The sequence below is a fragment of the Enterococcus sp. DIV1059_2 genome (assembly GCF_051713685.1).
Lineage (GTDB): Bacteria > Bacillota > Bacilli > Lactobacillales > Enterococcaceae > Enterococcus_D > Enterococcus_D casseliflavus.
In genome coordinates this window covers 3,728,185-3,770,000 of record NZ_JBIOQK010000001.1, presented here as the reverse complement: position 1 = coordinate 3,770,000, position 41,816 = coordinate 3,728,185, and the positions used below count along the sequence as shown (strand labels likewise).

General features: G+C 45.6%; 42 protein-coding genes, 6 tRNA genes and 1 riboswitch (2 of these 49 only partly in view). Of the genes, 45 read left to right on the top strand and 3 right to left on the bottom strand.

The window, feature by feature from the left end:
- From IGI72_RS17890 to IGI72_RS17800, 19 genes are all read left to right on the top strand, one after another.
- A tRNA-Leu gene (locus IGI72_RS17890) sits at positions 1-28 on the top strand; it begins 54 nt to the left of the window's first position.
- 7 nt (positions 29-35) lie between these two features.
- Positions 36-108, top strand: a tRNA-Thr gene (locus tag IGI72_RS17885).
- A 10-nt stretch (positions 109-118) separates the two neighbouring features.
- Positions 119-190: transfer RNA gene (locus tag IGI72_RS17880), tRNA-Gly, on the top strand.
- A gap of 18 nt (positions 191-208) precedes the next feature.
- Positions 209-294, top strand: a tRNA-Leu gene (locus tag IGI72_RS17875).
- 11 nt (positions 295-305) lie between these two features.
- Positions 306-379, top strand: a tRNA-Arg gene (locus IGI72_RS17870).
- Positions 380-409: 30 nt separating this feature from the next.
- Positions 410-483: transfer RNA gene (locus IGI72_RS17865), tRNA-Pro, on the top strand.
- Positions 484-588: 105 nt separating this feature from the next.
- The gene (rsgA, locus tag IGI72_RS17860; protein WP_349713334.1) at positions 589-1,473 is read left to right on the top strand and encodes a ribosome small subunit-dependent GTPase A; all 885 of its coding nucleotides are present in this window, start codon (positions 589-591) and stop codon (positions 1,471-1,473) included.
- 9 nt (positions 1,474-1,482) lie between these two features.
- On the top strand, positions 1,483-2,136 hold the full coding sequence (gene rpe / locus IGI72_RS17855) for a ribulose-phosphate 3-epimerase (RefSeq protein WP_015510634.1): 654 nt from the start codon (positions 1,483-1,485) through the stop codon (positions 2,134-2,136).
- A complete protein-coding gene (locus tag IGI72_RS17850) occupies positions 2,137-2,769 on the top strand; it encodes a thiamine diphosphokinase (RefSeq protein ID WP_159161244.1) in 633 nt (210 codons plus the stop codon). It abuts the gene before it with no gap.
- Between the two features lie 142 nt (positions 2,770-2,911).
- Entirely contained in the window at positions 2,912-3,769 is an 858-nt protein-coding gene (mreC, locus tag IGI72_RS17845; RefSeq protein WP_010748844.1) for a rod shape-determining protein MreC, read from the top strand.
- A 2-nt stretch (positions 3,770-3,771) separates the two neighbouring features.
- Positions 3,772-4,281 carry a rod shape-determining protein MreD gene (gene mreD, locus IGI72_RS17840; RefSeq protein ID WP_010748845.1) on the top strand — a complete coding sequence of 170 codons (510 nt, stop codon included), beginning with the start codon at positions 3,772-3,774 and terminating at the stop codon, positions 4,279-4,281.
- 185 nt (positions 4,282-4,466) lie between these two features.
- Positions 4,467-5,828 carry a C40 family peptidase gene (locus IGI72_RS17835; protein ID WP_015510633.1) on the top strand — a complete coding sequence of 454 codons (1,362 nt, stop codon included), beginning with the start codon at positions 4,467-4,469 and terminating at the stop codon, positions 5,826-5,828.
- 70 nt (positions 5,829-5,898) lie between these two features.
- Entirely contained in the window at positions 5,899-7,647 is a 1,749-nt protein-coding gene (locus IGI72_RS17830; protein ID WP_438755034.1) for a PTS sugar transporter, read from the top strand.
- Positions 7,628-9,658, top strand: coding sequence for a BglG family transcription antiterminator (locus tag IGI72_RS17825; RefSeq protein WP_005230244.1), 2,031 nt, complete (start codon positions 7,628-7,630; stop codon positions 9,656-9,658). Before IGI72_RS17830 ends, IGI72_RS17825 begins: the two co-directional genes overlap by 20 nt.
- Before the next feature lie 12 nt (positions 9,659-9,670).
- Positions 9,671-10,105 carry a PTS sugar transporter subunit IIA gene (locus IGI72_RS17820; protein ID WP_005230245.1) on the top strand — a complete coding sequence of 145 codons (435 nt, stop codon included), beginning with the start codon at positions 9,671-9,673 and terminating at the stop codon, positions 10,103-10,105.
- Between the two features lie 312 nt (positions 10,106-10,417).
- The gene (locus tag IGI72_RS17815) at positions 10,418-12,190 is read left to right on the top strand and encodes a PTS mannitol transporter subunit IICBA (protein WP_074536328.1); all 1,773 of its coding nucleotides are present in this window, start codon (positions 10,418-10,420) and stop codon (positions 12,188-12,190) included.
- A 15-nt stretch (positions 12,191-12,205) separates the two neighbouring features.
- Positions 12,206-12,643, top strand: a complete 438-nt coding sequence (locus IGI72_RS17810; protein WP_005230254.1) for a PTS sugar transporter subunit IIA — start codon at positions 12,206-12,208, stop codon at positions 12,641-12,643.
- A 22-nt stretch (positions 12,644-12,665) separates the two neighbouring features.
- Positions 12,666-13,814, top strand: a complete 1,149-nt coding sequence (locus IGI72_RS17805) for a mannitol-1-phosphate 5-dehydrogenase (RefSeq protein WP_438755031.1) — start codon at positions 12,666-12,668, stop codon at positions 13,812-13,814.
- 175 nt (positions 13,815-13,989) lie between these two features.
- Positions 13,990-14,289 carry a hypothetical protein gene (locus IGI72_RS17800; RefSeq protein ID WP_005230258.1) on the top strand — a complete coding sequence of 100 codons (300 nt, stop codon included), beginning with the start codon at positions 13,990-13,992 and terminating at the stop codon, positions 14,287-14,289.
- A gap of 135 nt (positions 14,290-14,424) precedes the next feature.
- On the opposite strand, the gene IGI72_RS17795 is transcribed toward IGI72_RS17800, so the two are convergent.
- A complete protein-coding gene (locus tag IGI72_RS17795) occupies positions 14,425-14,937 on the bottom strand; it encodes a type 1 glutamine amidotransferase domain-containing protein (protein WP_005230261.1) in 513 nt (170 codons plus the stop codon).
- 124 nt (positions 14,938-15,061) lie between these two features.
- On the opposite strand from IGI72_RS17795, the gene IGI72_RS17790 reads away from it, so the two are divergent.
- The 3 genes from IGI72_RS17790 (at position 15,062) to IGI72_RS17780 (ending at position 17,003) form a co-directional block, all read left to right on the top strand.
- Complete coding sequence (locus IGI72_RS17790; RefSeq protein ID WP_438755128.1) at positions 15,062-15,613, top strand: hypothetical protein; 552 nt, start codon at positions 15,062-15,064, stop codon at positions 15,611-15,613.
- 182 nt (positions 15,614-15,795) lie between these two features.
- On the top strand, positions 15,796-16,239 hold the full coding sequence (locus IGI72_RS17785) for a hypothetical protein (RefSeq protein ID WP_060791861.1): 444 nt from the start codon (positions 15,796-15,798) through the stop codon (positions 16,237-16,239).
- An 8-nt stretch (positions 16,240-16,247) separates the two neighbouring features.
- Positions 16,248-17,003 carry a DUF6681 family protein gene (locus tag IGI72_RS17780; RefSeq protein WP_005230266.1) on the top strand — a complete coding sequence of 252 codons (756 nt, stop codon included), beginning with the start codon at positions 16,248-16,250 and terminating at the stop codon, positions 17,001-17,003.
- A gap of 56 nt (positions 17,004-17,059) precedes the next feature.
- On the opposite strand, the gene IGI72_RS17775 is transcribed toward IGI72_RS17780, so the two are convergent.
- Entirely contained in the window at positions 17,060-17,467 is a 408-nt protein-coding gene (locus IGI72_RS17775) for an Hsp20/alpha crystallin family protein (RefSeq protein ID WP_005230267.1), read from the bottom strand.
- Between the two features lie 174 nt (positions 17,468-17,641).
- Between IGI72_RS17775 and ispE the strand changes: the two genes are divergently transcribed.
- The 8 genes from ispE (at position 17,642) to thiT (ending at position 26,132) form a co-directional block, all read left to right on the top strand.
- Complete coding sequence (ispE, locus tag IGI72_RS17770) at positions 17,642-18,493, top strand: 4-(cytidine 5'-diphospho)-2-C-methyl-D-erythritol kinase (protein WP_005230268.1); 852 nt, start codon at positions 17,642-17,644, stop codon at positions 18,491-18,493.
- Positions 18,494-19,150: 657 nt separating this feature from the next.
- Positions 19,151-20,110 carry a metal ABC transporter substrate-binding protein gene (locus IGI72_RS17765; RefSeq protein WP_438755028.1) on the top strand — a complete coding sequence of 320 codons (960 nt, stop codon included), beginning with the start codon at positions 19,151-19,153 and terminating at the stop codon, positions 20,108-20,110.
- A 12-nt stretch (positions 20,111-20,122) separates the two neighbouring features.
- Positions 20,123-20,803 carry a metal ABC transporter ATP-binding protein gene (locus IGI72_RS17760; protein ID WP_005232967.1) on the top strand — a complete coding sequence of 227 codons (681 nt, stop codon included), beginning with the start codon at positions 20,123-20,125 and terminating at the stop codon, positions 20,801-20,803.
- Positions 20,776-21,606, top strand: coding sequence for a metal ABC transporter permease (locus IGI72_RS17755; protein WP_005230272.1), 831 nt, complete (start codon positions 20,776-20,778; stop codon positions 21,604-21,606). Before IGI72_RS17760 ends, IGI72_RS17755 begins: the two co-directional genes overlap by 28 nt.
- Before the next feature lie 151 nt (positions 21,607-21,757).
- Positions 21,758-22,582, top strand: coding sequence for a pur operon repressor (gene purR / locus IGI72_RS17750; protein WP_005230273.1), 825 nt, complete (start codon positions 21,758-21,760; stop codon positions 22,580-22,582).
- A 178-nt stretch (positions 22,583-22,760) separates the two neighbouring features.
- Positions 22,761-24,134, top strand: a complete 1,374-nt coding sequence (gene glmU / locus IGI72_RS17745) for a bifunctional UDP-N-acetylglucosamine diphosphorylase/glucosamine-1-phosphate N-acetyltransferase GlmU (RefSeq protein ID WP_005230274.1) — start codon at positions 22,761-22,763, stop codon at positions 24,132-24,134.
- Positions 24,135-24,249: 115 nt separating this feature from the next.
- Positions 24,250-25,224 carry a ribose-phosphate diphosphokinase gene (locus IGI72_RS17740; RefSeq protein WP_005230276.1) on the top strand — a complete coding sequence of 325 codons (975 nt, stop codon included), beginning with the start codon at positions 24,250-24,252 and terminating at the stop codon, positions 25,222-25,224.
- 181 nt (positions 25,225-25,405) lie between these two features.
- Positions 25,406-25,507, top strand: a riboswitch (TPP riboswitch).
- 52 nt (positions 25,508-25,559) lie between these two features.
- Positions 25,560-26,132, top strand: a complete 573-nt coding sequence (gene thiT, locus IGI72_RS17735; protein ID WP_015510621.1) for an energy-coupled thiamine transporter ThiT — start codon at positions 25,560-25,562, stop codon at positions 26,130-26,132.
- Positions 26,133-26,187: 55 nt separating this feature from the next.
- Here the strand turns inward: thiT and IGI72_RS17730 are convergent, their stop codons facing one another.
- On the bottom strand, positions 26,188-26,976 hold the full coding sequence (locus IGI72_RS17730) for a hypothetical protein (RefSeq protein WP_005230281.1): 789 nt from the start codon (positions 26,974-26,976) through the stop codon (positions 26,188-26,190).
- A 231-nt stretch (positions 26,977-27,207) separates the two neighbouring features.
- Between IGI72_RS17730 and IGI72_RS17725 the strand changes: the two genes are divergently transcribed.
- The 15 genes from IGI72_RS17725 to IGI72_RS17655 all read left to right on the top strand — a co-directional run.
- Positions 27,208-27,924 (top strand): class A sortase, encoded by a 717-nt coding sequence (locus IGI72_RS17725; RefSeq protein ID WP_005230283.1) that lies wholly within the window; start codon positions 27,208-27,210, stop codon positions 27,922-27,924.
- Between the two features lie 75 nt (positions 27,925-27,999).
- A complete protein-coding gene (locus IGI72_RS17720; protein ID WP_438755025.1) occupies positions 28,000-29,664 on the top strand; it encodes a patatin-like phospholipase family protein in 1,665 nt (554 codons plus the stop codon).
- Complete coding sequence (locus tag IGI72_RS17715; RefSeq protein WP_005230288.1) at positions 29,657-29,872, top strand: YdbC family protein; 216 nt, start codon at positions 29,657-29,659, stop codon at positions 29,870-29,872. The genes IGI72_RS17720 and IGI72_RS17715 overlap by 8 nt, the downstream gene beginning before the upstream one ends.
- A gap of 27 nt (positions 29,873-29,899) precedes the next feature.
- The gene (locus tag IGI72_RS17710; protein ID WP_438755023.1) at positions 29,900-30,784 is read left to right on the top strand and encodes a YicC/YloC family endoribonuclease; all 885 of its coding nucleotides are present in this window, start codon (positions 29,900-29,902) and stop codon (positions 30,782-30,784) included.
- A gap of 13 nt (positions 30,785-30,797) precedes the next feature.
- Positions 30,798-31,079, top strand: coding sequence for a hypothetical protein (locus tag IGI72_RS17705; RefSeq protein ID WP_005230307.1), 282 nt, complete (start codon positions 30,798-30,800; stop codon positions 31,077-31,079).
- A 124-nt stretch (positions 31,080-31,203) separates the two neighbouring features.
- Positions 31,204-31,818, top strand: coding sequence for a guanylate kinase (gene gmk, locus IGI72_RS17700; protein ID WP_005230308.1), 615 nt, complete (start codon positions 31,204-31,206; stop codon positions 31,816-31,818).
- A 5-nt stretch (positions 31,819-31,823) separates the two neighbouring features.
- A complete protein-coding gene (gene rpoZ / locus IGI72_RS17695) occupies positions 31,824-32,129 on the top strand; it encodes a DNA-directed RNA polymerase subunit omega (protein ID WP_005232977.1) in 306 nt (101 codons plus the stop codon).
- A gap of 128 nt (positions 32,130-32,257) precedes the next feature.
- Positions 32,258-34,660, top strand: coding sequence for a primosomal protein N' (priA, locus tag IGI72_RS17690; RefSeq protein WP_128432790.1), 2,403 nt, complete (start codon positions 32,258-32,260; stop codon positions 34,658-34,660).
- Between the two features lie 10 nt (positions 34,661-34,670).
- On the top strand, positions 34,671-35,162 hold the full coding sequence (gene def, locus IGI72_RS17685) for a peptide deformylase (protein WP_005230314.1): 492 nt from the start codon (positions 34,671-34,673) through the stop codon (positions 35,160-35,162).
- Positions 35,155-36,108, top strand: a complete 954-nt coding sequence (fmt, locus tag IGI72_RS17680; protein WP_010748863.1) for a methionyl-tRNA formyltransferase — start codon at positions 35,155-35,157, stop codon at positions 36,106-36,108. Before def ends, fmt begins: the two co-directional genes overlap by 8 nt.
- The gene (rsmB, locus tag IGI72_RS17675) at positions 36,098-37,456 is read left to right on the top strand and encodes a 16S rRNA (cytosine(967)-C(5))-methyltransferase RsmB (protein WP_015510616.1); all 1,359 of its coding nucleotides are present in this window, start codon (positions 36,098-36,100) and stop codon (positions 37,454-37,456) included. The genes fmt and rsmB overlap by 11 nt, the downstream gene beginning before the upstream one ends.
- A 14-nt stretch (positions 37,457-37,470) precedes the next feature.
- Positions 37,471-38,211: a Stp1/IreP family PP2C-type Ser/Thr phosphatase gene (locus IGI72_RS17670; protein WP_005230317.1), complete on the top strand. Its 741-nt coding sequence runs from the start codon at positions 37,471-37,473 to the stop codon at positions 38,209-38,211.
- Complete coding sequence (gene pknB, locus IGI72_RS17665; protein WP_074934237.1) at positions 38,208-40,202, top strand: Stk1 family PASTA domain-containing Ser/Thr kinase; 1,995 nt, start codon at positions 38,208-38,210, stop codon at positions 40,200-40,202. Before IGI72_RS17670 ends, pknB begins: the two co-directional genes overlap by 4 nt.
- A gap of 229 nt (positions 40,203-40,431) precedes the next feature.
- The gene (locus tag IGI72_RS17660; protein WP_005230319.1) at positions 40,432-40,899 is read left to right on the top strand and encodes a CtsR family transcriptional regulator; all 468 of its coding nucleotides are present in this window, start codon (positions 40,432-40,434) and stop codon (positions 40,897-40,899) included.
- Between the two features lie 5 nt (positions 40,900-40,904).
- Positions 40,905-41,816 carry the 5' end (the start) of an ATP-dependent Clp protease ATP-binding subunit gene (locus IGI72_RS17655; RefSeq protein ID WP_010748867.1) on the top strand. 1,569 nt of this gene lie beyond the right edge of the window, so only the first 912 of its 2,481 coding nucleotides appear in the window; the start codon lies at positions 40,905-40,907; its stop codon lies beyond the right edge, outside the window.

Genomic DNA, 41,816 nt, shown 5'->3' with positions numbered 1-41,816 from the left:
CGTGGGGGTTCAAGTCCCTTCACCCGCACTTCATTGCCGGCTTAGCTCAGTTGGTAGAGCATCTGATTTGTAATCAGAGGGTCGAGGGTTCAAGTCCTTTAGCCGGCATCAGGAATATGCGGAAATAGCTCAGTGGTAGAGCACCACCTTGCCAAGGTGGGGGTCGCGGGTTCGAACCCCGTTTTCCGCTTTGCCTTAGCAATTTTCAGCCGGGGTGGCGGAACTGGCAGACGCACAGGACTTAAAATCCTGCGGTGAGTGATCACCGTACCGGTTCGATTCCGGTCCTCGGCATTTCATAATATGCGCCCATAGCTCAATTGGATAGAGTGTTTGACTACGGATCAAAAGGTTAGGGGTTCGACTCCTCTTGGGCGCGTAGTCTTTTTATTTGTTTCATTTTTATTATCGGGAAGTAGCTCAGCTTGGTAGAGCACTTGGTTTGGGACCAAGGGGTCGCAGGTTCGAATCCTGTCTTCCCGATTTTTTGATGCCTGAAGCATTCGCTTCAGGCTTTTTTTTTGTGTTTTCAGCCAGTGAGAAGACCTGAAAATATGATACAATAGTAAAAAACGAGGAGGAAATTGTTTGAAGGGAAAAATCATCAAAGCGCTAAGCGGATTTTATTATGTGGCATCAGAAGATGAAATCTTTCAAACCCGCGCTCGAGGAAATTTTCGGAATCGAAAAATCACTCCTTTGGTGGGGGATGAAGTGATCTTTGAAAGCAGCAATCAAACAGACGGTTATCTTTTAGAGATCTTGCCGCGAAAAAATGAGCTAGTTCGACCGCCAGTCGCAAATGTGGATCAAGGGGTAGTCGTGACAAGTCTAGTTGAGCCGAACTTCTCCTATAATCTATTGGATCGCTTTTTAGTGACGTTAGAGTATGAGGGGATCGAACCGATCATCTTTTTGACAAAAGCGGATCTTGTGAAAGATCTTGCCGCAATGAAAGCAATTGAGGAGACCTATCAAGCAATTGGCTACCACGTGATCACGTCAAAAGCAGAAGGCGAAGATCTATTGGAACTTCAACGGTACTTTCCTGAGCGGATCACCGTCTTTATGGGACAATCCGGTGCTGGAAAGTCGACATTGCTGAATCGGATCGTCCCAGAATTGGCATTGGAAACAGGAGTGATCTCAGAATCTCTCGGGCGGGGGAAACATACGACCCGTCATGTGGAGCTCTTGCCGATTTGTGATGGATTGGTTGCCGATACACCAGGATTTAGTTCGATCGACTTTTTGGAAATCGAAGCGGTGGAGTTACCCAAACTATTTCCTGACTTTTTAGCGGTATCTGCCAACTGTCGTTTTAGGGAATGTAGGCACCTTAATGAACCTGATTGTGCAGTTAAGCAGGGGGTTGCAGCAGATGAGATTGCCGAGACTCGTTATAAGAATTACGTGCAATTTTTAGAAGAGATTGAAAACCGACGTCCGGTTTATAAAAAGAAGAAAAAGTGAGGGAAAAGCATGATAAAACTAGCACCATCTATTTTAAGTGCCGATTTTGCAAATCTTCAAAGAGACATTGAGCTGGTAGAGCGCCATGGCGCAGATTATATTCACGTAGACGTGATGGACGGTCATTTCGTCCCTAATATTACCTTAGGCCCAAATATCGTTAAAGCGATTCGCCCAGTTACCAAACTGCCGTTGGATGTTCACCTAATGATCACCGAACCAGAAAAGTATATCCATGCCTTCGCAGAAGCTGGGGCAGATATAATTGGGATCCACGCGGAAGCAACGCCTCATATCCATCGTGCGATCCAAATGATTGTGGCAGAAAATGTCAAAGCAGAAATCGTCATCAACCCAGGCACACCAGTATCAGCCATTGAACATGTTTTATCCATGTGTGATCAAGTGTTAGTCATGACGGTCAATCCAGGGTTTGGTGGGCAATCCTTTATTGAAGAATCACTAGAAAAAATTGCGGTACTGGCTGCTTTAAAAGAAGAAAAAGGCTACCATTATGATATCGAGGTAGATGGCGGGATCGTTCCTGAGACAGCCAAACGTTGCTTGGAAGCAGGTGCAAATGTCTTCGTAGCAGGAAGCTATATTTACGATGCCGATGAACCTGCAGCACAAATCAGAGCCTTGAAAGAAGCTTTGCAATAAATGAAGATTTTGTTAGCAGCAGGGGGGCGCCCTGAAAATTGGCCACCGCTGATGACCTATGACAAATATATTGGGATTGATCGCGGGGCATTGTTTTTGCTTCAGCACCAACGGCCAGTCGATCTAGCGATTGGTGATTTCGACTCTTTGACCGCAGGCGAACTGCAAGCAGTCAAACAACAAGTCAACACAGTGATCCAAGCTCCTGCTGAAAAAGATGATACAGATACCCAATTGGCATTGGTGGAGACGTTGCGTCGCTATCCAGAAGCGCAAATCGACTTGATTGGTGCAACAGGAGGACGTCTCGACCATCTTTTAGCCAATCTATGGCTGCCTTTAGAAGATCGGTTTCGTCCATTTGCCCCAAATCTGCGTTTTTTAGATCGTCAAAATGTCGTTCAGTTCTTTTTACCAGGCACCTATCAATTAGAAAAAGAACCCGAGATGCAGTATTTGGCGTATTGCTGTTTGACGCCGGTAACAGATTTGACGTTGACAGGTAGCAAGTATTTATTAGAAAACGTCCAAGTGCCGTACCCAACTTCTTATGCCAGCAATGAATTTCTGACACAAGCAGCAGGTTTTTCCTTTAGCAGCGGGATGATAGCAGTCATTCAAAGTTGTGATTAAGAGACGAAACGTCTCTTTTTTTTGTTGAAAATTTCAGAAACATAATTACAAAAAAAACATTAAGACGGTCAACTTAGCTTTTGTTTGCAGGGTATTAATGGTAAAATTGGAACTACAGTTTGGAATTATTTGAGGTGTCTTTGTGAAAAAGTTTAATCCTAATAAAAATATTATCATCACATTGATTATTGTGATTTTAGTTGTCACCGTATTAAGCGTGACGATCGCCCGCAGAGCTGCGGGAAACTCCACCAATGTTGTGCAATCAACGGTCAATGACTCCGTTGGCTTTATCGATAAAGTGATTACGGCGCCTTTTCGTTGGATCGAAAATGGTGCGAATTCAGTCAAAAACTTGTTTGTGACGTATGAAGAAAATGAACGTTTAAAAGAGAAATTGGACAGTTTTGATGAATTGGAACAAGCGAAGGACAATGCGCAAAGAGAAATCGATGCCTTGAAAGAAGAGCTAGAGCTGAATGCGACCTTGACGAATTATGAACGGATCTCCGCCAATGTCATCAATCGGTCACCTGATACTTGGCAAGATATGCTGATCGTGGATCGAGGCTCAAGAGACGGCGTTGAGGTCAACATGGCGGTCATGTCGCAAAAAGGCTTGATTGGTCGTGTGATAGAAGTCAATGCAGCTTCTTCTAAAATTGAACTTTTGACTTCTGAAAACCAGAATTCTAACCACTATCCGGTTCGGATCAGCGGCGAAGATGGGTCAAACTTTGGGATTCTAAGTAGTTACGATCAAAAAGAACGTTCCTTGGTCATTACCCAGTTGACAGGGGACAATGAGCTGAAGGAAGGCGATGTCGTGCAGACCTCTGGATTAGGAGGAAACTCACCTGCCGACTTAGCGATCGGAACAGTGATCCGTACCACCAAAGATGAGTTTGGTCTTGATACCCAAGTGTTTGTAAAACCGTATGCCCAAATGTATGATATTCAAGCAGTAACGATTATCAAACGCTTGGCAGGTGAGGAATAGCCATGAAAAAGCATGACTACATCAAATACCTGGCAGCGGGCGTCTTCTTTTTGATGATGTTGGCAGATGGACAACTGACGCGTTTTTTAGAAAAATGGACCCAAGACAATTATATCGCCAGTGCGCATCTTTTATTGATCGCCCTTTTATGTGGCGCGAAGTATTTGCCGAAAAACTTTTTGATCACCACGGCGCTTGTGATCGGCTGCCTCTATGACGTGTATTATGTCGGTGTGATCGGCATCTACACGGTGGCGTTTCCCTTGATCGTGTGGATCATGTATATTTTGCAAAATACGCTTTATCAAAATGTATTTACCATGTTTTTCGGAATGATCATCTTTGTTACAAGCTTAGAAGTTGTGACGTTGGGCGTCCAGTTGCTATTTAAGATCGCCTCAGTTAGCACGTCATTCTTTGTTTCCCGCTTTCTAGCACCTACGCTTTTATTGAACATCATTTTGTTTATCCTTTTAGTCGTTCCATTCATGAAGCTATTCAAAGACGAATAGCTTCATTTTTTTTGCGTTTGACTGTATAAAAATAACAGCGATTGAAATGTTTTTGTAATATTCCTTTTATCTCTCTGACATACGGCTGTGTTACAATCACACTATCGTGAAGGACTTTAGGTATTCTTAAGCATTTATACATAAAAAAACCATATTAGGGGAAGCAACAGCCGGAGGAATGAAGAGTGAAAAAGCGAATTTTATCTTTATTGTTAGTAAGTTCAATTGTTCTTACTTCTGCAGCAGCACCGACACTTGTCTTTGCATCAGATTTTGACAATAAAATTGAAGAAAAAAATAAGGAGATCTCTGACTTGCAAAACCAGCAAGCGAGCATCCAGTCACAAGTAGCAGCACTTGAAAGCGACGTGGCTGCAATCAATGAAAAAGCCCAAACTTTGTTGCAACAACAAGGTGATTTGCGTGCGGATTCTGAAAAGTTGAAGCAAGAAATTGCTGATTTGAAAGTCAGAATCGAAAAGCGTGAAGAAGCGATCCAAAAACAAGCCCGTGACGTTCAAGTCAATGGTCAAAGCACGAACTTTATTGATGCAGTATTAGAAGCTGACTCTTTAACAGATGCTATTGGCCGTGTGCAAGCAATGACGACGATCGTCAATGCTAACAAAGATCTTGTGGATCAACAAAAGGCAGACCAAGAAGCAGTTGAAGCGAAAAAAGCGGAAAACGACGATAAATTGGCAGAAATCGCAGCGAACCAATTTGAGCTAGAAACACAATTAGGGGATCTACAAGCCAAACAAGCCGATTTAAATGTTTTACAAGCGGAATTGGCTGTTCAACAAGCATCTAAAGAAGATGAAAAAGCTGATTTAGAAAAACAAAAAGAAGAATACGAAGCAGAACAAGCACGCATCGCTGCAGAAGAAGCGGCGGCGGCAGCAGCTCGTGAACAAGCAGCACAAGAAGCAGCGGCTCAAGAAGCGGCAGCAGCTGAAGCAGCTACTCAGGAAGCAGCATCAAGCGAGTCTTCAACGTCGAATTCAACGACATCAAACTCAACAACAAATTCTAGTACGACGACTGATACTACGCAAGGCAGTTCATCACAAGGTGGCGGTTCAACAAATACGACACCATCGACTCCTGCCAACAATAACAATAGCAATAACAACCAAGGATCGAACAATAGCGGCAATGGTGCAAGCAATACTCCTGCACCCGCACAAACGGTCAACGGTTCAGCAATCGTAGCAGAAGCAATGAAATACATTGGTACTCCTTATGTATGGGGTGGTACGACACCAGACGGCTTTGACTGTTCTGGCTTTACACAATATGTATTTGCTAAAGTTGGGATCTCATTACCACGGGTAACTTACGCACAAGAATTTTCTGGTACGGTAATCTCGATCAATGAAGCAAAAGCTGGTGACTTGTTATTCTGGGGTAGCCGCGGAAGCACACACCACGTGGCGATCGCTATGGGTAACGGACAATACGTTCATGCACCAACACCAGGTCAAAATGTTTCTGTTAGCAGTTACTCTTATTACTCACCAGATTTCGCGGTACGCGTAAACTAAATCAATTGAAGCTATTTCAAAAGCTGGCGTTTTACGTCAGCTTTTTTTGATTTCTGTTTTAAAAAAACGTATGCTTTTTTTGTTTTCAGTCTTGCCAGAACATCTTATAATAGAGAAGAGAAAGGAAGCGGATAAAATGAACAAGACCTCGTCTTCCAGAGAAAAAATGATAACGGTTAAGTTTTATACGAATTATCTTTCTCGCATGATGATGCCGAATTTAAGTATTTTTATTGCGTGGATGCTGATTTCATTCCTGCTGCCTTTTTTCTCAGTCGATCAACAAGTGATCCAGCAAATGGAACAAGGGGTCTTGACTGTGCTGCTGCCCCTCATGATCGCCTATACAGGTGGGCAGATGTTGGCGCCTGAACGAGGTGGGGTCGTAGGAGCAGTGGCGGTCTTAGGGGCTATTCTCGCAACCGATATTCCCCAGGTCTTTGGGGCGATGCTGCTGGGGCCGCTAGCGGGCTGGCTATTGTACCGCAGTGATTCGATCGTGAGCAAAGTCAAAAGTGGCTATGAGATGCTGGTGCGCAATTTTATTGCAGGTGCGTTTGGCGGACTCCTCTTTTTAGGCAGTTACTTCCTATTGGCGCCGCTTTTTAATTGGTTCAGTCTCGGCAGCTATCAGCTCGTTGATTATTTTGTTCAGCAAAACGTTTTGCCCTTTATTCATATCATTGTAGAACCATTGAAGGTTTTGTTTTTTAATAATATTGTCAACCACGGTCTATTTACACCGCTAGGGATCGAAGCAGCGGCACTCAATGGTCAGTCGGTTTTATTTTTGATCGAGGCCAACCCCGGTCCAGGATTAGGGGTCTTAGCGGCGTATCTTTTTTTTGGTTCAAAGCGAAACCGAACGAATGCCGCAGCATCTGTTTTTGTGCAGGCTATTGGTGGGATTCATGAAGTGTATTTCCCGTTTGTTCTGCTCGATCCTTGGGTGTTGCTCGGTCCGATCGTTGGTGGTTTCAGTGGCACGCTGATCTTCCAATTTTTAGGGGTAGGCTTAAGAGCACCGGCGTCTCCGGGCTCGATCTTAGCGATTTTACTCAATACACCACCGTCTATGATCCTAAGTGTCTTAGCTGGGATTGTCGTCAGTACGGTCGTATCGTTTGCGATCGCTAGTGTGCTGTTAAAACGGAAGACCAATACAGAAAATGAGGAGCGTAAGATGCCGAAAATGAAGAAAGTCACGGAGATCGTCGTGGCCTGTGACGCAGGGATGGGGTCCAGTGCGATTGGTGCTAGCATACTAAAAAAACAATTACAAGAAGCCCAGCTAACGTTTCCTGTCCGCTATCAATCGATTTATCGTGTGATCGATGATCCCGCGCTTTTGGTGATCACCCAACGGGAATTAGCAGCTATTGCCCAAAAGCAGACACCACACGCACAGCATTATGTGTTAGATAATTTTTTGGCGGCAGATGAGTATGCCCCGCTGATTAAAGAATTACAAAGAAGAGAACAGGATCCGCAAAAATCGCTGCAAACCGAGGCAGCAAGTTCGCTAGGATTTTCAACGATCATCTTTTTGTATACTGGAAAAAAACGCGGTTCACAAACGATGGCAGTGGAGATACTAAGCAAAATGGCCCGCCAACAAGCGCTGTCTTTGACCATCAAAAAAATGGCGTATGAAGGACAAGCTCTTGACCCTACGGCAGTCTATATCCTCCCGAAAGAACTTGCAGAAAAGTGCCCGATCCCAGATGTTCCTTTACTGGTGGTGGATGATTTATTGACGACAGATGCGTATCGTCAGTTACTGACAGAAGGAGTCGACTATGTTTTTGACCAATCGTGAAACACTTTTATTAACGGAATTGATGAATAGTACCGGTCCAGTTTCTTTAGATCGCATGATGCAAGTCTTAAAAGTCAGTAAACGAACGGTGTACCGTGAACTGGCTAATCTAGAAAAATCGCTGGAAACAGTAGGAGCTACCTTAGAGAAGGTCGGTCGTGGTCATTTCCAAATTTTTGCATCAGAAACGAGCATTCGCCAATTGCAAGAAGCCATTATGGCAGATACCGATCAAGAATTCGCGGCTAGTGAGCGACAACATCGTATTTTGCTGCAACTGACTACCGCCACGAAACCTGTATCTAGTCATTTCTTCTTGGATCGCTACCAAATCAGCAATACGACGTTTTTTTCAGATATCAAACAGCTAGAAGAAAGTCTCGCACGGCTGCCGTTAAGGATCGTGCGCAATCAAGGGTATGAGATCGAAGGCTCCGAAAAATATCGGCGGTTGATCACAGCCAATACACTAGTGATGGAGATCAATGAGTACCAATTTTTCCATTTACTGGAAACCGATGATGAAGCCCCGTTTATTTTTCAATTTCTGTCCCGTGACCATCTATTGCTAGCCCAGCGGCTGATTCGAGAAACCATCGAGCCGCAGTTCAAGGAACTTAGTGACCGCAAATTGGCGTTTATCGTCTTGATGCTGGCGCTAGCCATGGATCGGGTAGCTTTGGGCTACACGGTGGAAGAAGAGACGTACCCGAGTCAGATCAACAAAGACTTGCTGAAGGTGGCGAAAAAGATTTTTGCTCAGATCGCCGAAAAGACGAAACTGCTTTATTCCATCAACGAAATCGTCTTTTTTGCCGTGTTACTAGGTGATTTTGCTAATTCCTTTGATCGTGATTTTTTTGATGACAATTTTGATACTGACTTGGCTTATCGTGTGAAACGCTTGATCGAATTGGTCAGTGAGCAAACGGAAGTGGCGTTTTATGAAGATACGAACTTGTATAAAATGCTGCTGACCCATATCTCAGGAGTGATGACGCGGGCTATTTTAGAAGAAGATCATTTGAACAACCCTATCCTAGAAAAAATCATGAACCAGTATGTCGAGATCGCCAGCGGGATTCGTAATCATCTGCCGCAGGTCTTTCCGCAGCAGCAGTTCTCGGAAGAAGAAATCGCCTATATGGTCCTGCATTTTGCCAATTCGTTGGAAAAAAATCCGAAAGTGTTAGAAGTCAATATTGCAGGGATCTCTCCTAGCGGATTAGCCTCCATCAGTTTATTAGAGATGCAGCTGCGGAAACATTTTCCCTTTATCAATCAAATCACCTTCTTTCGAGTGGGAGATGTCAAACGGGAAAATATCGAGGAGACCTATGACTTGGTGATCTCGACTTCCTTGCTGCCAGGGTATCAAGGAGAGTACAAACTCGTTTCACCGATCCTGCTAGAAGAAGATATTCAAGAGTTGAAGAAGGCCTTCCAAGCCATTAGTCAGAAAAAACGTTCCGCAAAAAAAGCACCCTCTGCTTTGGTCAAAGAGGAATCCTATGAAGCGGTCTTGGCTTTTATCGAAGCCATTAACCAGCTATTGGCGCTGTTTCAAGTGCAAGCCATTGATAACCCAGCGGACTTGGAAGAAACGTTACAGCTGGTACTGACGTCTTTTGATGAACATGTTGTTTTGGATCGTGAGAAAGTCGTTGATCGTCTCTTACGGCGCTACTTCCAAGCGCCAGTGGGCATTCCTGATACTCACTTTGCCTTGTTTCACGCGGCGAGCTCGGCGATCCTGCAACCAGTTTTTCGTATTTTCGACTTGAAACAACCTTTGCCTCTTTTAGCGATGGATAAAAAAGAAATCGCTGTTACCCGTTTATTAGTCATGCTGGCGCCGTATCCTATCAATGAAACAAGCTCTCAGATGTTAGGAAAAATCAGTGGTTCGATCATTATGAATGATCTAAATACGGAGATTTTTAATTCGGGCAATGATTCGATTATTTATCAGTTGCTCTCTTCGCTCTTGATTGAAGAAGTAAAACAATAGGAGGGATCAGCGATGTATATTCCACAGGAGCGGATTTTGTTGGATCAACACTTTACCGATGCCACAGAGGCTCTGACAAAAATTGGCGAGTACTTAGTCAACCAGGAGATCGTTTCCTTGCCCTATGTCAAAAGCCTTTTGCGTCGCCATCAAAAAACAGGTGTTTACATCGGTAACTTTGTGGCATTGCCCCATGCGGAAGAAGAAGCCCAGCAATGGATCAAGGAAGAAGGACTCTTTTTGATCCAAGTGCCTGATGGCGTCGACTTCGGCACGAAGGAGCAGCCTAAAATCGCTACGATCCTTTTCGTAGTCGTCCTAAAAGAGCAGCAATTAGCTGTTCTGCAAGAAATCGCCTTTTTTTGTTCTGATATGCAGAATGTTCGGGTGCTTAGTGATGCCGAATCGGTTGAAGAGATCCAACAGATTTTGCTGGCAGAAGAATAAGCGATCAGCAGCAGGCTGGCTTGCAACAAGAGCAGCGAACGAAATAAATGAATGAGCTGCCTCCGTGTACTTGCTCTTTCTACCTTGTGTAGAAGGAGCGGGTACACGTTTTTTTTGTGTTTTGGCAAAATCCAAAAAAATGCTTCACGTGAAACATAACGAAAATAAGCGAGTGCAGGGGCTGCTCGCCTTTTTTTGTTTTATCCGTTTGGCTACAAGTTTTGGCACAGTTTTTTGTGCCAAAGTACGACTTTCGAGCTTTTTGGGAAGCGCCTACAATAAGGTTGTAAGCAGACGAGAGGAGAGAAAAAAATGGAACAGACACAAAAAGCAGCCAAATCATCAGTCAAAGCAAAAGTTCAAAAATTAGGCAGTACGTTGTCGAGTATGGTAATGCCGAATATCGGCGCATTGATTGCATGGGGTGTATTAACGGCATTATTTATTCCAGATGGGTATTTACCAAATGAAGCCTTTGCAACGATGGTCGGTCCAATGCTAACGTATTTGATCCCAATCTTGATCGGGTATACTGGCGGGAAAGTGATTGCTGGTGACCGCGGAGCCGTGGTTGGGGCGATCGCAACGATGGGGGTCATCGTCGGAACGGATATCCCAATGCTATTGGGTGCGATGATCATGGGTCCTTTAGGCGGTTGGGTCATCAAGAAATTTGACGAGATCTTCCAAGACAAAGTTCGCGCTGGCTTTGAAATGTTGGTCAACAACTTTTCATCAGGTTTGATCGGTTTTGCCTTAGCATTACTGGGCTTTGTAGCAATCGGGCCAGTTGTGAACACCTTGACAGAAGCAATGGCAGCAGGGGTCGAAGTAATCGTCAATGCCCACTTGATTCCATTAGCCAATATCTTTATTGAACCAGCAAAAATCTTATTCTTAAACAATGCTATCAACCATGGAATTTTGACACCATTAGGTACTGAGCAAGTCAGCGAATTTGGGAAATCGATCCTTTACTTATTAGAAGCCAATCCTGGACCTGGTTTAGGAGTCTTGCTAGCCTTCACTTTCTTCGGAAAAGGAGCAGCGAAATCTTCGGCACCTGGAGCGATCATCATTCACTTTATCGGTGGGATCCATGAGATCTACTTCCCATACGTCATGATGAAACCATTGATGTTCTTAGCAGTGATTGCCGGCGGTGTATCAGGAAGCTTTACCTTCCAATTGCTAGGTGCAGGCTTACGGGCACCTGCTTCACCAGGTTCGATCATTGCGATCTTAGCAATGACGCCATTCAACTCAGTGATGAGTGTCGTTTCTGTCTTAGCCGGAATTGCCGTAGGAGCAGGCGTGTCCTTTATCGTCGCTGCCGCGATCTTGAAAGCGGATGCGAAGGATACGGTGGATAATTTTGAAGAAAAAGTACAACAAACGCAAGCAGCAAAACTCAGCTCAAAAGGCTTGGCGGCTCAACCAATGACTGGCATCAATCGTATCATCTTCGCATGTGATGCAGGCATGGGCTCCAGTGCTATGGGGGCATCGATCTTACGTAAAAAAGTCAAAGAAGCGGGTCTTCCACAAAATGTCTCGAATTCCGCCATCAACAATTTGACGGACGATGCCAATACGCTGATCGTCACTCAAGAAGAATTGCAAGAACGTGCCAAACAAAAAGCGCCAAATGCGACCTTTGTCGCGGTTGAAAATTTCCTGAACTCTCCACGGTACGATGAAATCGTAGCCACATTGTCAGGGACTAAGACAGCGGGGGAGACAGCAAAAAAGTCTGAAGCAGGCAACCAGATAGATGTTCCTTCCGCCAATGACCTTAAGCAAGTCAGTGAAATCATTTTGGCCCACGATGATCGCAAAGGTTCGGCAACGATGGCTCAGAAAGTTTTCCAAGATCTTTTAGCCAAAGAAGCTCTGACGATGCCAATCAGAAAAAGCCATATCAATGATCTCCATGCCAACGCCTCTTCACTGGTGATCACAAAAGAAGCCCTAACGCCGCAAGCGCAAACGTCAGCGCCAGAAGCGATCCACCTATCTGTCAATAATTTGATGGGAACGACGAACTATCAACGGATCGTAGCATCGATCAAAGCAGCGAATTAAGAAAGGATGAGCCGAATGCAAGTATTAGAAAAAGACATGATTGAATTGAACAAACAATTTGCGACCAAAGAAGAAGCCATTCGTTACTGCGGCGAAAAATTGCTGGCGGCAGGCTGTGTGGAAAAAGAATACGTCGAAGCCATGCTTGAGCGTGACGAGATGCTCTCAGTCTATATGGGGAACTTTATTGCGATTCCTCACGGCACGGATGAAGCCAAAAAATACGTCAAAAAATCTGGTATCTGTATCGTGCAAGTACCTGATGGCGTGAATTTCGGTACCGCGGACGAAGAAAAAATCGTCACCGTCCTTTTCGGCATCGCGGGCAAAGGGGAAGATCATCTGCAATTGGTCCAACAAATCGCCCTCTTTTGCAGCGATATCGATAACGTTGTCGAATTGGCGGATGCCTTAGATAAAGAAGAAATCGCCCAAAGTTTGACCGTAGCATAAGGATTTAAGGAGGAGACAAGACATGAAGGCAGTTCACTTTGGTGCAGGTAATATTGGTCGCGGCTTTATCGGCGAGATATTGGCTGCCAACAACTTTGAAATCACATTTATTGATGTCAATGAAACGATCATTGACGCCTTAAAAGCAAGACAAGGGTATACCATCGAATTAGCCGATGAGACCCAAGAACAGATCCACATCGAGCATGTGACGGGATTGAACAATGCCAAAGAACCAGAAGCGGTGATCCAAGCGATCGCCGAGGCAGACATCCTTACGACCGCCATTGGTCCCAACATTTTGCCGCATATCGCTGAGCTGATCGCCAATGGCTTAGAAGCACGTCAGCAACACCCAGAAAAGCCAGCCATTGATGTGATCGCCTGTGAGAACATGATCGGCGGATCGACCTTTTTAAAAAGCGAAGTGCAAAAATACGTTGCGGATTGGTCAGCATTGGAAGCGACGGTTGGTTTTCCAGATGCAGCGGTGGACCGCATCGTACCGTTGCAACACCATGAAGATCCCTTATTCGTTCAAGTAGAACCTTTTTGTGAATGGGTGATCCAAGAGTCAGGGATGAAATCCTCGATCCATCTGCAAGGGGTCCATTATGTGGCGGACCTAGAACCGTATATTGAACGGAAATTATTCAGTGTCAATACGGGTCATGCTACGGTAGCGTACACAGGCGCCCTCCAAGGCTATCAGACGATCGATGAAGCGATGCAGGACCATTTAGTGGTTATCCAATTAAAATCCGTTCTCGAAGAAACTGGGCGGCTTTTAATTGAGAAGTGGGCTTTTGATCCTGAAGAACATGAACGGTATATCGAAAAAATCATCCAACGCTTTAAAAACAAACACATTTCCGATGCCATCACACGGGTGGCACGGACACCTGTCCGCAAATTAGGAACCGAAGAACGCTTTATCCGACCAGTCCTTGAGTTAGAAAAACGCAACATGCAGCCAGATCATCTCTATGAAACGATCGGCATGATCTTCAACTACAAAGATCCTGAAGATGAGCAAAGCCAACAATTGCAAGCACTTTTGGATGAAAAATCACTACCGGAAGTCATTGCAGAAATCACTGGCTTACAAGATGAAGACATGATTGAAACGATCCGACAAAACATTGAAAAATATGCGTATGTTGCCGCATAAAAACGAGTAACACACAGAAGAAGCAGATAAATTGCCGCATCCGTAAAAGCTAGCCCAACAAGCGAGCTTTTGCGGATGTGTTAATTTCTTTCAACGCTTGTTCTGTGTTTTTTTGCTCACCGATTGACCTTTGCTACTAACTTGACGATAATAAGAAAAGAAATGAGGGAGAGCGATGGAACGATGGTTTGAAGAAGCCCAGCTTCAAGTAATTGAGTTGCCGATCGAATGGCAGGAAAACCGCCCCGTCTATCGGGCCTTTATCCGTGAATTGCCGACGATCCAAGCAGAAGGAACTTCGCGGCAAGCTGTTTATCGGCAGTTGGCAGAAGCCTACGCGGCTTACCTTGCCCAACTTCGAGAGGCCAATGAGGCACAGGAAGAAATGACGTCTTCCTTATTATCGACGGAAGAGTTATTGCGCTATTACGATGGCGAGACTTTCGATGGTTTTGAGTTGCCCTCTGACGAGTAACGGGAAACGAGCTATTCACTGAAAACTGAAAAGCTACGCAAGAAAAAACCGCTCAGCTGCAGCTCGATCGATACGAAGGATCGAACGCTGCAATTGGCGGCTTTTTTTCTCTAAGAAACCAAGTCTTATTCGTGGTTAGTTCAATGCCTCGGTAATGGCTTGATTGAAGGCATCTAAGTCATCTGGGTTTCGGCTGGTGATCAACCGATAGGTTTCGTCGATCACGACAGGCTCATCTTTGACGGTGGCACCTGCGTAGGCTAAATCTGGTCGCACAGAATCATAAGCCGTCAAGGTCAAATCTTTTGTCAGTCCTGTTTGGATAAACAGTTGTGGGCCGTGGCAAATGGCAAAGACGGGACGATCAGATGTCAAAAAGTCTTTCGTCAATGACACATAGCGCTCATCGGTCCGTAATTGGTCAGGGGAGAAACCGCCTGGGATCAACAAAGCATCAAAACTTGCAGGATCGATCGTATCAATGGCCGCATCGACGGTAAATGTTCCACCTTGTTTGCCTTCGACGGTCTCGGCGCCTTCATTACTAATAACGACTACTTCATGTCCAGCCGCTTCCAGTGCTTCTTTTGGTGACGTCAACTCAACATCTTCAACTAGATCAGTGACAATAACAGCAACTTTACTCATTCGATCTCCTCCTTATTACTTGATGAACAATTTGTTCACCTGCTATTATTTATGCTAACGAAGATTTTCGCTGTTGACAAATCATCTGTTTGTCCGCAGCTTGAAAAAGAAAGAAGGCAACGCCATGGCAACGATCCAACTATTTATCTCTGATACCCCCCTTTGCTTTGAAAAAGCGGAATTCACTTTTATGGAAGAATCATTTGTCATCGAGAAACAGCAATTATTTGAAAAAGTTGATGCAGTGATGCATCAGGAGGTATCCTCGGCCTTGGTTTCATTGGTAGAAAAAGCCCTTTTGACGCTAGAAGCGATCGGGGAAGAAGAGGATTATTTCGACCTGCTTTATTTGACCTATGAGAATACCCGCCATTCCCTCAGCGGACAGCAATTACTCGCGCAGCCGTTTCCAGCTGTAGAAGCAGCCTTGCAGCCGGTCTTTGATGAGTTGGCAGAACCGATCGTAGAAAAGTTTTATGAAGAGCTGACCAATCAGCTAGAAGAAGTCGCTGATGATGAACTGTTTAGTTCTTATTATCTGGATGAAGAAGAAGCGGTGATCCAAATCGATGCCCCGATCCAACATGAAGAAGTGATCGCCTTGCCCGCCCTTTTACGGGATTACCATGGCACGTTGCGGCTGACCTTTGAAAAGTTTTATGAATACCTTGTGTAGCGGCGGCAACTGCCGTCGTTGTTTTTTTGTGAAAACGGTTACATGTTTAGTTTTTTTTAAATCCTGCGACAGAAGCCTCTGGAATCTTGACCCTTTTGTCAGAAACGATTATAAAGGTAAGAAGAGGCTGAAGGAACCGAGGCTGCCAATGGGCAACATCGGGTAAGAAAAGGATGAGAATCATGCGAAAAGTCCCGCCTATTTTAAAACCAATTGCACTTTTAACGATATCAACGATCATTGCCACTGCTACCGGCGTGGTGAATTCAGGCAGCTACCGCCAACCAAGTCGTGCGACGGAAACAACAGAGACGACGGAAACGACCGAACAAGCACCAAGTGAAAGCACACCCTCTTCGATGACAGAAGACAGTCAAAATCAGACACCTGCTAGCACGGACTCACAACCGACGAACGATGACCAGCAGACAACACCGTCATCCAGCAGTGAACCAGCAACACCAGCAACGACTCCGTCTTCTTCGGTGCCTGCAGAAACGACGCCATCAAGCGATGCCAATGTTTCACCAGCACCATCGGAAAACAATCAGGAAACACCTTCTTCAAGTGAAGAGACCACGCCAGATCCACAAGGGATCATGGATGAGAATCAAGGAAATGAGTAGGTGAGAAAATGACGCTTATTTTAGATTTAATCAACGGCATCCATAAATTTTTGGGCTATCTCGATATCAGTCCTAAATATTTGAACCGTGCCTATACCATCCTCAGTATCATTCCAACGGCGTATATTTTGCGGATCGTCTACGGGATGTTTGCGAACCAAAACTATTTTCAAGCGATCCTTTATACGGTCGGCTTTTTGGTCTTAGTCTACTTCTGGGTACTGAATATCTTCTATTATTTCTTAAACAAAAATATGAAGTTCGATGTCACTCAGGCCTTTGTCAAAGTTTTACCAGACGAAGTCTTCAATATTGAAGGAGAAACCATCAGCACTACCGACATTGATCGTTTGACGACTGAAAAAGCGGTGATTCATTTTGAAGAAGACTATCAGCTGGTATTGGCGAATCATTTGCAGACCTTGATCGCTCAAGAAGAATTGGCGATCAAACCGTCATCCAACGGCTTTACGATCCCGAAAAACACCTTGTATCCTTATTATTTTGTCAAACAGCAAGGGGAAAATGAGTACGCATTGCAGATCGGTACTAGCTACACGGAGATGACGAAAGTCGGCACGATCCAATGGACAGGCAAACAGCCCTTAGAGCCAGTGGGCTTATTTATCACTGGCGGTGATTTTATCAAAAATGATGTGAAATACCATGAACCATACAGTTTGAAATTGTACGTCAAAAAAGAGATTTCTGAAGAAGAACCACAGACCTCAAGACAGGCGTATCGACGACAAGCACGCAAATAAGAAAAGGCAGTTGCCCCAGAGCGTTCTCTGAAGGGACTGCCTTTTTGGTATCTCAGTTATTCGATCGGAATATTTTTTGCGGGTGCATCTTTGTAGCTGGCTTTTGGTAACGTCAGGGTCAATACGCCGTCTTCAAACACTGCTTTAATGGACTCGTCATCAATGTCTGTGATGGTGAAGGTCCGTTGATAGGCACTGCTAGAGCGTTCTTTGCGCAAATAATGTCCGAAATCCTCCTCGGTTTCCGTGGTCTCTGTTTGAGCCGCTGAAATCGTCAGCGTGTTGTTGACGTAACTGACGCGGATGTTTTCTTTCTTGATGCCGGGTAAATCTGCTTGAACGAGATACTTGTCTTCGTACTCTTTAATGTCCGTATTCATTTGCCGTTCTTGCCAAAAACTGTTCATTAATTTGCCTAATAGTTCTTCGCCGCCTGCGAAATCTCTTGGAATCAAATTTGCCATGTGGTTCCCCCGCTTTCTTTTATCTATTGAGTTGGTACTTCTATTTTACGAGGAACCAAGCCAAAGGGCAACCAAAATGGCAACAATCATAAAAACAAGAGAAATCACTCAACTATCTTATAAGAATCTGCTATGATAGAACTAAATAACTATCAGATGATTGGATGAATGAAGATGGAGATTATTGAAAAAGCGCCAGCTAAGATCAACCTCGGTCTCGATGTGTTAGAGAAAAGAACAGACGGCTACCATGAGTTGGAAATGGTGATGTCTAGTGTTGATCTAGCCGACCGTCTGATAATGGAAGAGATAGCAGAAGATAAGATCATTATAGAAACCAACAAAGCCTTTTTGCCGATCGACAAACGCAATAATGTCTATCAAGCCGCCAGTATCTTAAAAAAACGCTACGGCATAAAAAAAGGCATCCGTATCCGCATCACCAAGAATATCCCGGTGGCAGCTGGGTTAGGTGGGGGCAGTACGGATTGTGCGGCAGCGCTGCGGGGGATGGTTCGCCTCTGGGATTTAGACCTTTCCATGGCAGAGCTGATCGATATTGGTATGGAAGTCGGCACCGATGTTCCCTACTGTCTTTATGGGACCACTTCCCATATTGCAGGAAAAGGGGAGCTGGTGACGCCGCTGCGGCCGATGCCGCAATGTTGGGTCATCTTGGTTAAACCTCGTTTGAGTGTTTCAACGGGGAAAATCTTTCAAGAAGTTGAGCTAGACCAACTGCACCATCCAGATATCGCGGCATTGTCGGCCGCCGTCTTAGCCGAAGATTATCCAGCAATGATCGCTGCCATGGGCAATAGCCTAGAAGCCATCACGATCCCGAAGTATCCGATCGTCCAACAGATCAAAGATCGCATGATGAAATACGGCGCAGATGTTGCCTTGATGACCGGCAGCGGACCGACTGTCTTTGCTCTTTGTCAAAAATATTCGCGGGCACAGCGGGTCTATAATGCCTTAAAAGGATTCTGCGATGAGGTTTATCTTGTACGTACATTGAAATGAATGAGTCAAGGACACAGGCTGAATTCGCCTGTGTTTTTTTGTATGCCTTCTATTTCAATAGTAAAGAAAAAGGCAGCTGAAGTGGGGAAGGAAGCATCTAGAAGCTGCCCTACAAAAAAGTCCCCGACGAAAATAAGGCGTCGGGGTCTGATTCTTTACGTAAAGCAAAGGCTATTCTTTTTGGTGCTGCTTCTTTGCGGATTTTTTCTTTTTGTCTTCTTCATACAATGGTTTGTCGATCGTTTTGCGGATTTCTTCGGTTTGCTACGATGCAGGATCTTCTGGTAAGACGATTCGAGTCAACAAGTCGCTGTTGTTTACAGTTGGCGGCACAGTTACAAATTCGTTCATCTTCGTTTCCTCCAAGTGCTTTTAGGTTATTATCCTACATACTCTCTAATTTTTCAAGCTGGTACAGCAGGGGTGCATGGCGAATGGCGTAAAATATGGCTAAGTTCCTGAGAGAAGAATCCGCTTCAAATGAACGTTTTCTCCTATGTTTTCCGATTTATCTCGAAATAAAAGTTTTAAATCGTAAAACGTACGATTTGTCTTGACGAACCGGAAATCATTTGATAGAGTAACTTTTGCTAACAAAACGGAGTTGTTCCGTTTTAAAATAAAAAGAAGAGCCAGCAAATGGAAGGGGAAATCCCGATGAAAAAAATCTTACTTACTACAGCACTCCTTTTAGGGGGCGTGCTTCTTGGCGCTTGTGGGCAGCAAGAAGCGACAAGCCAATCGAGTGACACAGAGAAGCTGTCGATCGTCACGACGTTTTATCCAATGTACGAATTTACGAAAGAAGTCGTAGGCGACGCAGCAGAGGTCTCCTTGTTGATCCCTGCAGGAACCGAACCCCATGACTATGAGCCAAGTGCCAAAGATATGACCAAAATCATGGATGCAGATGCCTTTGTCTACAATAGTCCTGAGCTAGAAACTTGGGTCGCTAGTTTGACGGATTCCGTCGATCCTGAGCAAACAGCCGTGATCGAAGCGGCCAAAAACATTCAGTTGGTGGAAGGCACAGAGGAGGAAGATCATGACGCGCATAATCACGAAAGCGAAGACAGCCATGAAGGCCATGATCATACGTACGATCCTCATGTTTGGACCGACCCAGTCTTAGCGATCCAAGAAGTAGAAACGATCCGCGATGACTTGATTGCGAAGTTTCCTGAGCAAAAGGCAACTTTCACGGAAAATGCAGCTGCCTATATCGAAAAGCTTTCTGCGCTAGATGAAGCCTACCAAGCGGCGTTAAAGGATGCGACCCAACGAACCTTCGTTACGCAGCACGCAGCCTTTGGCTATTTGGCACGGCAGTATGATTTAGTCGAAGAATCGATTTCGGGCATTTCACCCGATCAAGAACCAACACCAAGTCGGTTGGCTGAGCTGAAAGAATATGTAGAAGAAAAACAAGTCAAAGTTATCTATTTTGAAGAAAACGCGTCATCGAAGGTGGCTGAGACCTTAGCGTCTGAAACAGGAGTGGAGCTGGCGGTCTTGAATCCATTAGAAAGCTTGACGCAAGAGCAGATGGATAACGGCGAAACATACCTGTCTGTAATGGAAGACAATTTGGCAGCATTACAAAAAAGTATTCACTAAGGAGGCGCCTGCGTGCGTTATATCGATGTAAAAGATTTGACCTTTTATTATGATGATGAGCCCGTCTTGGAAGACATTTCCTACTTTGTCGAAGACGGCGAATTCGTGATTTTGACTGGCGAAAATGGGGCGGCAAAATCTACTTTGATCAAAGCAACCCTTGGTTTGTTGAAACCTTCTAAAGGAGCAGTCACCTTGGCGACCAAAAATGCTGCTGGTGAAAAATTAAGCATCGGCTACATTCCTCAGCAGATTGCTTCCTTTAACGTCGGGTTCCCCAGCACCGTTTTGGAATTGGTCCAATCGGGCCGCTACCCAAGAGATCGCTGGTTCAAGCGCTTGACGAAACGAGACCATGAACATGTCCGCCGTGCATTAGATGCCGTCGGGATGTGGGACGTGCGTCATAAACGGATCGGCGAGTTGTCCGGTGGCCAAAAGCAGCGGATCAGCTTGGCACGGGTCTTTGCCACGGACCCTGATTTATTTATTTTAGATGAACCGACTACGGGGATGGATGAACAATCTCGCAATCTGTTTTATGAACTGCTACGGCACAATGCTCATGACCACGGCAAGTCGATTTTGATGATCACCCATGATCACGAAGATATCAAAGAATACGCGGACCGTCAGATCCGTTTAGTGCGGAAGGAGGATTCACCATGGCGTTGCTTTCATATGAATTCATGAGAAGAGCTTTTCTTGCGGCGATTTTTATTGCTGGTATCGCACCGATGCTGGGGGTTTTTCTAGTGATTCGGCGACAGTCATTGATGGCTGATACGCTGTCCCATGTCTCTTTAGCAGGGGTGGCACTAGGCTTCTTTCTAAATCTAAATCCGAGTTTGACGACGCTATTGATCGTAGTCATTGCCGCAATCATTTTGGAATACTTGCGAACACTGTACCGCAGTTATTCAGAGATCTCGATCGCCATTTTGATGTCTGGCGGCTTAGCGTTAGCCCTCGTCTTGATGAACCTTAGCGGGGGGAACTCCGCAACGAGTATCCAATCGTATTTGTTTGGGTCGATCGTTACGATCACACAAGAACAAGTCTGGATCTTAGGCTTTTTGTTTTTAGTCGTTTTTGCTTTATTCTTCTTATTCAAACGGCCCATGTACATTTTGACCTTTGATGAAGATACCGCTCATGTCGATGGCTTGCCTGTGCGAGTGATGTCGATGCTCTTTAATGTCTTGACGGGGGTGGCAATCGCCATGATGATCCCGATTGCGGGTGCATTGTTGATCTCTGCGATCATGGTTTTACCAGCTGCCATCAGTATGCGTTTAGGCAAGAGCTTCAATGCCGTGATTTTGATCAGTGTCGTGATCGGCATGATTGGGATGATGTCTGGTTTGACCAGTTCCTTTTATTTGGACACACCACCGGGAGCGACGATCACGCTGGTTTTTATCGCTCTTTTCTTAGTGATCAATTTGATCAAACGCATCGTGATCCTCGTCCAACGAAAACAACGCCTAAAATAAAGGGCTTTATGAAAAAGAAACGAAGAATTTTCGTTTCTTTTTTTTAAACTCTAATCAAAACCGAACAATATAAGCAATATTTTAGATAATGCTCGCATTTATCCCGAAAAAGCCTTATAATAAGGCGAATAAACTAAAGGAGTTGTCCGGTGTGAAAATACGTCGAAGTGAACGACTGATCGATATGACACATTACTTGTTGAATCATCCCCATGAATTGATTTCATTGTCCTTCTTTTCTAAACGATATGCCTCTGCAAAATCATCGATTAGCGAAGATTTATCTATTATCAAAAAGACCTTTAAAGAACGAGGAACAGGCATTCTTGATACCGTGCCAGGCGCTGCTGGCGGTGTTTTTTTTGTGCCTGAAATTTCTGAAGAAGAAGCGTATGCGTACGTCGAAGGGCTGGCAGAACGCTTGTCTGAGCAAGACCGTTTGTTGCCTGGCGGCTATGTTTATCTATCTGACTTATTAGGCGAACCGGAATTGCTGCGCCAAGTCGGCCGCATCATCGCTTCCAAATATTTAGGCGAACAAATCGATGCGGTGATGACCGTTGCTACTAAAGGAGTGCCGATCGCTCAAGCAGTCTCTTACTACTTGAATGTTCCCTTCGTGATCGTGCGTCGTGATTCCAAGATCACTGAAGGCTCGACCGTAAGTGTCAATTATGTCTCTGGTTCTTCAGAGCGCATCGAAAAAATGGAATTATCCAAGCGCAGCTTAAAGCGCGGCTCTAGAGTATTGGTGGTCGATGACTTTATGAAAGGCGGCGGCACGGTCAATGGGATGAAGAGCTTGATTGAAGAATTTGAAGCCGAATTAGTCGGTATTACGGTTTTTGCCGAAACGAAATTCAAAGGCAAGCGGGCCATCAGCGATTACAGTTCTCTGCTGTATGTTGAAGATGTCGATACCCAGACCAAAACGATCTCGGTAGTACCGGGAAATTACTTTGAGAAAAAAGCCTGATTTTTTGTGGCTCTTAGACTGGCGCAAGCAGCTGTTTTTTAAACGGCGGCCGCCAGTCTTTTTTTGATTGGTCTAGGTGGGGATTCCTTAAATCGTTGAAATTTACAAGTACTTGGGCTAAACTGTTTATAGGAAATTCAATGAACAAAAATCGTTCAGATTGATAGGAGTGGAATACGTGGACGCACGTTTTGCAATAATTTTAGCGGCTGGAAAAGGCACGCGCATGAAATCGAAGTTATATAAAGTGTTACATCCCGTCTGTGGCAAACCAATGGTGGAGCACATCATGAATCGAGTGGTGGAAACAAATCCTGAAGAGATCGTGACGATCGTCGGTCACGGGGCAGAAATGGTCAAAGAGCAACTGGGGGATCGCACCAACTATGCTTTACAAGCCGAACAATTGGGTACGGGCCATGCTGTCGTTCAAGCCGAATCATTTTTAAAAGGCAAAAAAGGGACGACCTTAGTGATCAGTGGGGATACACCGTTATTGACGACGGAAACCTTGAATAACTTGTTCGATTACCACCAAGGGAAAAATGCGTCGGCGACGATCTTAACGGCGCAAGCGGCAGACCCAACAGGCTATGGCCGAATCGTGCGGGATCGTGTCGGTATCGTGGAGAAAATCGTTGAGCAAAAAGATGCGTCGATCGAAGAAGCGCTGATCCAAGAAATCAATACAGGGACGTATTGCTTCGATAATGAATTGTTATTTGACGCCTTGGCAAAATTAGATACGGACAATGCCCAAGGGGAGTACTACTTGACTGATATCATCGAGATCTTAAAGGAAGACGGCAAAATCATCGCTGCTTATCAAACCGAAGATTTTCATGAATCATTAGGAGTCAATGACCGCATCGCCTTAGCCGAAGCCAATCGCTTGATGCGTCAGCGGATCAATCGTCAGCACATGCAAAATGGCGTGACCTTGATCGATCCGGCAACGACTTATATCGACGAAGGTGTTGTGATCGGCTCAGATACTCTGATCGAAGCCGGTGTCACCATCAAAGGGAAGACGACGATCGGAGAAGACTGTGTCATTACGGCAGCTTCTGAAATAGAAGACAGCAAGATCGGCAACCAAGTGACGATCAAGGCATCGACGATCGAGGAGAGCATCATTCATGATGGCGCCGATGTCGGTCCCAATGCCCATCTTCGTCCCCATGCGGAAATTTTGGCCCATGCCCATATCGGGAACTTTGTGGAGGTCAAAAATGCGACGATTGGTGAAGGCACCAAAGTCGGACACTTGTCTTATGTTGGCGATGCGACCTTAGGCAAAAACATCAATGTCGGTTGCGGCGTAGTCTTTGTTAATTATGACGGCAAGAGCAAATTCAAAACGACTGTCGGCGACAATTGCTTTATCGGCTCTGGCTCCAATCTAGTTGCACCATTGACCATCGAAGAGGAAACGATGATCGCTGCTGGCTCAACGATCACCAAAGATATTCCTAAACACAGTATGGCGATTGCCCGCGCCCGTCAGGAAAATAAAGCGGATTACGCGAAAAAGTTGCCTTATCTAAATTAGAAATAGCGAAATGACTTGATTTCTTAAGGAAAAATGACTACTATTTATTAGGAAGAAGATTCTAGTAAAAGGAGTCATTTTTTTCTAGATGAACGCAAAGAAAGTGGAGGTTCTCATGTCAAATCATTATTTTGATCCAAGATTGAAGATTTTTTCTCTGAACTCAAATCGTCCTTTGGCGGAAAAAATCGCAGCTGCAGTAGGTGTTGAATTAGGTAAGTGTTCAGTCAAACAATTTAGCGATGGTGAAATCCAAGTGAATATTGAAGAAAGTATTCGTGGTGCCCACGTCTACGTGATTCAATCAACCAGCAGCCCTGTAAACGATAACTTAATGGAATTGCTGATCATGATCGATGCTTTGAAGCGCGCCAGTGCGAAGACGATCAATGTAGTAATGCCTTATTATGGTTATGCAAGACAAGACCGCAAAGCGCGATCAAGAGAACCAATCACCGCAAAACTTGTAGCAAACATGATCGAAAAAGCCGGTGCGAACCGCATGGTTACACTGGATTTGCATGCCTCACAGATTCAAGGGTTCTTTGATATCCCAGTTGACCACTTGATGGGTGCACCATTGATCGCCAACTACTTCTTGGAAAGAGGCATTCAAGGCGATGACGTCGTCGTCGTTTCACCAGACCACGGGGGCGTGACTCGTGCCCGTAAATTAGCTGAGTTTCTTAAGTCACCAATCGCGATCATCGACAAACGTCGTCCGAAAGCCAACGTAGCAGAAGTCATGAATATCATTGGTCATGTTGAAGGCAAAACTTGTGTCTTGATCGACGATATGATCGATACTGCTGGTACCATCACATTGGCTGCGAATGCGTTGAAACAAGCAGGTGCTAAAAGTGTTTACGCCTCATGTACCCACCCTGTCTTGTCAGGACCTGCCTTGGAACGGATCGAAGATTCTGCCATTGAGCATCTAGTTGTGACAGATTCGATTCACTTGCCAGAAGACCGCAAGTCGAAAAAAATCGATGAGATCAGTGTCGGTGCCTTGATGGGCGAAGCGATCAAACGAATCCATGAGAACAAACCAGTCAGTCCACTGTTTGAATCAAAATTATCAATTTAATCGTGTCTCATAAGCATGAGAACAACAGCCAATGGTCGGTCTTTAGTCGCTCATGGGCTGTTTTTTTCTGAGGAGTTTCAGGATGTTTTTAGAAAAAACGATCGCAGTCATGTTTCTTTTCACCAATTTATGGTATTCTTGAAAGTGACTTGCGAAATGCAAGCAAAAAATAAAATAGAATCTAATCACAAAGGGGAGTCTGCAAAGGCTGAGAATGAGAGTACTCTAAACCCTTCGTACCTGTTTCGATCATGCGAACGTAGGAATTGTGACGAGTTGAAGTGTCCAACACTTCTCCTTTGTGAATTGTGATGATTCTAAAGGAGGAGTTTTTTTTGAAACGAAAAATGTCGCTGCAGGTCTGGACGGAAGGAACGATGATCGCTGCGATTGGGGTCGTCTTGTCGTATATCCCGATCCAGACAGCCAATTCCAGTATCGACTTGTCTCTAGGTCTCGTGCCCTTGGTCTTGTATTCGTATCGTCGCGGAGTGCTGCCGGGAATGACAGCTGGATTTATGTGGGGCTTGCTGAATATTTTGATTGGTAGCGCCATGCGTAACTTTATCACCGTTCCACAGATTATCTTTGAATACCCCTTTGCCTTTGCTTTTGGCGGGATGGGCGGCTTGTTTGCTAATAAAATCCAGCAAGCGATCCGTCAAAACAGCAAAACCGTTACGTGGTATGTCGTCTTAGGGGGCATCGTGGCGGTGATCAGCCGTTGGTTTTGGCATTATTGGGCTGGGGTCTTTGTCTGGGGAATGTACGCACCGCCAGGACAAAGTCCGTATCTGTATTCCTTGATCTTTAATGGATCATCGGTCATTATCAATATCGTTTATGTAGGGGTCGTCCTAGGTCTCTTAGTCAAGGCAGCCCCGAAATTATTTGTCCCGAAAGCTTAGTTTTAGAAATGGAACCATCAAAAAATGTCTTGATGCTCTTTGAGAAAGAGAAGCATCAAGACATTTTTTTGTCGATAAAGCCAAACGCTAGATCTTCTTGGTCGATTTCCAACGACCAGCTTTTTTTGCTGGCTGAATAGCGTAAAACAGCGATTTGATCCAGCTCTTTTTGATTGACCAGCGTGTTTTTTAAGCCAGCATCTTCTGACAGATAGATCGGGATCGTATAGGTTCTGTCGATCAATTGTTCTTGTGTCAGACAAAAGACGATGCCTTCTTGCATGATTCCCCGCAATTCTTTCAGCAAATTAAAATCGAGCTTTTCCACCGGTGTTGCTTTTTTAAAAAAGGAGAGGCGATCATTGATTTTTTCTAAGACGATGCGGGTGATCCGATCCGCCAAGATCCGATAATATTCATCTAAATAGCGATAATAAACGCGGGAACGTGCATCTTTTAAGTCAAAGAAAACAAAGTTATTTTGCAGTTTGTAAAAGAAAGGGGAGTGGAGGTGTGTCTTCATGTGGCCAAAATATAACAACTCGGAGATCTCTAAAGGCGTCAATTCTTTGACCATCTCGTAATCATTAAAATCGATCCACTTCATTTCTTCGGCAACACGACCTTTGTTGATCTGCTGAAAAAACAGTTGGACGTCTTCCATTCCGCGTATCACTTTTAAGCCTGTATGACCGTCGAATTCGCCGAAATCACTGGAAGGATCAAGCAAGAGCAAATTCTTGGGCTGATGGACGATGCTCTTGTTAAAATCTTGGGGGGCAAGCCCGCGGGTCAAGACGGCATTGCTGGTTGTATCAATATGTACGTAAATCGTGTTAGACATGCCGATCGATCCCTCCTATATACTAAGTTCATTCTACAACAAAGCGCTGAAAATTGCTTGTATCTTTTCGTTTAAAGTTATATTACAAAATAACAGAAAAAACAATTTTTAAGTTCCCTTTTTCGACAAAAAAAGGCAAATCTTGTCTTTTCGTAAAAAAACTGGCCAAAATTGGCGTCTTTATGAGGATTTTGGTATGATAAAAGAAGAAACTAATGGAGACGAAAACCTATGAGAAAAAAGAAACGCAGACTTTCGAATTGGCTGAGCAATCTCTTTTTGCTTTTGCTGTTATTGATTGGTTTAGCATTGATTTTTAATAATCAAATCAAAAATTATTTTATTAAACAAACAGGTGAAGCTTACGCAGTCGGCACCATTGATCGCAGTGATGTGGAAAAAAATATGGAAGCGGAAGCGACCTTTGATTTTGATGCCGTGGAGCCGGCGAGTTCAGAAGCAGTCTTACGGGCGCAGCTGAGCAACAAAGCCTTGCCAGTGATCGGCGGCGTGGCGGTTCCTAGTGTGGGGATCAATCTGCCGATTTTTAAAGGCTTGGCCAACGAGGCCTTGCTGTATGGTGCTGGTACGTTAAGTCCCACCCAAAAAATGGGGGAAGGCAATTACGCACTAGCTAGCCATCGCGCTCAATCGCCAGAGCTTTTGTTTACGCCATTGGATGATGTCGCCATCGGAGCGGCTATCTATGTGACCGATCTGGAAAATATTTACACGTATACCGCGACTTCTTCTGTGCGGGTCGACCCGACCGATGTCTATTTGCTTGACGAAGTGGAAGGCCGTAAAATGATCACGCTGATCACTTGTGGGGAAATGGGCGGTGTCACCCGTCGTGTGATCCAAGGTGATCTGGAATCTGTAACGCCTGTCGACGAAGCAACGGATGAGATGCTGGCGGCATTCAACATGGCACAACGAACATTTTAATCAAAAGAATAGCTCGAGTGGTACGGCAGCTGGCGTGTCATTCGTCTATTCTTTTTTGCTTGAGGAGGCGTCTTGATGAAAGTGAAAAAACTGACTTCGATCGATTTTCTTGCACAAAGGGCAGCGTTTCAAGAAAGCCGACTCGTCTTTTCCTTTTTTGAGTCGCATTCAAAAGCGCGACGAGCCTTTCTAGCCGATATAGCGCAGCAGGGCTGGCAGATCGACAGCCGTTACGGACGTTTTTACCTTGCTGGGCAGTTTGATTTTGACCAAAAGACACTGACTATCACCAATCTGCTGGTGGAAGCGGCCGCCGATTTTACTTGGAAACAACTGCTAGCCGTGACAGAAAGCTTTGCTCGCAGTCGTTTTGTAGCAGCTGTCTTGTGGCAGCTTCCTCATCGAACCCCCTTGGCTGAGTGGTTTATCCAGCAAGGGTATCAGGTGGTCCCTCAAGGGTATCAAAAAGCGCTAGCTTATCAGACGGCGCTGGTTTTAGGCGGTGGCGGTGCTCACGGGGCGTATCAAATCGGTGTTTGGCAAGCGCTGCAAGAACGGGGCATCACCTTTAAATGGATCACGGGAACTTCCGTCGGTGCCTTGAATGGCGCCTTGATTTTAATGAACGATGTGGAAGCGGCCGTCGATTTATGGGCAAATATCTCTAACGAGCAAGTATTGCACTATCCGCTTGCTTCGGTACGTGCCCAAACACTGCGAGATTTGATGAATCAAGCCAATTCGCTGGTCCGTGAAGCGGTCAAAAGCAACGGTGCCAGTACCGAACCCTTGGCAAAGCTTTTGCAAAAGACCTTTGATCAAGAAAAATTCAGCCAAACTGCTTGTCGTTTGCTGATCTGTACGACTCGTCTGCCCGATTTCAAGGAGACGGTTTATGCCTTTGATCCATCCGCAGTAGAGGAAAATCTGCATTGGTTGTTGGCATCCGCTTCATTTTATCCAGCGATGCAGGCGCAAAAAATTAACGACGCCTATTACATCGATGGCGGCTATCGCAACAACCTGCCCATCGATGTCGCTGTCCAGCAAGGGGCAACGGAATGTATCACCGTGGATGTCCAAGGACCTGGCATCAATAAAAGGACGGTTTTGACGGAAGAAACTGCGCAGCTTTCGTTGGGGTCTCCTTGGTCCTTAGGCAGCTTTTTGGTTTTTGATGCCCAGCGTTCGCTGGATAATATGACCTTAGGCTATTTGGAAACCTTGAAAGTGTTCGGCAAATACCAAGGCCATTGGTATACCTTTGAAACGACGGTTGATTTTCAGCCGTTATGGCGGGGCTTTTTGAAAGAGCTGCGCCAGACAGACCCGCTGCTTTATCAGGAACTAAAGAAAAAAGAATTTTGGAAAAAAATGCGTAAATTCTATCAACAGGATGTGCCATTTGAGCAGTGGGGGCGTATACTGATAGAGTGTACCGCGAAAGTATTGTATCTAGCGCCTACAGTGATTTATGAGGAGGAAACGATTCTAACGGCTTTAGCTGAAAAAATTGCGCTAAAGGCAGTGGAAGAAGCCGATGTCTGGTCGATCACCGAGTGGCTGAGCTATTATCGCGACCGTTTTTTTGTCTTGTCCGAGCAAAACCGCTTTTTCTTTTTTTATCGGACGCAGCAATTGAATCTGCCCGCCCTTCAGCAGATTCGTCGGCGTTACCCGCTGACTGCTTTAATGGCAGCGTATAGTCACTATCTTTTGAAAGGAGCAGAAAATGGATAAATTTTCGTATGAAATCGTTGAAGAGATCGCCGTGCTTTCGGAAAATCAAAGAGGCTGGCGCAAAGAATTGAATTTGGTGAGCTGGAATGGGCGCCCGCCAAAATTTGATCTGAGAGATTGGGGCCCAGAGCACGAGAAGATGGGCAAAGGCGTGACCTTATCCAATGAAGAATTTGCAGAACTTAAAAAAGCCCTGCTTTCCATGTAAGAAAGCAAAACGGTGAGGAGTGATCAAATGAAAAGTATGACTGGTTTTGGCAAAGGCAGTGCAGAAACGCCAGATGTGCAGATCGAAATTGAGATCAAAAGTGTCAATCAGCGCTTTTTGGACCTGCAGCTGCGAATGCCCAAACAATTGAATCCTCTAGAAGGTGCTTTACGGCAGTCGATCAAGCAGACCCTCCAGCGAGGACGAATCGAATTGTATGTGACGTTAAAAGAAAAAACCACAAATATGAAACAGATCGAGATCCAATGGGACTTGCTGGAACGTTTCATGCAGGAAATCGATACCGAAGCCAAAGACCGTTTTGACCTAGCAGAGCTGCCAAAAGCAGCATTGCTAGAACAATTCCTGCTCCATGAGGCCTTTCTAACGATCTCTGATCAAGAGCCAGAAGAAAGCACCTTGGCCGATGGCGTGATGGAAGCATTAGATCAAGCGCTGGCAGCGATCGATCAAAGCCGCTGGGTGGAAGGGCAAGGTATTCTGCAGATCTTGCAAGAAAACCAGCGACAGCTGCAGGAAAAGCTGACAGAACTCAAACAATTCGTGGCCCTCTATGAGGCGGACTACCAAGAACGCTTTGAAAAGAAACTGACTGCTTATTTAGGGGAAGAAGTCGATCGCGATCGTTTACTGACAGAGTTGGCGATTTTATTAGAACGCGGCGATATCCACGAAGAACTGGATCGTTTAAGTATCCATTTAACGACGATGACGGAGCTGCTGGCAGCTGAGACACCGATAGGTCGAGAGCTGGATTTCTTGATCCAAGAGATGAACCGAGAAGTCAATACGATTGGCTCAAAATCAAGTCCGATCCAAATCAAAAACAGTGTCGTCCAAATGAAGACGATCATTGAAAAAATCAGAGAACAAGTTCAAAACATCGAGTAGGAGGAATGAACCAATGAAATATTACGATATCACCTTTCACGAACTAAGCGGAAAAAATGTCATTAAGCGCAGTATTCCTTCTGACAAAGAGAATTTCTCTGCGTGGGAAGATGCTTGCGTAGCCATCGAGCCAGATTTTCTCCATCTATTAGTTGATGGCGTAGCTGTTTCTTTAAATCGTCGGTACATCGTACGTATCGATTGCCAAGAAGTGACGGATCCTACTGAAAAAGCGATCACCGCTAAAGACGAATTGGCAGGGGTCATCAATACCTTAAGCAACATGGGCTTTTAAGAAAGCGGCCAAAGTGTAGACTAGCAATTTCATGAAATTCCCATTATAATAAAGTAGTTCTTGAAAGTTGCTGAAAAAAAGTGCAAAATAGACGTTAAGCAAATGTCAGTGAAAGGACGTCATTATGTCAGAGCGAGGATTACTTATAGTTTTATCAGGACCTTCCGGAGTAGGGAAAGGGACCGTGCGCAAAGCAATTTTTGAGAGTGACGACAACGATTTTCAATATTCCGTTTCAATGACCACTCGTCAAAAACGCGAGGGGGAAGTGGAAGGGGTCGATTACTATTTCCGCACGCGTGAAGAATTTGAAGCCTTGATCGAAGCCGGTGAAATGCTGGAATACGCCGAATATGTCGGCAATTATTATGGAACCCCATTATCTTATGTCCAACAGACACTGGATCAAGGAAAAGATGTGTTTTTAGAGATCGAAGTGCAAGGGGCAAAACAAGTAAAAGACAAAGTTCCCGATGGTGTGTTTATTTTTCTGACGCCACCTGATCTGGCAGAATTACGCTCTCGTATTACAGGAAGAGGAACCGACTCTGCCGAAGTGATCGATGAACGGATGCGTGTCGCCCGTGAAGAAATCGAAATGATGGCTTTGTATGATTATGCCGTTGTCAATGATGAAGTACCTAAGGCAGTCCAACGAATTCGCGAAATTATTTCGAGTGAACATTTTCGCGTTGACCGAGTGATCGGAACCTATATCAAAATGTTAGAGGAGCTGTAAGAAATATGATGTTAAAACCTTCAATCGATTCTTTGTTGGATCGTGTCAATTCAAAATATTCATTAGTGATCTTAGCAAGCAAACGGGCGCATGAACTTGATGCCGGTGCGCAAGCAACACTAGAAAACTTTGATTCAGTGAAAAGCGTGGGTCAAGCACTTGAAGAAATCGAAGCGGAATTAGTCGTTAATGATCCGCATCCAGAAATCAAGCGTGCCCGCTTGAAAATGGAACAAGAAGAGCGCAAAGCGCAAAAAGACCAAGAACAAAAAGAATTAGAAGCGCGTATCCGCGACGAACAAAAGCTATAGACAAAAGCAAGCTAGAGCACGCCTGTGTTCTGGCTTTTTCTTTTGAATGATGATGGTTAAATTTTTGTAAGGGGTACAGACAAACCCCCACCCATTTAGTAAAATAGAACCTAAAAGGAGGAGAAGAAATGGCGTACATAGCAGAAGTGATCGTGGATGTTCCCACGATGCAGACCGATCAGCCTTTTACCTATCTGATCCCATCAGAATTACAAGCCGCCATTGAGACAGGAATGCGGGTCGAAGTGCCATTTGGCAAGGGCGACCGCCATATCCAAGGGTTCGTCGTCGGCCTTTCAGAAGTTGCCGAACCGCAGCAGACCTTAAAACCAATCGTTCGTTTGTTGGATTTGTCGCCTGTCGTCAATGAAGAACTTCTCCAATTAGCCGACTACATGAAGGAAACGACCTTTGCCTTTAAGATCACTTGCTTGCAGACGATGCTGCCTAGTGTGATGAAAGCCGAGTACCAAAAGCAGATCGTTTTACTGGAAGGAAATCATCCCATCAAAGAATATTTTCCCGAAAACGGCATCCTCAGCTGGCAAGACGCCGAAAGTGCCGGGCTGTTGCCGCAGTTGAAGCCTTTGCGGGAAGCCGCAGTAGTTGAATTGCAGTATCTCGTGAAAAATAAAAACAAAGCGAAAATGACCCGTTACATTGAACGCAAGATCGATCCAGCAGAAATCCCCGCCGTCCAGCAACAGCTGCGCAAAGGGTCCAAACGCAAGCTGGAAATCTTACAGATTTTGACAGAGGAAGCCCGCTTGCCGGTTTCCTTTTTTACCGAACAAGGGATTTCCACCGCGGCTTTGAACCAAGCGCAAGAAGCTGGTTGGCTGACCTTTACGGAAGTTGAAGCCTACCGTGATCCTTACAAAGACCGTCAATTTCAAAAAACGGTCCCGCTTGAATTAAATGAAGAACAGGCAGCTGCAGTAGCGCAAATCACTGCTTGTGCGGATAACCAAGAGGCGCAGACTTTTTTACTGGAAGGGATCACCGGCAGTGGAAAAACAGAAGTCTATCTGCAAGCGATCGCCCAATTGCTGAAACAAGGCAAAACCGCGATCATGCTCGTGCCAGAGATCGCGTTGACTCCGCAAATGGTCGAACGCTTTAAAAGCCGTCTAGGCGACGCAGTGGCTGTTTTACACAGCGGCTTGTCCCAAGGTGAAAAATACGATGAATGGCGTAAGATCGAACGTGGGGAGGCGCAGGTGGTGGTTGGCGCCCGCTCGGCGATTTTTGCTCCGTTGAAAAACATCGGGGTCATCATCGTCGATGAGGAGCACGAAGCCTCCTATAAGCAAGATGAAGCCCCTCGTTACCATGCGAGAGATTTAGCGATTTGGCGCAGCCAGTACCATCACTGTCCAGTGGTGTTAGGCAGTGCGACGCCGTCATTGGAATCTCGTGCCCGGGCGCAAAAAGAAGTCTACCGCTTATTGAAATTGAATCAGCGGGCAAAAACCAGTGCGCAATTACCGCAGATCGAAGTCGTGGATATGCGTACCGAATTTGCCAATAAAAAGTATCAAACCTTTTCTCGTCCGTTACAGGAAAAAATTACAGACCGCTTGGCCCGCAAAGAACAGATCGTCTTGCTGCTGAATCGGCGCGGCTACTCTTCCTTCGTGATGTGCCGCGATTGCGGGTATGTTTTGCCTTGCCCAAATTGCGACATCTCCTTGACGCTGCATATGGATACCAAAACGATGCGCTGTCATTATTGCGGACATGAAGAACACATCCCCCATCGTTGCCCCAACTGCAATGCAGACAAGATTCGGTATTACGGAACGGGCACGCAAAAAGTGGAAGAAGAGTTGAAAGAACTGTTTCCCGAAGCGCGGGTCTTACGGATGGATGTCGATACCACCCGCAAAAAAGGCGCCCATGAAAAAATCTTGACCTTGTTTGGGGAGAAAAAAGCGGATATTTTGTTAGGGACTCAAATGATCGCCAAAGGCTTGGATTTCCCTGATATCACACTGGTAGGGGTCTTGAATGCCGATACAGCCTTGAATTTGCCAGATTTTCGTTCAAGTGAACGGACGTTCCAGCTGTTGACTCAGGTCAGTGGTCGAGCAGGTCGGGCGGAAAAAACCGGCGAAGTGGTGATCCAAACATTCAACCCTGAGCACTACGCTATCCAATTGGCGCAGTCGCAAGATTACGAAGATTTCTATCAAAAAGAGATGTGGATGCGGCACCAAAGCGGCTATCCACCGTATTATTTCACCGTCAAAATCACCTGCAGTCATCCCGAAGAGCAAGTCGCAGCTCAGAAGATGTTTGCGATCGCGCGGGATCTGCAGCAGGAGCTGTCACCGCAGAGTATTTTGTTGGGGCCGGCACCCAGTGCGATTTTGCGGGTGAAAAACCGTTATTACTACCAATTGATCATTAAATACAAAAATGAACCGCAGCTACCTGCTTTGTTGACCCGTCTGTTGGATCAAAGTCAAATCGATCAGCGCAAAGGATTGTACGTGTCGATTGACCAAGAGCCGTTGAATTTTATTTAGAGGAGAAAATATGCGTTATCCTATTATTATCACCCCCGATGAACGTCTTCGTCGGCAAGCAAAACCCGTCAAAGTTATTACCGATGAGCTCGTTCAGCTACTAGACGACCTTTATGAAACGATGGTCGCTCATGACGGGATCGGTATTGCCGCACCGCAAGTCGGCAAAAACCTGCAAGTGGCGATCGTGGAAGTCGAAGAAGACGACCGCTTTGAAATGATCAACCCTGAGATCATCGCTTCTTCTGGTGAATCCCTTGATGTGGAAGGCTGCTTGAGTATTCCCCACACCTTTGGGACCGTCAAACGAGCAGACGAGATCACTGTCCGCTATTTCGACCGAGAAGGAGAGGAAATGGAAGTGGAAGCATTCGGCTACTTGGCGCGTGCGATGCAGCATGAGATCGATCATTTAAATGGCGTGCTGTTTGTCGACAAGCTCGTCGAACGCATTCCTGAAGAAGACTTAGAAAAGTATATGGAGGAACATGAAAATGACTAAAATCGTCTTTATGGGTACCCCGGCGTTTTCCGTCCCAATTTTAGAAGGCTTGCTTGAAGCTGGCTATGAAGTGGCAGCAGTCGTGACCCAGCCGGATCGTCCCGTCGGTCGCAAAAAAACCATCACTCCGACCCCCGTTAAAGAAGCGGCGATGAAGCATGGCTTGTTGGTTTTACAACCAGAAAAAATCAGTGGGTCACCAGAAATGGAGCAGATTCAAGCTTTAGCACCTGATCTGCTGATCACGGCAGCTTTCGGCCAGTTTTTACCTAGTGCTTTACTAGAAGTACCAAAGCATGGCGCTATCAACGTTCATGCATCCCTACTACCGAAATACCGTGGCGGGGCTCCTGTGCATTATGCCATCATGGAAGGGGAGCAAGAAACGGGTGTAACCATCATGGAAATGATCAAAAAAATGGATGCTGGCGGTATTTTTGCTCAAGCTCGTTTGCCGATCACGGCCCAAGATGATGTGGGGACGATGTTTGATAAGTTGAGCCTATTAGGCAAAGACTTGCTGCTGGAAACTGTGCCGAAAATCTTGTCGGGAGAGCTGCAGCCTGTCCCGCAAGAAGAAGCAAAAGTCACCTTTTCACCAAATATCAGCCGTGAACAAGAAGCCATCGACTGGCAGAAAACGGCGGTGCAAATCGATGCCCAAGTCCGAGGCATGCGACCATGGCCGATCGCCTTTACGACACAAAATGGCAACCGCTGGAAACTTTGGCAAGTAACACCGCTGGAGCAAACGACGACAGCCCAGCCAGGAACGATCATTGAACGGACGAAAAAAACGTTGCTGATCGCTTGTGGGGAAGGCACGGTATTGGCTATCGATGAATTGCAGCCAGCTGGAAAAGGCCGACAAGACATTGCTGCATTCTTAAACGGCAGTGGACAACAGATTCAAAAAGGGGATCAGGTAGGTACCTATGAAGCGTAATCTTGGAGACATACAATATACAGTGCGTTTTGTGGCACTAGAAGCGTTGTTGCGAATCGAAAAAGGCGGCGCTTATTCCAATCTACTGCTGCGGGAATTGATGAATCAAGGGCGTTTAAATGACAAAGACGGTCGCTTGCTGACTGAATTGGTGTACGGCACCATCAGTCGTCAGCTTTTATTGGATTATTATTTGGATCGGTTTATTAAAAATGCCCGCAAAGTCGACCCGTGGGTCAAAACGCTGCTGCGGCTTTCCTTGTATCAGATGCTGTATCTCGATAAAGTACCCGCCCATGCCATCATTCATGAAGCCGTGGATATTGCGAAAGCCAAAGGCAATCCGGGAACTGGAAAATTCGTCAATGGCGTCCTGCGCACGATCCAACGACAAGGAGTGCCAGACTTGGCATTGATCAAAGACCCAATGGAACGTTTAGCAACGGAAATCAGTTTGCCCCTGTGGCTAACGAAGAAACTAGTCAAACAAATTGGGATCGAAGAAACCAGTGAGCTGGGCTATGCCCTATTTGAACCCAATCATGCCAGTGGTCGTATCGATCTGCAGCGCATCTCGCAAGCAGCAGCGATCGAACGGCTACAAGAAGAAGGCATCGACGCACGACCAAGTGAGCTTTCCCCCTATGGGGTTGTGGCTGACAAAGGCTTTATGGCGGGCTCGTCCCTCTACAAAGAAGGTTTACTGACGATCCAAGATGAAAGTTCGATGCTGGTTGCCCCCGTTTTACAAGTAGCCCGAGACCATCAAGTACTGGATGCCTGCGCAGCACCAGGAGGCAAAACGACCCATATCGCTGCCTTCTTGTCTGCCGCAGAGGGCGGTAAAGTGACAGCATTGGATATCCATGCCCATAAGGTTAAGCTGATTCAGCAAAATGCCCAACGTTTAGGCGTCGAAGCAGTTGTGGAGACCCGCGTGATGGATGCGCGGGAGACGGCTCAAACCTTTGCACCCGAACAATTTGATCGCATCTTAGTGGATGCCCCTTGTTCTGGATTAGGGTTGATGCGCCGTAAACCGGACATCAAATACAGCAAGACGGAAGCCGATTTCCAACGCTTGCCGCAGATTCAGCGAGAGATTTTGGAAAGTGCCGCCCCAACCCTGAAAAAATCGGGTATAATGGTCTACAGCACATGCACGATTCTAGCGGAAGAAAATCAACAAGTCGTGGCAGCGTTTCTCGCTGACCATCCTGAATTTGAGCAAATGCCTCTTGCGGTAGGACCGCTGGCAGCCGAAGCGGTTCAAGAGGATATGTTGACGATCTATCCGCAAGATTTTATGACAGATGGCTTTTTTATCAGTTGTCTACGCAAAAAGTAACGAGGTGAAAGAAATTGGAGATTCGTTTTCAAACAGATGTCGGCAAACGTCGCAACACAAACCAAGATTTTGCAGCAACCTATGTAAATAAAGCCAATGTGACATTGGCCTTGCTTGCCGATGGCATGGGGGGCCACCGGGCCGGAGATGTCGCTAGCCGTCAAGCAGTCAGTGAGATCGGCACCGCTTGGGAACAGACAGAGCTGACAGACAGTGAAAAAACTGCCCAATGGCTGATCCAAAAAATCCAAGCGGAAAGCCAAGTGATTTTCCAAAAAGGACAAGAACAAGAAGAACTTAGCGGCATGGGTACCACGATCATTGCTGTGGCCTTATTAGGCGACCAGTTTACGATCGCCAATGTCGGTGACAGCCGTGCCTATCTTTTACGCAATCAAGTGCTGACTCAAATCACAGAGGACCATTCACTGGTCAATGAATTGGTGAAGTCGGGACAAATCACGGCAGAAATGGCCTTGAATCATCCTCGCAAAAACGTTTTGACCCGCTCGATCGGTATGCCAAGCGAAGTCGAAGTCGATGTGGCGATCCACTTTATTGCAGACGGGGATTATTTGCTGCTGTGTTCAGATGGATTGACCAACATGGTCTCAGATGAAGAGATCACAGCAACGATCCAAGAAACCCCTGTGCTGGAAGAAGCAGTGCAATCATTGATCGATCAAGCCAACGAACGCGGCGGTGTCGACAATATCACGGTATTATTGATTAAAGTTGGAGGAGAGCGCCCATGATCGAAATTGGGAAGAAGATAAACGGCCGATACAAAATCATCGGCAATATCGGCAGCGGCGGAATGGCAAATGTGTTTTTGGCGCATGACTTGATCTTAGACCGTGAAGTGGCAATCAAAGTGCTTCGTTTTGACTTCCAAAACGACCAAAGTGCGATTCGGCGCTTTCAACGAGAAGCCTTGGCGGCGACTGAGCTGGTTCATCCAAACATCGTAACCGTTTATGATGTCGGCGAAGAAGACGGCATGCAGTTTTTGGTGATGGAATATGTCAAAGGGATGGATCTCAAGCGCTATATCCAAACGCACTATCCCGTACCTTATTTGCAGATCGTTGATATCATCCAACAAATTTTATCAGCGGTGGCATTGGCCCATCAGCACCGCATCATTCACCGGGACCTAAAGCCCCAGAATGTGCTGATCAATGAAGACGGCGTGGTGAAAATCACCGATTTTGGGATCGCGATCGCCTTATCAGAAACATCAATCACCCAAACCAACTCGATGCTAGGCTCGGTGCATTATCTTTCACCAGAACAAGCACGAGGCAGTATGGCGACCAACCAATCAGATATTTATGCGATTGGAATCATTCTCTATGAAATTTTAACGGGCAAAGTACCCTTTGATGGCGAATCAGCCGTAACAATCGCCTTGAAACATTTCCAAGATGAGATCCCTTCGATTCGGATCTATGACAAAAATGTTCCGCAATCGCTGGAAAACGTCGTATTGAAGGCGACCGCCAAAGAACCGGCGGATCGGTACAAAACTGCCGATGAAATGCGAGCGGACCTTGATACCGTGTTGTCTCCTGACCGACTCAATGAACCGAGATGGGAACCTCATGCCCTGATGGATGAAACGAGAGTGCTGACTCCTGTGGAAGCAGCCCAAGTCGAAACGCCGCCAGTAGAAGAACCCGTAGAAGATAAGGTTGCGGATCAAGCTGAAGAACCAGCGCAGCCGAAAAAGAAAAAACGCAAACGGTGGCTGCTGCTTCCCATCATTATGGTGATCGCATTGCTAGGCATAGGCAGTTACTTCCTATTCGGCGGTGGTCGGGGAGATGTGGCAATTCCTGAAGTCAGTGGCCAGACAGAAGCAGCTGCCCGTGCCGAGCTGGAAGCTGCTGGTTTGCAAGTGGCAGACGAGGTAGAAGAAATTGAAGACGATGAAGTCGAAGCAGGCAATGTCGTCAAGACCGATCCGCCAGAAGGCAATGAAGTCAAAAAGAATTCCGTCGTGACTCTTTATATCAGCAGCGGAGCCAAGAAAATCACTCTTGATGATTATGAAGGTCGTTCCTTCGAAGAGGTGAAGGAAGAACTGATTGATCTAGGCTTTGATGAAGACAATATCAAATCAGAATTAGAAGAATCTGATGATGTCAGTGAAGGGGACATCATTAGTCAGTCACCTGCGGCTGGACGTGAGATTTCGCCAGTTGATGGTGAAATTACCTTTAAAGTTAGTTCGGGACCAGATACCTTTGAAATGCTCAACCTTATTGGACTAACGGAGGCAGAGGCTCGTGCAGAATTGACCTCTCGAGGAGTCGATGTAGCGCGGATCATTAGCACGCCTCAGACGAGTGATGAACCGGAGGGCACAGTTGTTGGGCAAACGCCTAATAGTGGCGAGGCTGTCGTAACATCAAAAACTGCAATCACGCTATTCATTAGTAGTGGTCCTCAAATGACAAATGTGCCGACTGTGATCGGACTTACGCAATCAGAAGCCGAAGCAGCAGTCCGTCGTGCAGGATTAACACCGAATACTAACCGCGAATACGATGATAGTGTTCCTGAAGGTCAAGTGATCTCCGTATCACCTGAGGAAGGTTCTTCAGTCGTTGCCGGTTCGCAAGTAACGTTAACGATCTCAAGAGGACCAGAGCAAGATTCTTCTTCAACTACCCAAAGCAGTAGTTCAGATGACTCCTCGGATTCAACGGCTACGAGCGAAAGCAGTTCCGAAAGTGATTAGAAACTAGCTAAAATCCAATACTTTAACCAAGCAGCCTTCGGGGACCAAAGAATTCTCTTTTTGTTCCCCGACGAGCTGCTTGTTTCTTTTTGTAGCTAAAAAAGCTGAAGCGAGGGATAAGTGTCTTTAAAATTTCCTTTAGACCTTCCTTTTGTGCAAGCGTACATCTTTCCAAGGATTCAAAAATTGGGTATAATGAAGGTCAGAATTAGTCAAGGGAGGGAATGAATTGAGTCATCACAACACTTCCGATTTGATTGAAGCATATTTGAAGAAAATTCTTGAAGACAGTGAAACCATTGAGATTCGTCGCGCAGAAATGGCAAATTTGTTCAACTGCGTGCCCTCACAAATAAATTACGTGATCAATACCCGCTTTACCGTTCAAAGAGGCTATGCGGTTGAAAGTAAACGCGGCGGGGGCGGCTATATTCGGATCGAGAAAGTCAAAATTACTGACAGCCACCACTATTTAAAAGAAATGAATCAACTATTCGATGAAACCATCTCGGAAAAAGATGCGTATGCAATAATCCAGAAACTTTATGAGGAAGGAATCCTGTCCAAGCGAGAAGGCAATTTATTGTTGACCGTCATCGCGAAAGCAGTTCTAGGACGTTCTCCTTATGAAAATAGAACACGAGCTGATTTGCTCCATGCAATTCTAGAACGATTAAGTTACGAAGACAGGAAGTGAAAGAGATGGATGAATTATTCACCCAACGCGCGAAAGCCGTTTTGGCTATCGCCCAAGAAGAAGCAAAATACTTTAAGCACCAAGCGGTAGGTTCTGAACATATTCTATTGGCACTGGTCATTGAACAAAACGGGATCGCTGGCAAAACGTTACGGGAAATGAATATCACAGAAAACGATATTCGTGAAGAAATCGAACATTTAACAGGGTATGGCACCGTTCGTCAATACCCAGAAAACGCCTATCTCGCGTATTCACCACGAGCAAAACATACATTTGCTTATGCAGGGGATGAAGCCAAGCGTTTAGGGGCACCACAGATCGGTACCGAACATCTATTATTAGGCTTATTAAGAGACGAAGACATTTTGGCTTCACGAATCATGCTGAATCTCGGCTTGAGTCTCGCGAAAATGCGTCAGCTTTTGAAGAAAAAAATGGGCTTCAATGAAAGCAAAACCAACGGAAGTGCTGGTCGTCGTCGTCCAGCCCAAGCCAAAGCGCAGCAAGGAACACCGACCTTGGATTCCTTAGCCCGTGATTTGACCAAATTAGCCCGTGAAAAACGGCTAGATCCTGTTGTCGGTCGTGCCAAAGAAGTCAAACGGCTGATCCAGATCCTTAGCCGTCGGACCAAAAACAACCCTGTTCTCGTTGGGGAACCTGGTGTTGGGAAAACCGCGATCGCCGAAGGCTTAGCCCAAAAAATCATCAATGGGGAAGTCCCAGAAGACATGCAAAACAAACGTTTGATGATGCTGGACATGGGGGCTTTAGTTGCTGGAACGAAATACCGTGGAGAATTTGAGGACCGAATGAAAAAAATCATCGATGAGATCTATCAAGATGGTCAAATCATCTTATTCATTGATGAATTGCATACACTGATTGGGGCCGGCGGAGCCGAAGGGGCGATT

What these genes read in the sequence shown, in the direction of transcription:
- rpe (WP_015510634.1), top strand. Translation starts at nt 1,483, where the DNA reads ATGATAAAACTAGCACCATCTATTTTAAGTGCCGATTTTGCAAATCTT.
- IGI72_RS17795 (WP_005230261.1), bottom strand. Translation starts at nt 14,937, where the DNA reads ATGAGTAAAGTTGCTGTTATTGTCACTGATCTAGTTGAAGATGTTGAG.
- rpoZ (WP_005232977.1), top strand. Translation starts at nt 31,824, where the DNA reads ATGATGTTAAAACCTTCAATCGATTCTTTGTTGGATCGTGTCAATTCA.
- IGI72_RS17785 (WP_060791861.1), top strand. Translation starts at nt 15,796, where the DNA reads ATGCGAAAAGTCCCGCCTATTTTAAAACCAATTGCACTTTTAACGATA.
- IGI72_RS17805 (WP_438755031.1), top strand. Translation starts at nt 12,666, where the DNA reads ATGAAGGCAGTTCACTTTGGTGCAGGTAATATTGGTCGCGGCTTTATC.
- IGI72_RS17755 (WP_005230272.1), top strand. Translation starts at nt 20,776, where the DNA reads ATGGCGTTGCTTTCATATGAATTCATGAGAAGAGCTTTTCTTGCGGCG.
- IGI72_RS17815 (WP_074536328.1), top strand. Translation starts at nt 10,418, where the DNA reads ATGGAACAGACACAAAAAGCAGCCAAATCATCAGTCAAAGCAAAAGTT.
- gmk (WP_005230308.1), top strand. Translation starts at nt 31,204, where the DNA reads ATGTCAGAGCGAGGATTACTTATAGTTTTATCAGGACCTTCCGGAGTA.
- IGI72_RS17710 (WP_438755023.1), top strand. Translation starts at nt 29,900, where the DNA reads ATGAAAAGTATGACTGGTTTTGGCAAAGGCAGTGCAGAAACGCCAGAT.
- fmt (WP_010748863.1), top strand. Translation starts at nt 35,155, where the DNA reads ATGACTAAAATCGTCTTTATGGGTACCCCGGCGTTTTCCGTCCCAATT.
- IGI72_RS17790 (WP_438755128.1), top strand. Translation starts at nt 15,062, where the DNA reads ATGGCAACGATCCAACTATTTATCTCTGATACCCCCCTTTGCTTTGAA.
- IGI72_RS17800 (WP_005230258.1), top strand. Translation starts at nt 13,990, where the DNA reads ATGGAACGATGGTTTGAAGAAGCCCAGCTTCAAGTAATTGAGTTGCCG.
- priA (WP_128432790.1), top strand. Translation starts at nt 32,258, where the DNA reads ATGGCGTACATAGCAGAAGTGATCGTGGATGTTCCCACGATGCAGACC.
- IGI72_RS17705 (WP_005230307.1), top strand. Translation starts at nt 30,798, where the DNA reads ATGAAATATTACGATATCACCTTTCACGAACTAAGCGGAAAAAATGTC.
- def (WP_005230314.1), top strand. Translation starts at nt 34,671, where the DNA reads ATGCGTTATCCTATTATTATCACCCCCGATGAACGTCTTCGTCGGCAA.
- IGI72_RS17825 (WP_005230244.1), top strand. Translation starts at nt 7,628, where the DNA reads ATGTTTTTGACCAATCGTGAAACACTTTTATTAACGGAATTGATGAAT.
- IGI72_RS17725 (WP_005230283.1), top strand. Translation starts at nt 27,208, where the DNA reads ATGAGAAAAAAGAAACGCAGACTTTCGAATTGGCTGAGCAATCTCTTT.
- ispE (WP_005230268.1), top strand. Translation starts at nt 17,642, where the DNA reads ATGGAGATTATTGAAAAAGCGCCAGCTAAGATCAACCTCGGTCTCGAT.
- mreD (WP_010748845.1), top strand. Translation starts at nt 3,772, where the DNA reads ATGAAAAAGCATGACTACATCAAATACCTGGCAGCGGGCGTCTTCTTT.
- IGI72_RS17820 (WP_005230245.1), top strand. Translation starts at nt 9,671, where the DNA reads ATGTATATTCCACAGGAGCGGATTTTGTTGGATCAACACTTTACCGAT.
- IGI72_RS17850 (WP_159161244.1), top strand. Translation starts at nt 2,137, where the DNA reads ATGAAGATTTTGTTAGCAGCAGGGGGGCGCCCTGAAAATTGGCCACCG.
- IGI72_RS17720 (WP_438755025.1), top strand. Translation starts at nt 28,000, where the DNA reads ATGAAAGTGAAAAAACTGACTTCGATCGATTTTCTTGCACAAAGGGCA.
- IGI72_RS17775 (WP_005230267.1), bottom strand. Translation starts at nt 17,467, where the DNA reads ATGGCAAATTTGATTCCAAGAGATTTCGCAGGCGGCGAAGAACTATTA.
- IGI72_RS17810 (WP_005230254.1), top strand. Translation starts at nt 12,206, where the DNA reads ATGCAAGTATTAGAAAAAGACATGATTGAATTGAACAAACAATTTGCG.
- pknB (WP_074934237.1), top strand. Translation starts at nt 38,208, where the DNA reads ATGATCGAAATTGGGAAGAAGATAAACGGCCGATACAAAATCATCGGC.
- IGI72_RS17730 (WP_005230281.1), bottom strand. Translation starts at nt 26,976, where the DNA reads ATGTCTAACACGATTTACGTACATATTGATACAACCAGCAATGCCGTC.
- IGI72_RS17740 (WP_005230276.1), top strand. Translation starts at nt 24,250, where the DNA reads ATGTCAAATCATTATTTTGATCCAAGATTGAAGATTTTTTCTCTGAAC.
- IGI72_RS17715 (WP_005230288.1), top strand. Translation starts at nt 29,657, where the DNA reads ATGGATAAATTTTCGTATGAAATCGTTGAAGAGATCGCCGTGCTTTCG.
- rsmB (WP_015510616.1), top strand. Translation starts at nt 36,098, where the DNA reads ATGAAGCGTAATCTTGGAGACATACAATATACAGTGCGTTTTGTGGCA.
- IGI72_RS17780 (WP_005230266.1), top strand. Translation starts at nt 16,248, where the DNA reads ATGACGCTTATTTTAGATTTAATCAACGGCATCCATAAATTTTTGGGC.
- IGI72_RS17830 (WP_438755034.1), top strand. Translation starts at nt 5,899, where the DNA reads ATGCTTTTTTTGTTTTCAGTCTTGCCAGAACATCTTATAATAGAGAAG.
- IGI72_RS17765 (WP_438755028.1), top strand. Translation starts at nt 19,151, where the DNA reads ATGAAAAAAATCTTACTTACTACAGCACTCCTTTTAGGGGGCGTGCTT.